This window comes from Halonotius aquaticus (assembly GCF_003605575.1).
GTDB lineage: Archaea > Halobacteriota > Halobacteria > Halobacteriales > Haloferacaceae > Halonotius > Halonotius aquaticus.
In genome coordinates this window covers 167,539-212,258 of sequence record NZ_QKNY01000005.1, presented here as the reverse complement: position 1 = coordinate 212,258, position 44,720 = coordinate 167,539, and the positions used below count along the sequence as shown (strand labels likewise).

Annotated in this window: 49 protein-coding genes, 1 tRNA gene and 1 pseudogene (1 of these 51 running past the window's edge); 33 read left to right on the top strand and 18 right to left on the bottom strand. The window is 62.9% G+C overall.

Translation table 11 applies throughout. The features are described from left to right. The 3 genes and pseudogenes from DM826_RS04170 to DM826_RS04160 all read right to left on the bottom strand — a co-directional run. Nucleotides 1-365: pseudogene (locus tag DM826_RS04170) on the bottom strand (carboxypeptidase M32); the annotation flags it as partial. 50 nt (nucleotides 366-415) lie between these two features. After that, entirely contained in the window at nucleotides 416-1,510 is a 1,095-nt protein-coding gene (locus tag DM826_RS04165) for a M20 family metallopeptidase (protein WP_120101786.1), read from the bottom strand. A gap of 123 nt (nucleotides 1,511-1,633) precedes the next feature. Beyond that, nucleotides 1,634-2,215, bottom strand: a complete 582-nt coding sequence (locus DM826_RS04160) for an archaellin/type IV pilin N-terminal domain-containing protein (RefSeq protein ID WP_120101784.1) — start codon at nucleotides 2,213-2,215, stop codon at nucleotides 1,634-1,636. Nucleotides 2,216-2,558: 343 nt separating this feature from the next. Here DM826_RS04160 and DM826_RS04155 point away from each other — a divergent pair, with 343 nt between their 5' ends. From DM826_RS04155 to DM826_RS04140, 4 genes are all read left to right on the top strand, one after another. Beyond that, complete coding sequence (locus DM826_RS04155; RefSeq protein ID WP_120101782.1) at nucleotides 2,559-4,412, top strand: PINc/VapC family ATPase; 1,854 nt, start codon at nucleotides 2,559-2,561, stop codon at nucleotides 4,410-4,412. Between the two features lie 171 nt (nucleotides 4,413-4,583). Next, nucleotides 4,584-5,720: a citrate synthase gene (gene citZ, locus DM826_RS04150; protein ID WP_120101781.1), complete on the top strand. Its 1,137-nt coding sequence runs from the start codon at nucleotides 4,584-4,586 to the stop codon at nucleotides 5,718-5,720. A 60-nt stretch (nucleotides 5,721-5,780) separates the two neighbouring features. After that, on the top strand, nucleotides 5,781-6,200 hold the full coding sequence (locus DM826_RS04145; RefSeq protein ID WP_120101779.1) for a sterol desaturase: 420 nt from the start codon (nucleotides 5,781-5,783) through the stop codon (nucleotides 6,198-6,200). 10 nt (nucleotides 6,201-6,210) lie between these two features. Then, a complete protein-coding gene (locus DM826_RS04140; protein ID WP_120101776.1) occupies nucleotides 6,211-7,389 on the top strand; it encodes a glycoside hydrolase family 27 protein in 1,179 nt (392 codons plus the stop codon). 30 nt (nucleotides 7,390-7,419) lie between these two features. Here the strand turns inward: DM826_RS04140 and DM826_RS04135 are convergent, their stop codons facing one another. Genes DM826_RS04135 through DM826_RS04125 form a run of 3 tightly spaced genes read right to left on the bottom strand, consistent with a single transcriptional unit; the run spans nucleotide 7,420 to nucleotide 10,324 of the window. After that, nucleotides 7,420-7,653: a hypothetical protein gene (locus tag DM826_RS04135; RefSeq protein ID WP_120101774.1), complete on the bottom strand. Its 234-nt coding sequence runs from the start codon at nucleotides 7,651-7,653 to the stop codon at nucleotides 7,420-7,422. Then, complete coding sequence (locus tag DM826_RS04130) at nucleotides 7,631-8,233, bottom strand: hypothetical protein (RefSeq protein ID WP_120101772.1); 603 nt, start codon at nucleotides 8,231-8,233, stop codon at nucleotides 7,631-7,633. The genes DM826_RS04135 and DM826_RS04130 overlap by 23 nt, the downstream gene beginning before the upstream one ends. A gap of 57 nt (nucleotides 8,234-8,290) precedes the next feature. Next, nucleotides 8,291-10,324 carry a glycoside hydrolase family 15 protein gene (locus tag DM826_RS04125; protein WP_120101770.1) on the bottom strand — a complete coding sequence of 678 codons (2,034 nt, stop codon included), beginning with the start codon at nucleotides 10,322-10,324 and terminating at the stop codon, nucleotides 8,291-8,293. A 104-nt stretch (nucleotides 10,325-10,428) separates the two neighbouring features. On the opposite strand from DM826_RS04125, the gene DM826_RS04120 reads away from it, so the two are divergent. Together DM826_RS04120 and DM826_RS04115 are read left to right on the top strand one after the other, a co-directional pair. Beyond that, nucleotides 10,429-12,657, top strand: coding sequence for an alpha-amylase family glycosyl hydrolase (locus DM826_RS04120; RefSeq protein WP_120101768.1), 2,229 nt, complete (start codon nucleotides 10,429-10,431; stop codon nucleotides 12,655-12,657). Between the two features lie 97 nt (nucleotides 12,658-12,754). Beyond that, nucleotides 12,755-13,798 (top strand): TrmB family transcriptional regulator, encoded by a 1,044-nt coding sequence (locus DM826_RS04115; protein WP_120101766.1) that lies wholly within the window; start codon nucleotides 12,755-12,757, stop codon nucleotides 13,796-13,798. A gap of 17 nt (nucleotides 13,799-13,815) precedes the next feature. On the opposite strand, the gene DM826_RS04110 is transcribed toward DM826_RS04115, so the two are convergent. Genes DM826_RS04110 through DM826_RS12965 form a run of 4 tightly spaced genes read right to left on the bottom strand, consistent with a single transcriptional unit; the run spans nucleotide 13,816 to nucleotide 17,044 of the window. After that, on the bottom strand, nucleotides 13,816-15,192 hold the full coding sequence (locus DM826_RS04110) for a glutamate-5-semialdehyde dehydrogenase (RefSeq protein WP_120101764.1): 1,377 nt from the start codon (nucleotides 15,190-15,192) through the stop codon (nucleotides 13,816-13,818). Beyond that, nucleotides 15,185-16,063, bottom strand: coding sequence for a glutamate 5-kinase (proB, locus tag DM826_RS04105; protein WP_120101762.1), 879 nt, complete (start codon nucleotides 16,061-16,063; stop codon nucleotides 15,185-15,187). Before proB ends, DM826_RS04110 begins: the two co-directional genes overlap by 8 nt. Next, nucleotides 16,056-16,826 carry a pyrroline-5-carboxylate reductase gene (gene proC / locus DM826_RS04100; protein ID WP_120101760.1) on the bottom strand — a complete coding sequence of 257 codons (771 nt, stop codon included), beginning with the start codon at nucleotides 16,824-16,826 and terminating at the stop codon, nucleotides 16,056-16,058. The genes proB and proC overlap by 8 nt, the downstream gene beginning before the upstream one ends. 47 nt (nucleotides 16,827-16,873) lie before the next feature. After that, complete coding sequence (locus DM826_RS12965) at nucleotides 16,874-17,044, bottom strand: hypothetical protein (protein ID WP_165853243.1); 171 nt, start codon at nucleotides 17,042-17,044, stop codon at nucleotides 16,874-16,876. 203 nt (nucleotides 17,045-17,247) lie between these two features. Between DM826_RS12965 and DM826_RS04095 the strand changes: the two genes are divergently transcribed. From DM826_RS04095 to DM826_RS04085, 3 genes are all read left to right on the top strand, one after another. After that, complete coding sequence (locus tag DM826_RS04095) at nucleotides 17,248-17,658, top strand: CBS domain-containing protein (protein WP_120101759.1); 411 nt, start codon at nucleotides 17,248-17,250, stop codon at nucleotides 17,656-17,658. 173 nt (nucleotides 17,659-17,831) lie between these two features. Continuing rightward, a complete protein-coding gene (locus tag DM826_RS04090) occupies nucleotides 17,832-18,119 on the top strand; it encodes an AbrB/MazE/SpoVT family DNA-binding domain-containing protein (RefSeq protein ID WP_120101757.1) in 288 nt (95 codons plus the stop codon). After that, nucleotides 18,116-18,553, top strand: coding sequence for a type II toxin-antitoxin system VapC family toxin (locus tag DM826_RS04085; protein WP_120101755.1), 438 nt, complete (start codon nucleotides 18,116-18,118; stop codon nucleotides 18,551-18,553). Before DM826_RS04090 ends, DM826_RS04085 begins: the two co-directional genes overlap by 4 nt. A gap of 149 nt (nucleotides 18,554-18,702) precedes the next feature. On the opposite strand, the gene DM826_RS04080 is transcribed toward DM826_RS04085, so the two are convergent. Together DM826_RS04080 and DM826_RS04075 are read right to left on the bottom strand one after the other, a co-directional pair. After that, on the bottom strand, nucleotides 18,703-19,617 hold the full coding sequence (locus DM826_RS04080) for a serine/threonine-protein kinase RIO2 (RefSeq protein WP_120101753.1): 915 nt from the start codon (nucleotides 19,615-19,617) through the stop codon (nucleotides 18,703-18,705). A gap of 143 nt (nucleotides 19,618-19,760) precedes the next feature. Continuing rightward, nucleotides 19,761-20,249 carry a hypothetical protein gene (locus DM826_RS04075; protein WP_233735675.1) on the bottom strand — a complete coding sequence of 163 codons (489 nt, stop codon included), beginning with the start codon at nucleotides 20,247-20,249 and terminating at the stop codon, nucleotides 19,761-19,763. 291 nt (nucleotides 20,250-20,540) lie between these two features. On the opposite strand from DM826_RS04075, the gene DM826_RS04070 reads away from it, so the two are divergent. Beyond that, a complete protein-coding gene (locus tag DM826_RS04070; protein WP_120101751.1) occupies nucleotides 20,541-21,407 on the top strand; it encodes a deoxyribonuclease IV in 867 nt (288 codons plus the stop codon). A gap of 3 nt (nucleotides 21,408-21,410) precedes the next feature. Beyond that, nucleotides 21,411-22,226 (top strand): class I SAM-dependent methyltransferase, encoded by an 816-nt coding sequence (locus tag DM826_RS04065; RefSeq protein ID WP_120101749.1) that lies wholly within the window; start codon nucleotides 21,411-21,413, stop codon nucleotides 22,224-22,226. 3 nt (nucleotides 22,227-22,229) lie between these two features. On the opposite strand, the gene DM826_RS04060 is transcribed toward DM826_RS04065, so the two are convergent. Continuing rightward, nucleotides 22,230-22,892, bottom strand: a complete 663-nt coding sequence (locus tag DM826_RS04060; protein ID WP_120101747.1) for a DUF7095 family protein — start codon at nucleotides 22,890-22,892, stop codon at nucleotides 22,230-22,232. A 188-nt stretch (nucleotides 22,893-23,080) separates the two neighbouring features. On the opposite strand from DM826_RS04060, the gene ncsA reads away from it, so the two are divergent. Next, the gene (ncsA, locus tag DM826_RS04055) at nucleotides 23,081-24,052 is read left to right on the top strand and encodes a tRNA 2-thiolation protein NcsA (RefSeq protein WP_120101745.1); all 972 of its coding nucleotides are present in this window, start codon (nucleotides 23,081-23,083) and stop codon (nucleotides 24,050-24,052) included. Nucleotides 24,053-24,114: 62 nt separating this feature from the next. On the opposite strand, the gene ftsZ is transcribed toward ncsA, so the two are convergent. The 3 genes from ftsZ to DM826_RS04040 all read right to left on the bottom strand — a co-directional run bounded on the left by ftsZ (nucleotide 24,115) and on the right by DM826_RS04040 (nucleotide 26,252). Further along, on the bottom strand, nucleotides 24,115-25,296 hold the full coding sequence (ftsZ, locus tag DM826_RS04050) for a cell division protein FtsZ (protein ID WP_120101743.1): 1,182 nt from the start codon (nucleotides 25,294-25,296) through the stop codon (nucleotides 24,115-24,117). A gap of 2 nt (nucleotides 25,297-25,298) precedes the next feature. Further along, the gene (locus tag DM826_RS04045) at nucleotides 25,299-25,481 is read right to left on the bottom strand and encodes a ribbon-helix-helix domain-containing protein (RefSeq protein WP_120101741.1); all 183 of its coding nucleotides are present in this window, start codon (nucleotides 25,479-25,481) and stop codon (nucleotides 25,299-25,301) included. 189 nt (nucleotides 25,482-25,670) lie between these two features. After that, nucleotides 25,671-26,252, bottom strand: coding sequence for a double zinc ribbon domain-containing protein (locus DM826_RS04040; RefSeq protein ID WP_120101739.1), 582 nt, complete (start codon nucleotides 26,250-26,252; stop codon nucleotides 25,671-25,673). A 117-nt stretch (nucleotides 26,253-26,369) separates the two neighbouring features. Between DM826_RS04040 and DM826_RS04035 the strand changes: the two genes are divergently transcribed. The 9 genes from DM826_RS04035 to DM826_RS03995 all read left to right on the top strand — a co-directional run bounded on the left by DM826_RS04035 (nucleotide 26,370) and on the right by DM826_RS03995 (nucleotide 33,738). Next, a tRNA-Tyr gene (locus DM826_RS04035) sits at nucleotides 26,370-26,443 on the top strand. A gap of 262 nt (nucleotides 26,444-26,705) precedes the next feature. Continuing rightward, nucleotides 26,706-27,314 (top strand): translation initiation factor IF-2 subunit beta, encoded by a 609-nt coding sequence (locus DM826_RS04030; protein WP_120101737.1) that lies wholly within the window; start codon nucleotides 26,706-26,708, stop codon nucleotides 27,312-27,314. A 60-nt stretch (nucleotides 27,315-27,374) separates the two neighbouring features. Further along, the gene (locus DM826_RS04025; protein WP_120101735.1) at nucleotides 27,375-28,019 is read left to right on the top strand and encodes an HAD family hydrolase; all 645 of its coding nucleotides are present in this window, start codon (nucleotides 27,375-27,377) and stop codon (nucleotides 28,017-28,019) included. Further along, a complete protein-coding gene (cbiB, locus tag DM826_RS04020) occupies nucleotides 28,010-28,939 on the top strand; it encodes an adenosylcobinamide-phosphate synthase CbiB (protein ID WP_205738790.1) in 930 nt (309 codons plus the stop codon). Before DM826_RS04025 ends, cbiB begins: the two co-directional genes overlap by 10 nt. Beyond that, nucleotides 28,932-29,708 (top strand): adenosylcobinamide-GDP ribazoletransferase, encoded by a 777-nt coding sequence (cobS, locus tag DM826_RS04015; protein ID WP_233735674.1) that lies wholly within the window; start codon nucleotides 28,932-28,934, stop codon nucleotides 29,706-29,708. Before cbiB ends, cobS begins: the two co-directional genes overlap by 8 nt. Then, entirely contained in the window at nucleotides 29,693-30,340 is a 648-nt protein-coding gene (locus tag DM826_RS04010; RefSeq protein ID WP_321167529.1) for an NTP transferase domain-containing protein, read from the top strand. Before cobS ends, DM826_RS04010 begins: the two co-directional genes overlap by 16 nt. Before the next feature lie 86 nt (nucleotides 30,341-30,426). Next, nucleotides 30,427-31,431 (top strand): threonine-phosphate decarboxylase CobD, encoded by a 1,005-nt coding sequence (cobD, locus tag DM826_RS04005; RefSeq protein WP_120101731.1) that lies wholly within the window; start codon nucleotides 30,427-30,429, stop codon nucleotides 31,429-31,431. A gap of 56 nt (nucleotides 31,432-31,487) precedes the next feature. Then, the gene (locus DM826_RS04000) at nucleotides 31,488-32,180 is read left to right on the top strand and encodes a cob(I)yrinic acid a,c-diamide adenosyltransferase (RefSeq protein WP_120101728.1); all 693 of its coding nucleotides are present in this window, start codon (nucleotides 31,488-31,490) and stop codon (nucleotides 32,178-32,180) included. A 1-nt stretch (nucleotide 32,181) separates the two neighbouring features. Further along, entirely contained in the window at nucleotides 32,182-33,738 is a 1,557-nt protein-coding gene (locus DM826_RS03995) for a cobyric acid synthase (protein WP_120101726.1), read from the top strand. A gap of 27 nt (nucleotides 33,739-33,765) precedes the next feature. Here the strand turns inward: DM826_RS03995 and DM826_RS03990 are convergent, their stop codons facing one another. Beyond that, nucleotides 33,766-34,914 (bottom strand): MBL fold metallo-hydrolase, encoded by a 1,149-nt coding sequence (locus DM826_RS03990; protein WP_120101724.1) that lies wholly within the window; start codon nucleotides 34,912-34,914, stop codon nucleotides 33,766-33,768. Between the two features lie 100 nt (nucleotides 34,915-35,014). Between DM826_RS03990 and DM826_RS03985 the strand changes: the two genes are divergently transcribed. The 8 genes from DM826_RS03985 (at nucleotide 35,015) to DM826_RS03950 (ending at nucleotide 41,094) form a co-directional block, all read left to right on the top strand. Beyond that, nucleotides 35,015-35,749, top strand: coding sequence for a hypothetical protein (locus tag DM826_RS03985; RefSeq protein WP_120101722.1), 735 nt, complete (start codon nucleotides 35,015-35,017; stop codon nucleotides 35,747-35,749). A gap of 66 nt (nucleotides 35,750-35,815) precedes the next feature. After that, on the top strand, nucleotides 35,816-36,085 hold the full coding sequence (locus DM826_RS03980; protein ID WP_120101719.1) for an eL43 family ribosomal protein: 270 nt from the start codon (nucleotides 35,816-35,818) through the stop codon (nucleotides 36,083-36,085). 2 nt (nucleotides 36,086-36,087) lie between these two features. Next, complete coding sequence (locus DM826_RS03975; protein WP_021040784.1) at nucleotides 36,088-36,222, top strand: DNA-directed RNA polymerase subunit P; 135 nt, start codon at nucleotides 36,088-36,090, stop codon at nucleotides 36,220-36,222. Between the two features lie 32 nt (nucleotides 36,223-36,254). Beyond that, a complete protein-coding gene (locus DM826_RS03970; RefSeq protein ID WP_394338538.1) occupies nucleotides 36,255-36,485 on the top strand; it encodes a KEOPS complex subunit Pcc1 in 231 nt (76 codons plus the stop codon). 159 nt (nucleotides 36,486-36,644) lie between these two features. Next, complete coding sequence (locus DM826_RS03965; protein WP_120101714.1) at nucleotides 36,645-37,037, top strand: prefoldin subunit beta; 393 nt, start codon at nucleotides 36,645-36,647, stop codon at nucleotides 37,035-37,037. Continuing rightward, entirely contained in the window at nucleotides 37,038-37,283 is a 246-nt protein-coding gene (locus DM826_RS03960; protein ID WP_120101712.1) for a DUF3194 domain-containing protein, read from the top strand. A gap of 80 nt (nucleotides 37,284-37,363) precedes the next feature. Next, the gene (gene purL, locus DM826_RS03955; RefSeq protein ID WP_120101710.1) at nucleotides 37,364-39,553 is read left to right on the top strand and encodes a phosphoribosylformylglycinamidine synthase subunit PurL; all 2,190 of its coding nucleotides are present in this window, start codon (nucleotides 37,364-37,366) and stop codon (nucleotides 39,551-39,553) included. A gap of 380 nt (nucleotides 39,554-39,933) precedes the next feature. Beyond that, nucleotides 39,934-41,094, top strand: a complete 1,161-nt coding sequence (locus DM826_RS03950; protein WP_205738792.1) for an ABC transporter ATP-binding protein — start codon at nucleotides 39,934-39,936, stop codon at nucleotides 41,092-41,094. 12 nt (nucleotides 41,095-41,106) lie between these two features. Here the strand turns inward: DM826_RS03950 and DM826_RS12960 are convergent, their stop codons facing one another. After that, nucleotides 41,107-41,280, bottom strand: coding sequence for a DUF7550 family protein (locus DM826_RS12960; protein ID WP_165853242.1), 174 nt, complete (start codon nucleotides 41,278-41,280; stop codon nucleotides 41,107-41,109). Nucleotides 41,281-41,375: 95 nt separating this feature from the next. Between DM826_RS12960 and DM826_RS03945 the strand changes: the two genes are divergently transcribed. From DM826_RS03945 to DM826_RS03935, 4 genes are all read left to right on the top strand, one after another. Next, complete coding sequence (locus DM826_RS03945; RefSeq protein ID WP_120101706.1) at nucleotides 41,376-43,148, top strand: glycoside hydrolase family 13 protein; 1,773 nt, start codon at nucleotides 41,376-41,378, stop codon at nucleotides 43,146-43,148. A 99-nt stretch (nucleotides 43,149-43,247) separates the two neighbouring features. After that, nucleotides 43,248-43,631: a hypothetical protein gene (locus tag DM826_RS12790; protein WP_133304631.1), complete on the top strand. Its 384-nt coding sequence runs from the start codon at nucleotides 43,248-43,250 to the stop codon at nucleotides 43,629-43,631. Further along, nucleotides 43,628-44,386, top strand: a complete 759-nt coding sequence (locus DM826_RS03940) for a hypothetical protein (RefSeq protein WP_120101704.1) — start codon at nucleotides 43,628-43,630, stop codon at nucleotides 44,384-44,386. The genes DM826_RS12790 and DM826_RS03940 overlap by 4 nt, the downstream gene beginning before the upstream one ends. A gap of 116 nt (nucleotides 44,387-44,502) precedes the next feature. Further along, nucleotides 44,503-44,720 carry the beginning of a deoxyhypusine synthase gene (locus DM826_RS03935; RefSeq protein WP_120101701.1) on the top strand. The gene runs 775 nt beyond the window's last position, so only the first 218 of its 993 coding nucleotides appear in the window; it begins with the start codon at nucleotides 44,503-44,505; the stop codon falls past the right edge of the window.

The window sequence follows — 44,720 nt, the reverse complement described above, 5'->3', positions numbered from 1 at the left end:
CAGGCGCCGAGGGCTTCGGTGGTCGCCGTCGAGATCTCCTCGATGAGATCACGCGGCACGCGGGCAGCCCGGACGTATTCACGACGGATCTCACGGACAACAGCCTGCTGTTCGGGGGTGAGCGATGCGTCGTCAAGCTCGTCAAGATGGTTGCCAACGTCACCATCGACCAACAGCTCGTGGCTGATCGACGACAGCGTCGAAAGCTGCGTCGAGCGGGCCGGGGTTCCGCCCTCGGGCATCATCACCTGTTGATCCCACGAGAGCACCTCGGTCGCACTCTCGACGGCGTTGTACCGGTTGATCTCATCAAGCAGTGCAGTATACGCCGCTGGGGGCTCAGCCTGCGTTGCGTCAGTTACCATACCTGCTGTTGCGGCTACGGTCGTATCAACGCACTGCTGAGAGCGGTTGGCTACGGTGGCGTCTCGGCCACCTGTCGGTACAGCTCGTAACACCGCTCAAGCACGTCGATCGAGACGCTCTCGGTCGCTGTGTGTGCCTCGCCAGGTTCGGCCGCCCCACAAACAACGCAGTCGGTGCCAGCGTTCGCCAGCCAGCCCGCGTCGGTCGCATGTGGTTTGACGACCTGCTGAGGCTCGCCCGGCTGGACGGCGTCGGCCGCCGTGAGGACGCGGTCGGCAAACGCCGGATCGTCACAGGCCATCGGCGGCAAGTCTTGGTCGACCGTCCACTCGACGCCCGCGATCGATTCGGCCGCCGCGAGGTCGGCACGCTCACCGGGCACGGTTCGCTCGTCGACCGTGACGGTACACCGCTCGGGGATCACGTTCCACGCCGAGCCGCCGTCGATCTCGGTGACGGCGACGCTCCCAGAGAGTTCGTTGCCGAGCACCGTCGTTTCAGGTGCCTCAAGTGAGCGAACGGTATCGACCGCATCGCAGGCGCGGTAGACCGCGTTTTCGGCGTCATCAGGGCGGCTGGCGTGGCCCGCGGTACCGCTTGCGGTGAGCGTGCTCCCGCGGCGGCCCTTGTGGGCGATCGCGACATCGGTGACACCGGCCGCGGAGTAGCCCGTTGAGCCCTCGGTGACGATGGCGGTATCGGGCGCGAACCCATCCTCGATCGCTGCCTGCGCGCCGATCCCGCCCTGTTCCTCGCCGACAAAGCTCGCAAAGACGAGTTCGGTTGCGGGCTCAGCATCCCGAAAGGCGAGCAGTGCGGCCGCCAGCGTACCTTTCATATCGGCGGTGCCACGGCCATAGAGCCGGCCATCACGACGCTCGCTGCGGTACCCACCGTCAGCGTCGAGTTGGTCGTCGGCTGGTGGGACAACGTCGTGGTGGCCGACAAAGGCGAGGGAGGTGTTCGGTGATGAATCACCTGACTGGCGGCAGGCTATCACGTTGCCGGCGTCGTCACGACGGACGGTCGCGGCTGTTTCGTCACGGAGCCAATGGGCGATAAAATCGCCGGCAGCAGTCTCATCGGTGTGGCTTGGGATCTCGACGAGCGAGGTGGTAAGCGAGACGACTGCCTCACGAGTCATACACAGACTGACGTAGCGACAGTGAAAGTTCTACTGACGGAAATAAGGGTATAAATAAGCGAAAAGGAAAGTCAGAGCTAGGTCGGGTAGTTGGTTAAACAGCAGAAAGAGAGAGAAGCCTGCTTAGAGGATGTAGCTGGAGTTGTCTTCGATGTTCCGCGGCGTCTTCAGCTCCTTGTAGGTCTGTCCACCGGCCGGAGCTTGGACGATGAGTTTCACCGTTTCTGATTCGGTAAGGCCCTGGATGTTGTTTGAGGCGTTAAGATCGATTTGTGAGATCAGCAGATCTTCTTGATCTTTAAGCACTGATCCGTCACTTGGTTCCATACCTTGAATTTGGTAGTGCGTGATCACGTTGCTGTTGCTCGTATTATCTCCGTTGATCACGGTCGCACTTCCTGTGGGACTGGAGACAGTGTACGACACCTGGCTCACGTTAATCGGATCGGAACCAGATGCTAGCCCGAGCGATGCATTGAGTTCGTTGATGACGCCAGTTCCATTGGAATAGCCGACCACTTCACCGACTTGGATGACATCACTGACTTCTGCGGTTGTTTCTTCACCAGTTTGCTGTGCTTGTGCCTGCAGGAGGCCGGCGGTGTTGATGAGGACGCCCGCGGCGATCGCGGCGACTAAGACCATCGCGATGAACACGATGAGCGTTCCAATCCCCACCTGACCTCTGGATTCTGTTTCGAACATGGGTTAGTGTGCGTCTGCCCGGAACGGCCTGACGCTAATAGAGACAAGTGAGAGGATAGATATAAACACCGCGCTCAAATTATCATCCAAGATAATCTACGCAAAAGAATACGATTGAATCAGCTTTCGTCTGCCGATTTTAGCAGTTAGTATAAATTATTAATGTATTTCAGTAATGCTATCTTTTAATGTAAAAATTTTAATTTTTCTGGTGAGAGCACGGTACTGAAGCGATGCCAACCGCCACCCGATACGGGAGATCAGTAGGGGTGACCACCGGCTTCAGCGAAACCGATCATCGCCACGCATCACCCTTATGCGTGCGCCCGGAGTAAGGACTTCTATGACTCTAGTGCCGGACACGAGCGCGGTGATCGACGGTCGTGTGTCCGAGCGAATCGACGACAGCGACGGGCAGACAGTGTTGATCCCGGAGGCCGTGGTTGGCGAACTCGAATCCCAGGCCAACGCTGGCTACGATAGCGGCTGGAGCGGGCTCGAAGAACTCCAGCGGCTCGCTGCGCTGGCTGATGCGGGAACGATCGAGCTTCGATATGTTGGCCGGCGGGCCAGCGAGGGCGAACAGGCGGCCGCCAGCGAAGGCGAGGTCGACGCGATCATTCGCGATGTGGCCGCCGACAACGACGCCACCTTGCTGTCCAGCGATATTGTCCAATCTGAGGTGGCGAAGGCCAAAGGCATCGACGTAACCTATGTCGAGCCCGAAATCGACAGCGACGGGGAGTTGCCGATCGTCGAGTTCTTCGGCGACGAGACGATGAGCGTCCACCTCAAAACCGGTACCAAACCGAAGGCCAAACGCGGCGCGCTCGACGGGATGAGCTACAAGACCATCGACGAGACGGTCAGCACCGAGGCCCAGATGGACGAGTGGGCCGACGAGATCGAATCCCTCGCCCGCAGCAGCAGCGACGGGTTCGTCGAACTCTCCGAGCCTGGGATGACGATCATCCAGTACGAGGATTATCGGATCGCCGTCGCCCGCCCGCCGTTCTCCGATGGGATCGAGATCACGGCCGTCCGACCGATCGCCAAAACGACGCTGGACGACTACGTCTTCGACGACCGCCTCCGAGAGCGACTGCTCGAACAGGAGCGCGGTGTGCTCATCTCCGGGTCGCCGGGCGCGGGGAAATCGACGTTCGCCCAGGCGGTCGCGGAGTTCCTCACCGACAACGACTACGCGGTGAAGACGATGGAGAAACCGCGTGACCTCCAGGTCGGCGACGACATCACCCAGTACACCGCCCTCGGCGGCGACATGGCGACGACCGCGGACTCGCTGCTGCTCGTCCGTCCCGACTACACCATCTACGACGAAGTTCGCAAGACCGAGGACTTCGACGTGTTCGCCGACATGCGGCTCGCGGGTGTTGGCATGGTCGGCGTCGTCCACGCGACGCGCGCAATCGACGCCCTCCAGCGGCTCGTCGGCCGGGTCGAACTCGGGATGATCCCACAGGTCGTCGACACCGTCGTCTACATCGAAGCCGGCGAAGTGCATACCGTCTACGACGTGACAACAGAGGTGAAGGTTCCCGAAGGGCTGACCGCCGAAGATCTCGCACGCCCGGTAATTCAGGTAGCCGACTTCGAGACCGGCACTCCGGCCTACGAGATCTACACGTTCAACCGCCAGGTCATCACGGTGCCACTCGACGACGAGGCGGGCAGCGACACCGGCGTCGACCGCATCGCCAAACAGGAGATCGAACGGGAGATCCGCTCGGTCGCCCGTGGCCACGTCAGCGTCGAGTTGACCGGCCAAAACAACGCCATCGTCTACGTTGAGGAAAGCGACATCTCCTATGTGATCGGCAAAGGTGGCGGCCGAATCAGCGACATTGAGGATCGCCTCGGCATCGACATCGACGTCCGCACCCACGAGGACAATCCCGATGCCGGGGGTGCCGCAACCAACGGCAGCGGTGGCGGCGGCGTCGAGGCTGAACCAGCCGGCGAGATCGTCCAACCCGAGATCACCGCCCGCCACGTCGTGATCCGGATGGACGGCCACGTCGGCGAAACCGTCGAGGTGCGGGCCGACGACGAGTATCTGTTTACCGCGACGGTCAGCAGCGGCGGCGACATCCAGATCTCCCGGGGGTCAGCGATCGCCGAGGAACTGGAGGACGCCATCGACCGGAAACAACAGATCACAGTGATCCCGGCGTAGACCCACCAGATCGGCGCTTACGGTAGCCCCAGGTTGGCGGCCGCTTATAGGAAGCCGCGGCTCCGTGCTGGAATACGTCCAGTTTTTATCGGCAAAAGTCGGTAGGGTTACACTCGCGTAACTGCTACGGAAACGATAACGCTTTTTTGAGGCTACTGAGAAAGAGAGTACATGTCTACCGAGCTGAAGCGGGGACTCGAAGGCGTGGTCGTCGCCGAATCCGATCTGAGCTATATCGACGGTGACGCCGGCGAGTTGATCTACCGCGGCTACGCCATCGAGGAGCTCGCCCGCGAGGCCAGCTACGAGGAGACGCTGTATCTGCTGTGGCACGACGAACTCCCAACCGAGGCCGAACTTGCCGAGTTCAGCCAGCAGATGGCCGCTGCCCGCGAACTCGACGACGGCGTCCTCGATATCATCCGAGAACTCGCCGCCAGCGGCGAAGAGCCGATGGCCGCCCTCCGGACGATCACCTCCGCGCTGTCGGCCGCCGATCCCGACGCTGACGCCGATTTCGACGATACCGAAGCCAACAACCGCAAGAGTCGCCGGATCACCGCGAAGATGCCGACCGCGCTGGCGGCCTACAACCGGCTCCGCAACGGCAACGAGCCCGTCGCCCCCCGAGAGGATCTGAGCCACGCCGCAAACTTCCTCTATATGCTCAACAACGAGGAGCCAGATGACGTACTCGCAGAGACGTTTGATATGGCGCTCGTCCTCCACGCCGACCACGGCCTCAACGCCTCAACGTTCGCCGCGATGGTGACCGCCTCAACGCTGGCCGACCTCCACAGCGCGGTCACTTCCGCGATTGGCACGCTCTCGGGCAGTTTGCACGGCGGCGCGAACGCCGACGTGATGCGCATGCTGCAGGCGATCGATGACGACGAACTCGATCCCGTCGAGTGGGTCAAAGACGCCATCGACCGTGGCGAGCGCATCGCCGGGTTCGGGCACCGAGTCTACAACGTCAAAGACCCGCGCGCGAAGATCCTCGGCGAGGAGAGCGAAGCCCTCGGCGAGGCCGCCGGCGACACCAAATGGTACGAGATGTCGGTCGCCATCGAGGACTACATCAGCGAAGAGAAGGGCCTCGCGCCGAACGTCGACTTCTACTCGGCGACGACCTACTACCAGATGGGCATCCCGATCGATCTCTACACCCCCATCTTTGCGGTCGCCCGCTCGGGTGGCTGGATCGCCCACGTCTTAGAGCAGTGGGAGGACAACCGCCTGATCCGCCCGCGAGCACAGTACACCGGCGACCGCGACGCCGAGTTCGTGCCGCTTGAGGAGCGGTAGACTCCCGGCTTGCGACCGGTAGCGGACACTATTTTACCTGCTGCAGTAGTTGATTCGATAATGCGTTCGTCGCTACAGTGGCTCCTCGGCGGGGCGACAGGGCTGGTCGTCGGCAGCGGTTGCTACTGGCTCGTCGGCGACCCGATACTCGCTGCTGTCAGCGGGCTTGTGTGGGGTGTCGGACTCGCGCTCACTGCTCGGTCAGCCAGACACCACCCATCGTCGACAGGCGTGACTAACTGGCGTAGTGCACGGTGGATCGGCCTTGGAGTCGCAGGAATCAATCTGGCGGCCCTCATCGGGGTGAGTCCGTCGCTGCCGATCTCGGCGGAACTCCGCCTCGCGCTTGGGCTCCTTATTATCGGTACCGGCCTGCTGGCAACGGCGACGGCGACGCTGGCTGAGGTTGAACGGCAGGGTGACACAGCAACGACAACTGAACCCAATAAGGCGACGACTGCGGGGCAGTCGATCGAGTAAGGATTCTGCAATGACTGACGATCGCCCCCGCCAACTCGGCCGGACGCCGCCGATGGGCTGGAACTCCTGGAACGCCTTTAGCTGCGACGTAACGGAGGCCGACATCCGCACCGCGGCCGACGCCCTCGTTGACACCGGCCTGCGCGAGGCGGGGTACGAGTACATCGTCGTCGACGACTGCTGGATGGCCACCGAGACCGACAGCGAGGGCCGACTACTGCCGTCGGCGGATTTTCCAAATGGGATGGCCGCCCTTGCTGACTACGTCCACGAGCGGGGGCTCAAATTCGGCCTCTACACGTCGGCTGGCACCAAGACCTGCCAAGGCTACCCAGCCAGTCTCGGCCGCGAACGCCTGCATGCCGAGCAGTTTGCCGAGTGGGGCATCGACTACCTCAAATACGACAACTGCGGCGACCACCGCGGCCGCGACGCCATCGACCGCTACGCCGCGATGGGCGACGCCCTCGAAAGCGTCGACCGCGAGATCGTCTACAGCATCTGCGAGTGGGGCGAAAACCGGCCGTGGAAGTGGGGCCGCAACGTCGGCGGCCACCTGTGGCGAGCGACCGACGATCTCGTCGCCAAATGGCGGGCCGACCCCGATGAGTTCGGTCTCGGCATCGCAGACGCCCTCGACCGAATGGCCGACATCGACGCCGGGGCCGCGCACGGCCCGGGCGGTTGGAACGATCCCGATATGCTACAGATCGGCAACGGCCCCCAGTCGGGGCAGTCCGAACACGAACCTGTCGACGTACAGCGACCGCTGACCAAAGCCGAACGACGCACGCATTTCGCCTTTTGGTGTCTGTTGGCCGCGCCGCTCATGATCGGCACCGATCTCACGTCGCTGTCGAGGTTCGACCGCGAGTTGCTGACCAACGAGCGACTGCTCGCTATCGATCAAGATCCACTCGGGATACAGGGCACGCCGGATCGACGCGACAGCGACGCAGAGGTGTGGAGCAAACGGCTGGCAGACGGCGGTGCTGCGGTCGCGTTCCATAACCGCGGCGACGCCGAGCGTGATATTTCAACGCATGTGTCCGCTGTCGACGTGGCAGGTGGTACTGGTCGGTATCGGGTGTGTGACTGCTGGACTGGCAACGAGTGGGACACAGGTGGCTCGCTTGCGATGACTGCCGACCCACGGGATACGGCTATTGTTCGCGTGACGCCATGCTGAGAAAAGAAACGGTGGCCGTTGGCGTATCGCTCACGGTTCGTCTTCGTCAAGCACGTCGTCAGCAAACGCCTGAATCCGCCCGATCTCCTCGGGTGTTCGCTCGACGGCGGCCGCGCTGTCAATCTGCCCGTCGACGACGGCGTTCTGCTGTGGGCCCCACACTTCGGGCGGATTGTCTTGGATGTACTCGACCCAGCGAACGACCGCCTCGAACCGTGGCTCGCGGGATGGCATGTCGGCCTCAGAGGTCGGTGAGTCGGGCATATTCGTCCTCGGTATCGAGTTTCTCGACCCACTTTTCGAGCCGTGCGGTGGAAAGCGTTTCCCCGAACAGCGTATACAGGTGAGCGGCGTCTTCGAGATCGGTACGGCCGCCGAGCGCGAGCTTGTAGGCGATCTGGAGCTCCAGCGGGCCGATCGGGATCGTCTCACCGTCGATAGTCGCCGAGATCGCGTTCGACAGCGACGCCCGGTCGAACTCGTCGCCGGGGAATTTCACTTCGAGACGCGGGCTCATCTCGCCATCGGGAGCGACCCAGATGTTCGTCCCGCTGGAGAGGTTGTCGTACATTTCCGCGAGCGGCATCGCCGGCCCCCAGTAGTCGGCAGCTTCGAGTTCATCGACGAAGGCGTCGATCTCGGACTCCGAGCAGGGCTCCATAAAGACATCGATGTCCTCGGTCGCCCGCGAGCGGCCGGTGAGGATCGCAACGTAGCCCGCCACGAAGACGTGGTCGATATCGAGTCGAGAGGCGAGCACTGAGAACGCGATTGCGAGTTCGTCGAACCCGTTCGGCTCACGGTCGACGACAAGGCCGCTCTCTGTCAGTTCGACACCGCTCATATGCACTGCTTACGTGGTGGCAGTAAAAAACACCGGGCCGGGATCGTTTGTCAAACCTCAATCGTCGGCAACGACCTTGTGGGCCGCATACAGCATCCCACGGTCGTCCATCAACGACACCGTCGCCAGCCGCAACGCGTGCGGCCATCCCAGCGGCGTCGCGCTGTCAGGCTCACCGGTATCGAAGTACTGCTCGGGGAGGTAGCTGGTGTCCTCACAGAGCACGCCGCCCGGCAGGACGAGTTCGAGCAGTTCCCGGGCCCGTGAGGCGGCGTCGACCGCGCGGTCGTCATCGTTGTCGGCCAGCAGGGCGGCCAGTTGGGCAGCAGCGTTGGCCCCCCAGCCGGTCGAAACAGTCCAGATCTTCTCGTGGCCTTGCTCGCCCTGTCGCCAGCCGTCGCCCTCGTAGCGATACAACCCCGCGAGCTCACTTTCATCGGGGTCGTGCCAGAGGGCTTCGATCATGGTGTGGACGTGGGAGTCGAGTTTGTCCAGCCGGTCGTCGTCGACGGTGGCGACCTGATCGTAGGCCAGATGCGCGCCGATCAGGCCGAGGGTCGCCGAATCCGCCCGGCGGTCGAGCCCGCCCGCGCCGTGTTCTCTGAGCGCGTAGAGCCCGCGATCCGCAAGCCAGAGGTCGCCGATCGCGTGATAGACCCGGGTCGCTTGGTCGAGGGCGTGGTCGGCCATCGGGAGGTCGGTCGCCGCCAGTGCGCTGTAGGCCTCCAGGAAGGTCGCGGTCGTATGCGTGAACCGACCGATCGAATCCTCCCAGGCGTTCTGACAGACCATCGGGCGGCCGTCATCGAGTAAGGTTTCATCGAGGCTGTCGACGGCGTCGTCTAGCGTGTCGACAACGCGGGCTTCGAGGTCTGGGTCGTCGATACCCGACTCGTAGTAGCTCGCAAGGAAGGCGATGACGCTGCCGGTCTGGTCGGCCTGGTAGTCGACGCCGTCGCCGGCTTCCAGCCGGGCGTTGGCCCAGCCGGGCGCAAGCGCGCCGTTGTGCGGCCAGACGCGGTGGGGCCAGCTGCCGTCGGCGCGTTGGGTCTCACAGTAGGCTCGCGCGCTACGGGCGTGCCACTCCTCCAGGCCGAGGTCGAGATGCTGGTCAGACTCAAGGACGAACAGCGAGATCTCGGCGTCGTCGCGGAACCAGGTGTAGCCGTAGCCGCCTGAATGGCGATAGTACGGATCAAAGTCCGGACCAGCCATCCGGAGGCCCGTGGTGCCCGTCAGCAGCGAGAGCACGCGTACGTCGGCCGACACCGACTCATCCAGCGGGAGGTCGTCGGTGTCGTCGAGCGGGGCGGTCGCGGCGGCCGCCTCCTCGAAGGCTGCCCGATCGGTGTACTCGGTGCGGAACGTTTCCATCTGCGCGAGGGCGTCAGCGCGGTCGGTCTCTTCCCAGTCGGTCAACAGCGTGATGAGCGTCGTGCTGCCGTGATCCAGCGGGAGCCAACAGACCAAGTCGCCGCTGAGGCGATCCTCAGCGTAGCGGCCGTCGTGTGGGGGTCGTGGGTATTCGGTTGGCTCCTCGGAGATCAGGTCGTCGAAGGAGGCCGGGATCTGGCCGCGGATGCCGGCGAAGCCGGTCGCGCTCCCGAGAAAGTCGTGTTCGGTTTCGTGGTAGACCTCGATCACGTCCTCGTGGTGGAGCTGTCCGAGACGGCTGTGACGGCCATCGGGGGCCAGCGAGACATAGGCGATGATCTCGGCGTGTTCGGCGACCGTCTCGAAGTGGGTCAGGTGGGCGTTGCCGATCGTCAGATCGAGTTCGGTCACCTCGCCGATCGGCGTCTCATGGACGGTTTTTACGAGGCCGGTGTCCTCGTAGTACGTCTGTGTTGAGGTGGCGTCCTCGTCGAACCAGAACTTCTCGTCGCCGAGGCTGAGGCCGAACCGGGAGCGTTCCAGCCCGGTCAGCCCTGACAGCGGGTAGCCGAAATCACGGATCACGCCCTCGTCGATGTGTACCAGCCGGCCGTCACCGCCGGAAAACCGACCGGAGAGCGTCCGCCGCTCGCCGGCAAAGAGCGTGCTGTCACCTGACGACCGCTTGTAGTCGTCAAGTGCGTCACGGAGTTGCATACCTACTCTCAGGCGGTCACCCGTATTAATTCTTGGTGTATTTGTTGTTCACACGTTTTTTGAAACGACAACAATCAAGACGATTCGGCCCCCCGAGGTGTCATATGGACGATATCGGGCCACCGCGATTTACCGCCGTCGGCGAGGCCGTCGAGTTGGCCCCCTGGAACCCCGACCGAACGGCTGACTACACGTGGCAACTGATCGACGCCCCGGCTGAGAGTCGGGTGACCGTCGGCAACGAGCCGGTCATTACCGTTAGGCCAGATCAGCCTGGCACCTACCGATTCGAACTTGCGGGCCCGAACGGGACGCACAGCCAGCGCGTGCTGGCGTTTCCGCACGCCCGCAGCAAGATGGCGTTGACGCTGCCGTTTACCGAGTTGCCGGTCGAGCCGGCGGCGATCGATCGCGTCTCGGTCGTCGGCCCGTTCAACGACCACCGCGTCGGTGCCAACCGACCGCGACGCGCAGACGACCGCTTTGTGCTCGAAGTCGAGTTGCCACCCGGCACCCACCACTACGGCTTCTGTCTCGACGATGATTTCGGGCGACAGATCCACGATACGGTGACCGTCCCCGGCCCGGGGCGACCACGCTGTGCGCTGTCGGCGACGGTCGACGACAAAAACGGTCAAGTCATCGTCACCGCCGACCCAGCAGCCGCCCCCGACAGCGAAGTTAGCGACGAGGAGTTGGAAGTGCGATTCGTCGTCGACGACCGCGATTCGATCTCGGATTCGGCCGTCGAAACCGATGGGCGAACCTGTCGCGTTGCCGCCGACGCCATCGGCGACCGGCTCCGGGTGCATGCGGTCGCCGTCGGCGAGCGACAGTCGGTTGCCGACACGGTCGACGTGCAGCGTGCCGAGAGCGGCGAGTTCGAGATTCGATCTCCAACCGAGCCGCCAGCGTGGGCCGAATCGCCGACCGTGTATGAGATCTTCGTGCGGTCGTTTGCCGGCGAAACGCCACAGACGACGTTCGCCGAGATCGAGCGCCGGATCGAATACCTCGACTCCCTCGGCGTCGACATGCTGTGGCTGACGCCGATCCTCGCCAGCCCGACCGACCACGGCTACCACATCACCGACTACTTCAGCACAGCAGCGGATTTGGGGAGCCGTGCCGACTTCGAATCACTGGTCGATCGCTGCCACGAGGCCGGGATTCGGGTCGTGTTTGATCTCGTCATCAATCACACCTCCCGCGACCATCCAGCGTTTCAACTCCACTCGGCCGGCGTCGACGCCTACGACGACCACTACGTGCGGGTGCCCCGCGACGACGACAGCACCGACATCGCGTGGGCCGGCGACGGGAGCCCGGAGTTTTACTTCAACTGGTCGCGGATCCCGAACCTCAACTATGGCTCGCTGGCGGTGCGAGAGTGGATGCTCGATGTCGTCGACGAATGGGCCGACCTCGTCGATGGCTTTCGGTGTGATATCGCCTGGGGCGTTCCGCATGGCTTCTGGAAGGAGGTCGCCGAGCGGGTTCCCGCCGGCTTCCTCATGCTCGATGAGACGATCCCCCACGATCCACAGGCCCACGAAGCCGAGTTTACGATGCATTACGACAGCACCCTCCACGAAACGCTGCGGGCGATCGGAAACGACGAGGAGCCAGCCCGGGCGATCTTTGACGCCCTTGAGACGGTACGCTGGCAGGGGTTCCCCGAGTCGTCAGTTCACCTCCGATACGTCGAAAACCACGACGAAAGCCGGTATCTCGGCGAGTGTGGCGAGCCAGCCCTACAAGCGGCAGCGGCAGCGACGTTCACTCTCCCAGGCGCGCCCCTGATCTACTACGGCCAAGAACGTGGCATGACCGCCGACCGCGGCCCGATGAAATGGCACGACGGCGACACAGAACTAACCGAGTTCCATCGATCGCTGTCGCGGCTACGAGACGAGTATCCGGTGTTGAACGACGGGGGAGTCGACCCCGTCTCAGTCGGCGTCGTCACCACGACCGACCCGATGACGACAGGATCGACTTCGGATGCAGTCGACGATACTGACAACGACACAACGACAGCCGACACCGGTGACAGCGACACGACGAAAGCGGACGACGATGCCGACAGCCTGCGAATCACCGACGAGCCACAGCACGTCGTCGCCTTCGCCCGCGACAACGGCGACCAGCGGCTACTCGTCGTGCTCAACTTCGGAGAGATCCCGGCAACGGTCAGCCTGCCGACCGCCGTCGGCGACACTGATCTGCGAACCGGGAAGCCACTGCGGAAGCGCCATGATCCGCGTGACGATGGAAATGGCAACTACGTTGTCGTTGACGACGTGGTCGTCTGTCGGCAAACCACAGCGTGAGCGGCTGCCGGCCGGTCGCAGCGTGAACGGCTGCCGGCCGGATTCGACGATCGTACCAGCCACTGACTGTTAAGTAGGAGCCGCCGCCACTACCGGTATGGACGACGCCACCCTCCGGGCACATCTTCGGCGGTTCGGCTTCTCGGAAAAGGAGGTCGACACCTACCTCACGCTTCTGGCCCACGGCGAGGCAAAGGCGAGTACGATCGCCGATGTCGCCGGCGTCTCCAAACGCTACGTCTACAGCGTCAGCGAGGCGCTCGCGGATCGCGGCTTCGTCGAGGTCAACGATCACGTCGTCCCGACGCGCATCCGCGCGCGCCCGCCCGAGACGGTCGTCAACCAGCTGGTCACCGACGCCGAGGCGATCAAGCCCGCCCTCGAAGCGCGCTACACGCGAGCCGAGCCCGCAACCGACCAGTTCGAGGTCGTCAAGAGCCGGGAAACCGTGCTCAAACGGATTCAGGGGCTCATCGCCGACAGCGAGTCGGAGCTCACTCTGTCGATTCCGATCGGGCGGCTCTCGGACGTCGCCGACGAACTCAGAGCCGCCGTCGACCGCGGCGTGTTGGTGACGCTGTTGATCACCGAAACCGACGAGCCGCCGGCGGATTGCTGTGGGGTGGCGAGTATTACCCGAATTTGGGGGGAGCCGATGCCGGCGATGGTGACCGCCGACGACCGGGTCGGGCTGGTCGCCCCCGCGGAGATGCTGACCTCGACCCACAGCGACACGCAGGCGATCGTTTTCTCCCATCCCCAACTCGGCCCGGTGATCGTCGGCTCCTTTTTCGGCAACTACTGGCCCGTCGGTACCGAGGTCGCTGTCACCGAGCCGACCAGCCTGCCACTGACGGAGACGAACTTCCGAATCGCTGTCGTCGAGGCGACACTCTGGTGTCGCACCGAAACGCCGCTGGCCGCCCGGATCGAAGGCCGGTGGACGGAGACAAACGAGCCGGTTGATCTGGAGTGTCGGATCGTCGGCGTGACACAGGGGCTCATCGAGCCGGCGAACAGCCAGTTCCCGATCGAGGCGAGTCTGACGATCGATGCCGACGGCGAGACCTACACGGTCGGCGGCGAGGGCGCGTTTATCGAGGATATCGAAGCCGAACAGGTGACGCTCCGCGAAGCATAGCGTCGCTGCGAACGCAACTATTCGTTCGACAGCTCGCCGGGCACCCACTCACCGTCGAACTCCTCGTGGGTGAACGGGCGAGGGTCGTCGCCGGCGTAAGTCGCCACGAGGTGGCCGTCGCCTTCGAGATGATATTTGTAGGTCGTCAGCCCCTCCAGCCCGACTGGGCCGCGGGCGTGGATCTTCCCCGTCGAGATGCCGACCTCCGCGCCGAGGCCGAACCGGTAGCCGTCGGAAAAACGGGTCGAGGCGTTGTGGAAGACGCTCGCCGAGTCGAGACTTCGCATAAATCGACCGGCGCGGTCGGCATCGGCGGTGATGATCGACTCGGTGTGTTTCGAGCCGTACTCGGTGATGTGATCGAGGGCGTCATCGAGTGAGTCAACGACCTTCACAGAGACGATCAGGTCGCCGTACTCGGTTTCCCAGTCGGCCTCGCTGGCTGCGGCGACATCGACGATCTCCCGTGTGCGCTCGTCGCCGCGGATCTCCACGTCGGCTGCGGCGTAGCGTTTGGTGATCTGCGGGAGGAACGCCTCGGCGACCGATTCGTGGACGAGCAGCGTTTCGACTGCGTTGCAGACCGCGGGGTACTGCACCTTGGCGTCGAAAGCGACCTCAGTGGCCATATCGAGGTCGGCCTCGCGGTCGACGAAGATGTGGCAGATCCCCTCAGTGTGGCCAAGAACGGGGATCGAGGTGTTGTCCTGAACGTACTCGACGAAGGAGGAACTCCCGCGGGGCATCAGCAGGTCGATCGACTCGTCCATGTCGAGCATGGCGGTCACGTCGGCGCGGGCCTCGACGAGTTGCGCCCAGCCGTCGGGGATCGCGTCGTGGTCGGCGGTCGCCTCACGGATCAACTCGAAGAGGACGCGGTTCGACTCGCTGGCCTCGCTGCCGCCTTTGAGCATCACGCTATTGCCGGATTTTAATGCGAGGGCGGCGATCTGGACGAGTGCGTCGGGGCGGGACTCGAAAACGGTGCCGACGACGCCGATAGGGACGGCGAGCTTGTAGAGTTCGAGATCCTCGTCGAGTTCGCGGGCGACGAGCGTCTCCCCGAGGGGGTCGTCCTGGCCGGCGACACTACGAACCATCTCGACGATGCTGTCGAGTTTCGCATCCGAGAGTTTGAGACGGTCGACGAGTGCCTGAGTGTACTCGCCGGCTTCGAGCAGCTCCTCGGCGGCCTCGACATCCTCGGCGTTGGCCGATTGGATGGCTTCGCGGTTGTCGTCGATAGCGTCGGCGATGGCGTGCAGTGCGGCCTGTCGGTCGGCGTCGTCGACGTTAGCGAGATCGAGCGCGGCGGACTCGGCGGCGTCAACTTTCGCGTCGATGGCTTGGTCGGTCGCTCCGGCGGCGTCGCCGGTCGCGTCGGTATCACTCATTGTCAACACCGTTGATCGGGAGAAATATCGTTCCTACGGTTTCACCATCGGCGATCTGCGCCAACACGTCCGGCTCGGTTGAAGCGGCGATGACCGCCGGGGTGCCATGTTCGCTGACGCGGCGAGCTCCCTCAACTTTGGTCTGAATGCCGCCGAAGCTCTCGGTCGAGCTCTCGTCGACGATGGTCTGTACCTGGTCGTAGTTTGCGCCGACAGCGTCGATCAACTCGGCATCGTCGTCGGTTTTTGGGTTGCCGGTGTAGACGCCGCCCACGTCGGTCAGCGTCACCAACAGGTCGCCGTCGATACCGATGGCAACCGACGACGAGAGGCGATCGTTGTCGCCGATCCGGAGCTCCTCGGTGGCGATGGCGTCGTTTTCGTTGATGATCGGCACCACATCCCACTCCAGTAAGGTCTCGATTGTGTTGCGAATATTGGTGAAGCGATCCGGGTTGTCGAGATCGTGTTGGGTGAGGAGGATCTGAGCGACCTTCGTGTCGTAGCGGGCGAAGCTCTCGCTGTAGGCGGTCATCAGCTGACTTTGGCCGATCGTCGAGAGCGCCTGGGATTCCTCGATCGTCTCGCTTTCGTAGCCGATCCGGCCGATCCCGGCTCCGACAGCCCCCGAGGAGACGAGGACGACCTGCTTGCCGCGCTCGCGGAGGTCGGTGATGTCGTCGACGAGCTTGTGAAGCTTCGACAGCGAGAGATTTGATTCGTCGTCGGTCAGGGAGTTGGTGCCGGCTTTGACGACGACCCGGTCGGCGGCGGCAGCCTGCTGGCGGGCGGCGGTTACGGCGTCGGCGTCGAGAGCGGTGGTGTTGGCCGCGTCGTCATCGACATCTCCAGCGTCAGGAGCGTCACTCATCGGCGAATTCGGCGGCCATTTCCCGGGAGCGATCCTCGGCGGCGTGGACGGCCGCGCCCACGTCCTCTTCAACATCGCTGTCCCACAGGAGTTCCATCCCCTCGATGGTCGTCCCGCCCTCCGAGCAGACGGCGTCGATCAGCTCGTCGATCGATTGCTCGGACTGGAGGACGGTTTCGGCCGCACCCTTGAACGTCTGGGCGGCCAGCGTCTCGGCCTGCTCGGCCTCAAGGCCGCTGTCGACGCCAGCGTCGGCCATCGCGCCGATAAGGTAGAAGACGAAGGCGGGGCCGCTGCCGTTGAGCGCGGTGGCGATATCCATTTCTGACTCCTGGATCTCGGCGTACTCGCCGACCTCATTGAGGAGCGCGCGTACCGTATCGTCGACCGCGCCGGTGACCGCGGCGGCCATGTTCCGGGTTTCGGCGTTGAGATTCGGCATCAGCCGGACGATCTGCGCGTCGGTGAGATCGGCGAGGTAGTCGATGGAGACGCCGGCTGCAATCGAAATCAGAGTCTGCTCGGCGTCGAGATCGAGGGCTGGCAGCAGGTCGCCAACCGAGTCAGGTTTGACAGCCAACACGACGTAGTCGGCCTCGGCGGCGACCGCGAGGTCGTCGGTCGTCTCACAGTAGTCGGCGACTGACGCGCGGGCATCAGCGTCGATATCGCAGCCGACGAGGGTATGATCGCCGCTTTCGGCGAGGCCCTGCAGCAGGGCACCCCCCATGTTGCCGCAGCCAACAACGCTCAGGTGAGTCATGTCTCAGCAAGCGAGCGAGACGACCATAGGCACTTTGATTTTGCTGGCTACTCGCGTTCGAAGATCTCGGTGACGGTATCGCGGGCGATCCACCGGCTGCCGGTGTCGTCTTCGATCATCACCCAACTCGGATAGATCTCGACGGCGACATCGTGGAAATCACCGGCGGTCGTCTGTACGTCGGCGAGTTCGATCGTCGTGATCGGTTCCTGTGGCATTGACCATACCTCACCCGCCGACCTACCTGGGTGTTGCGACTCGATGAGGAGAGTGACACCCGGTTCGGACAGTAGTTTACGAAGCAGCGATATACAGACCTAAATTCGTTCTTTTGTCTAAAATCAATGTTCATGCAAACGAATGTATTGTTAAATTCAGTTGTAGACAACATTTATCAATAGAAACTATACATAAGAGGAGTATGGAAATCGAAGCCGTTCCGGTTGAGCAACTCATGACGACCGACCTCGTAACTGTCACCCCTGACGAAGGGGTCGAAACAGCCGCCAGCACGATTTTGGAGAAGGAGGCAGGATCGTTGGTGGCCCTCGATGACGACGGGCAGCTGTCTGGGATTCTTACGTGTACCGATCTCACGGAACTCGTCTCGAACGGGGCTGTCCCCGCTGACGCCACCGTCGGCGACTATATGACCGAAGACGTGACGACAACCGAGCCGGATGAGTCGATTCAGGATGCCGCGGTGAAGATGATCACCAGACAAATCCAGCATCTGCCTGTTGTCGATGGCGATGATGAGGTCGTCGGGATGCTGTCGACGACAGATCTCACCGCCCATCTCACTTACATGGACAGCAGCGGGACAGAGTAGAACTATCACCCGCGGCGAAATATATCAGCCAGTACCGCAGAGACATCTTTGTCACCGGTGGCGACAGCCGTAACCGAAGGTATGCACGGTTCGATCTACTTCTCGCGGGAAGACCGTACACTCGATTAGAGTATTACAAAAATTAAAGTAATACTGTCGGATAGCCATTACATATGAGCGACGCCGAAGAGGGAACCACCGTCACCGTCACGAGCAAGGGACAAGCGACGATCCCGAAAGCCTATCGCGAGAAACTCAGCATCGAGACGCCGGGGCGTGTCCGGTTCATCGAAACCGAGGCCGGCGAGATCGTCATTCGACCGGTCAAACGGCCGTCGGAGCTCCGCGGCGCGTTGGCCGCCGAGGCCGACAACGAGACCGCGGCGACTGATCTGCTCCGAGAAGAACGGAAGCGAGAGCGGGACGCGCTCGACGAGAAACACGGGCTGGACGAGGAATGACGGTCGTCTTCGACGCCGAGCCGCTGATCGCCTTCGCCTTCGACGAGCCCGGAGCCGCGACGGTCGAAGAGTGGCTCGACCGCGTCTACGACGGCGACCGCGCGGGCTACGTGGCGACGGTCACGCTCGCGGAAGTCCGGTATATTGCAGCGCGGAAGGCGTCTCCCGAGCAGGCCGACGCCCACATTCGTCGCCTTCGGGAGTTGGGCCTCACCGAGTACGAGATCGACGACTGCTGGCAGACGGTTGCGGAGTTGAAACGCCAACACGCGCTCGCGTTAGGCGACGCCTACGCCGTCGCTGCCGCGGCTGATCTTGCTACCGATCGTGAGGGAGTGACGCTGCTGGTCGGTGCCGATGACGATTTCGACACCATCGAAGGTGACAACGAGTTTGAACCGGGGATCGAACGCTTTCGAACCGAAGCCGCGTGAGCACAGTCTGTCGGAAGTAGCGAAATCAGATGAGTTTTCCTATCGTTCGCAATCCATCGATTGACTAAGCTGGCTCAGTGACCAAATTTTGCATAAACTGAATAGTCGTTACAAGTCCTGTTTGCGATTTTTCTATCGCGCTCAGTGGTTTATGACTCGAGATACGCCGAAATCGAGTCAAATTCGTCGCCCACAATATCGTCGGCGAGCGCGTCCAAATCGAGCGATTCCGGCGTTTCCCGGGGATATTTCCGGCGGAAGTAGCTGTAGATGTTCTCAAGGTCGCGTTCCAGCAGCTCTCGGGCGTTATCGTGGTCGGTCGACACCGCCTGGGGCCAATCGAAGATCGTTACACCGTCGGTGTCGACGAAGACGTTGTACTCGCTCATATCAGCATGGACGTAGCCCGCATCGTAGGCGGCGGCCATCTCCTCGATGATCAGCTCCAACACGCCGACGACCTGCTCGGACTCCAGTTCGGCGTGTGAAAGCTCCGCGCCGGTCAGTTTCTCCATGACGATCGCATGGCGGTTCTGGTCGACCGGCCGCGGCACCGACACGTCGGGATACAGCCCTTCGAGCGTCTCAAACTCCCGCTCTGCGGCCTGCCGGGCGGTGTACAACCACGACACGTGGTCGCGGTCGGCAGTGTACTCGCGTTCGCGCTGGACTTCCCGGAAATTCGTATAGCCCTCACGGTGATACTTCAGCGCCATTGGCCGAAACGACTGCACCTCATAGACATCGCTTTCCTTGCCGACGCCCAGCGGCGCGCCGATGCCGTCGAAGGTATCCCGTTCGGCGAAGGTGCGGAGCGCGAGGGCGTCATACCCCTCGAAGGTGAGTTGGTAGCCCTCGTATTGGATCGTCTTGCGCTCGATGAGCTCGTGGCGCATACAGCGATCAATCCGGTATTCGACCTCCTCGGCGGTCAACTCCGCGTATTTCGGGATCTCCTCGTGTTGTACCCACTCGGAGAAGCGCATCCCCTGTTCGATCCCCGACAGCAGATAGAAATCCGCGGGCTCAAGCTCGCGGAAGAAGGGCGCGATGTTGTCGACCATAGCAAGAGGTCGCTCGCACGGCCTAAAAGCCCGACGAGTCCACTAGCGACCCAAAATAAATCACATACCGCGATATAAAATTTCGGAATCCGGGTGATTCCGAATCCAACCGAGGAGCACCGCCAAGCGACGTGGTGTGGCCACTACCACAGCGCGGATACCACACCACGCAACTGCGTCAGCCCATGACGACGAATCACTGTCGGGAGCCGTCGCCGCGCGCCATCAAGCGCATCTCGGAGGGCTGCCGTCGCGTTAGTAAAGACACCCGTTCCATGGCCGACAAGGATCCGATCGGGCGCAAACGGCTCGAACAGGGGCCGTGGCGGACGAACGCGAAGCAGCCCATAACAAGCGAGCCGCTCGTCGGCGACGGTGTAGAACGGCGCCGTCCCGAGCGCGTCAGGCACATAGAGCGTCTGGTCGCTGTCGCGGTAGGCGATCGCCTCCTCGTAGCCCGGAACCGGGTTGTAGCGGGTGAGCTGGAACCCCGAGTCGCCGATCGTTGTCGACCGCTCCAGCGGGGCCGTCAGGCGGTCGGCAGCCCGATCCAGCCACGGCGGAACCGTCACCGCAACCTCGTGGCGGGTGGCGATCGCGTCAGCATCACGGGCATGGTAGTTCGACAGCACGGCGATCCCAGCGAGCCCACCGGCGGCAGCGATGTGGTCGTCGAGGTCAGGGATATCGAGTGGGTCGAACAGCCGTGTGAGCCAGTGAACAAGTGACTCGCGCGGCGACCCGTCTCAGTAGGATGGGCGAGCCACTCGATGCCGCCGTCGAACTCGGTGACTCGTGGTGCGTCGGGCGCGCTTCGATCGTAGACCGGCATCGCCACCGTGTTGGGTAGCCCGTCTGATAGCAGTGGTGACAGCAGCCATGCTATCGAAGTCGCTTTGAGGGGGCTGGCCCAACCACGGTGCATGCACGTCGGCGCCCACGTTTCGATCTCCGGATCCCGTGTTTCCTCTGACACCGAAACCCCCGAGTACGACGATGTTCGCAACGCTGTCGACCGCCAGCGCAACTTCGGCGGCAACTGCGGACAGATATTCACCACCTCGCCGCAGGTCTGGCAACAGCCCGAGATCAGCGACGAGGCCGCGGCGGGCTTCCGTGAACTCACCGACGAGCGACTCGACGGCCCGTGGGTGATCCATGCCTCCTATCTCGTCAACCTCTGTACGCCGAAAGACGACCTCCGGCAGAAATCCCTCGACAGCATGCAGGCCGAACTCGATGCAGCCGACAAACTGGGCATCCCGTACGTCAACGCCCACCTCGGGGCCCACACCGGCGCGGGCGTCGAGGGCGGCCTTGAAAACGCTGCCAGCGTCATCGACGAGCTTGAGGTGCCCGACGACGTCCAGATCCTCATCGAGAGCGACGCCGGCAGCGGCACCAAACTCGGCGGCGAATTCGACCACCTCACAGGCATTATCGAGCGAACCGACACCGACATCGGGATCTGCATCGACACCGCCCACACGCTCGTCGCCGGCAACGACCTCACGACACCGGAAGCCGTCGACGAAACCGTCCAGCGGTTCGACGATGTCGTCGGCCTCGAACACCTCGAATACATCCACCTCAACGACTCAAAACACGACGTGGGTACCCACAAAGACGAACACGCCCTGATCGGAGAGGGCTACATCGGCGAGGACGGCATGCGCGCCATCGTCAATCATCCCGACCTCCGCGAGCTGCCGTTTGCACTCGAAACGCCGACCGAGGACGGCAAGGGCTTCGCGTGGAACATCGAGCGCGTGAAAGCGCTCCGTAACTGAGCCGTGCGCCGGTTTTCAGCCGAGTATCTCAGCCGCACCCGCGAGGGGATGTGGGCCGACTCCCAAGCCGCCCTCGCTGATCTCGATCTCTCGAACCGCGGGCGGATCCTCGATGTCGGCTGCGGCACCGGCGAGTTGACGCGCGTGTTGGCAAGCGAGCCCGCCGCCGATACCGAAGTCATCGGTGTCGACGCCGACCGCCGACTGCTCGACGTTGCCAGCGAGTCGGTTCCGGCGGTCGCTGGCGACGCGCTTCGCCTGCCGGTTGCCGACGACAGCGTCGATCTCGTCGTCTGTCAGGCCCTCCTGATCAATCTCCCCGAGCCCTCTGCCGCGCTCCGGGAGTTTGCACGCGTTTCTACGGATCTGGTCGCTGCTATCGAGCCGAACAACGCCGCCGTCAGCGTCGACTCGACGGTCGACAGCGAGGTCGACCTCGAATCCCGCGTGCGCGAAGCGTACCTCCAAGGCGTCGAGACCGATGTCGCCCTCGGCGAACAGGTCGAATCGCTGTTCGACGAGGTCGGGATCAAGCCGCTCTCGACCCGGCAGTATGACCACGAGAAACGCACCGAACCACCCTACAGCGAGGACGCCCTGCGGAGCGCGAAACGGAAAGCCAGCGGCAAGGGACTGGCTGACCACGAAACCGAACTCCGCCGCGGCGTCGACGACGAGGAAACGTATGACACGCTCCGGCGGGCGTGGCGCGAAATGGGCCGGGAAGTCATCGAGCAGATGCAAGCTGAGTCATACAAGCGCGTGGAGACGGTGCCGTTTACCGTGACTGTCGGACAGGTCGATAACGACGCCGACTGAGCATCAGATCACGTCGCCGCGCACGCTCGCACCCGTTTGTTCGGTGCGGTAGCGACTGACAGTGTCGGCGGCCTCATCTGCGATATCGGCGTCAACACCCAGCTGTTCCAGCGCGCCCGACAGCGTCGGGAACGGGAGTTCGCCGCCACGAAGTTTGTCGAGGAGGTCGTCGTCCCACTGGCCGTCGACCCAGAGACAGACGCCACGAGGATCGAGGATCTGTCCGTAGGACTCACGGTCGAGTGCGCCGCGCAGCCGCTGGGTGACGTTTTCGTCGAAACTCGCATTACAGACTTCGAGATGGATCGGCTCGTCGTCCCCCAGCAGGTGGGCGGCCAAACACTTCTCGGGGGCGGCGTGGCCGTTGTCGTTGGCGCGGATGTACTCTGGATATGTTTCGGCCCACTCGGCGTCGACGCTCTGGCCGACCCCTTTGACGCCGTGTTTGTCGTAATACTGCTCGGCTGCGTCGCTGTCGCCGCGCAGGAGGATGTCCTTCGTGAGATAGATATCGAGGCGATCGATCGGATCGAGGCCAAGGGCGACATCGCCATAGACCCAAATCTCCCGGACTGGCACCGGCATCGGCTCGGAGTCGACCGTTTCGATCAGTTCGACGACGCGGTCGATGGCGGCGTCGCGGTCGAGTGTCGCCTCGCGTGTCATTGCCGATACTGGGATCGCAGGCCACAAACCGGTTTCGACGCCGTGCGTTTGGGTGTGTTGCGGAGCGATCCGGCGTGTATGACAACCCGGTCGTGGGTCGTATGACACACTGCGTCGGTGCCGGCAAAATCGGTCGCTCGCCCCGAAGAGCGAAACGGGTATCCCAGCCGGCCGGCAACGCTCCGGTAATGGAGTGCGACAAATGCGACCGTGACGCCGTCATGCAGGCGGCGTACTCCGGCGGCCATCTCTGTGAGACGCATTTCTGCCGGTCGGTCGAGAAACGTGTCCGACGCCGGATTCGATCGGATACACTGCTCGATCCCGAGGCGACGCCAGACGATCCGGAAACGTGGGTGATCGGCCTCTCGGGTGGCAAAGACAGCGTCGTCCTCACGCACATTTTAGACGAAACCTTCGGCGAAGACCCCCGCATCGAGATGCTGGCGTTGACGATCCACGAGGGGATTGAGGGCTACCGCGACGAAAGCGTCGATGCCTGCGTCGAGTTGGCCGACGACCTGGAGATGCGCCACGAACTCGTCAGCTACGAGGAGGAGTTCGGGATCCGCATGGACGATGTCGTCGAAGACGATCCAGAAAACATGGCACCCTGCGCCTACTGTGGTGTGTTTCGACGTGATTTGCTGGAGGAGTACGCCGACGAGTACGGAGCCGACAAGCTGCTGACCGGTCACAACCTCGACGACGAGGCCCAGACGGCGCTGATGAACATTCTGGAGGGCGATGTCAAACAGATCGCCAAACACTTCGATGCGAGTATCGGCGACTTCGAGGAGCGCGCCGAGCAGGACGATTTCATCCCGCGCGCCAAGCCACTCCGAGATATCCCGGAAAAAGAGGTTGCCCTCTACGCCCAGCTCATGGAGTTGCCCGCCCACATCACCGAGTGTCCCCACGCCAGCGAGGCCTACCGCGGGGAGATCCAGGAGCTGTTGTGGAACCTCGAAGAGAATCATCCCGGGACGCGACACTCGATCATGTCCGGCTACGAGGAGCTCGCGGAGCTGGCGGCCGATCGGTATGGCGGCGACGACGAGGAAAACAAGGATCTCAGCGAGTGCGAGCAGTGTGGCTCGATGACGGGAAGCCGGATCTGCCGGAAATGCCGGCTGTTGGAATCGATTGCGGCCGTATAAGCTATCTCGTTGCGAGAGAAGTGATCGTCGCCGTCGAAAACGACCGTCGTGCTGAAAAAACGTTAGCGGATGACGTCGAGACCGTTGTTCTGGTCGACCTCTTGCTTGCCGCCGTCAGACTCCCAAGCCGCGGTGTCGGAGCCGACGTTCGCGCTGGCGTCGAACTCGGCGGGCTCGCCTTCGATGCTGGCACGTGACTGATCGGCCTGTTTCTGCGTTGTGGAGCCGAGTACCTGTGCGCTCTGGACGCCGGTCATGATCGCCATGACACGGACTTTGCCCTTGTATTCGTCCTGAATCCGGGCACCCCAGATCACGTTTGCACTCGCCTCAAGCCGTTCGGTGATGTTGTTGGCGATCCCCTCGGCCTCCTTCAGCGTGAGATCGGGGCCGCCGGTGATGTGGACGAGGCCGCCGCTCGCTCCGCGGTAATCCACATCGAGCAGTGGGTGGTTCATCGCGTCGCTGACCACCTCTTGGGTCTTGTTTTTGTCCTGGGTTTCGCCGACCAGCATGACGGCGACGCCGCCCTGATTCATGATCGTCGACATATCCGCGTAGTCGAGATTGATCAGGGATGGCTGGGTGATCGTCTCCGAGATCCCCTTGACCGTCTCGGCGATGATCTGATCCATCACCGAGAACGCCTTGCCGATCGGGAGGTTCGGGACGTAATCGAGCAGGCGGTTGTTGTCCAGGACGATGATCGAGTCAGCCGTGTTGCGGAGGCGTTCGAGGCCTTCCTCGGCTTTGACCGTCCGGGCACGCTCGACGTTGAACGGCGTCGAGACCATGCCGACGACGATCGCCCCCTGTTCTTTGGCGATATCCGAGATCACCGGAGCCGCGCCGGTACCGGTGCCGCCACCCATGCCGGCGGTCACAAAGACCAGGTCGGCGTCGCCCAGCACTTCTTTGATCGTCCCCTGGGCCATCTCGGTGGCGCGTTCGCCCATCGAGGGGTCGCCACCCGCGCCGAGGCCCTGCGTGAGGGATTTGCCGACGAGGATCTTCGTGTCGGCTTCGATCATCTTCAGGTGCTGTTTGTCGGTGTTGACAGCGACGGTTTCCGCGCCGTCGACGCCGATGTTATACAGCCGGTTGACCGTGTTGTTGCCGGCCCCGCCCGCGCCGACGATGACGATCCGTGGATCGCCGAACTCGTCGTCGTCGTCGAAGCTGGCATCCATGTCACGGTCTTCTGCTTCCGCGTTGTCGAGGGCGTCTTGTACGATATCCTGCATAGTTACACCTTCGCCCAGTTGCGTTCGCTTTTGTTTCGCCGCGGCTCTGTACTCTCGGTCTCGTTGAGCATCTCTCGGACGGCCGACCGGATCGCCTCACTCCGGTTTGGGAACTGGCCGGTCTCGACCATTTCCTCGACCTCGTCGATCTGCTGCTTTGGAATTCGTAGTGTCACACGCTCCATGGTTACATTCCCCGGTAAGACAGTCGGCGACGCCGACAGCCCCACAGCGTGCCACTGACGGGCACACTGTAAGACGATTGTCTTACGCAGTCGTAACACTATGCCGAGGGTATATAAAATTACTGGCGGATGTAAGACATTCACCTTATTGTGGCAGACACACAGCCGTACAATCGGGGTAACTGTCTGTCATTGGTTATCTAACACGTCGGCCGCGGGGGTGCGACGGCCGCAGCCGGGACAGAACGCCCAGTCCGATCGAAGCTCGTCGCCACACTCACAGAACAGCCGCCGGGAGGCCTTTTCGCCGCAGTTCGGACAGTACACGTGGTCGCTGTCGACGGCCTCGCCACACTGCCCGCAGCTGTGGGCGGCATCCGCGTCGGCTGGCGGTTCAGGCTGTGTATCGCTCTCGGCGTCGGGCGTCTTACGCTCGATGGTTTGCTCGGTGACTGTGGCCGTCTCATCGACCCCTTCAAGGGTGATATTGACCGACACATCGGTGGCGGTGTCGGTCGGTTCGCGGCAGGCCGCCAGCGCTGAATCGACGCGTTCGTCGACGAGGCGGTCGATGCGCTCGTCGATGAGGTCGTCGATCGAGTCGGTGTCGGACGTTTGCGCGGGTGTGTCCGTCGTTTGCGCGGCCGTCTCACGTTCCTGGGTGTCGAGGTACTGGCGGAGCGCCTCCCGCATCACCTCGGATTTCGAGGCGTCGAAGGCCTCTAACCGGCCAACGAGGTCATCGTCGGCGCGGAACGTGATCTTACTCATAGCCGATACGTGTGTTACACAGGGTAATCAATCTTCCCACTCTGTCAGACACCTGGCAGCCGCCGCCGCGCTCGGAACAGTAACCCTTAATTGTGCCACCGGGATACGATGGAGTGCCCGCCCTTAGCTCAGCCTGGTAGAGCAGTCGACTGTAGATCGACTTGTCCCCCGTTCAATTCGGGGAGGGCGGATTTTCCTGCGAACGTAAGTGAGCAGTGTAAACTCCGTCCCGACCCGTATTGAGCAGCGAACGACCGCAGGGAGTGAGTGAGTTCAATTCGGGGAGGGCGGATTTCCGTTCCAGTCGATTTGGTGCCGACACCGTCTGAGTCCCACAACGAAGGCAGTGATGGCTATTGCTGTCTATGGGGATCGTCTTACGCACGTAGCTCCACTTGCAATGTGTACCGCTGTCTCACAACGCATTTAGCCGACGACGACATCACCACACGTATGGACTACGAGGCGACGCTTGACCGGGCAATGGAGGAGTTGCCGGATTTCGAGGGCTCAGACGAACGGCTGGACGTGCCGGACGCCGAAGCCCAGAAAGACGGCGCGTTTACACGACTGACCAATCTGTCGGCGATCGGCGACGCACTCAATCGGGATCCCGAGCACATCCATAGTTCGATCCAGCAGGAACTCGGTACCGCCGGCCAGTACGAGGACGGCCGCGCGCGCTACAACGGCGAGTTCTCCGGGGCAGACTTCGATGCCGCCATCGACGCCTACATCGCCGAGTACGTCACCTGCTCGGAGTGTGGCCTCCCGGATACGAAACTCGTCACCGAGAACCGCACCCAGATGCTGCGCTGTGAGGCCTGTGGGGCGTTCCGTCCGGTCGCCAAACGGCAGTCGAGTTCCCAGCGCACCGACCGCCCGGATGTCGAGGAAGGCGAGACCTACGAGGTCAAGATCACCGGCACCGGCCGCAAAGGCGACGGCGTCGCCGAGAAAGGCAAATACACAATCTTCGTCCCCGGCGCGGAGGAAGGCGACGAGGTTGAGATCTACATCAAAAACATCAGCGGCACGCTCGCCTTCGCGCGCCTCGCGTAGGACACCCACAGCCCGGCTGGCACCGATGTTTTCAAGCCGCAGGTAGCACATCCATTCATCGTGACCGCCACGGCCGCCTCCGCCTTCGATCTGTTCGGCACGCTCGTCGCCATCGACGACACCCCCGAACCAGCGGCGGCCGTCGCCGATGCACTCGCCGCCCGCGGGATCACCGTCCCCGACGACTGGGCGAGTGCCTACCGCGAACCCCATAGTAACGCTGAAGAAGGAGCCGAAGTCCCACTACCGGCCCACGTCGCCGCCGCCCTCGCCAGCCGCGGGGTCGACGTGTCGGACACCACCGCCGGCCAAGCCGTCATCGACGCCTTCGATCCGGTCGTCGAGACCCGCACGGGCGCGGTCAAGGCCGTTGCCGCCGCCAGCGAGGTCGGCCCGGTCGGCCTGTTGTCGAACTGTGCGGTGCCTGAGCTAGTGGCCCGAACGCTCCGCCGATCAGCACTTGACCGCGAAGTCTTCGACGCCGTTGTTGTCAGCGTCGACTGCGGTTGGCGCAAACCCGACCCGCGGGCCTTCGAAACGGTGGCCCGCCAGCTCGATGTCGAGACCGCCGACCTCGTCGTTGTCGGCGACACGCCCGCGACCGACGGCGGGATCACCGACTGCGGCGGCGAGTTCATCGACATCGCCGAAACGTCGCTGCCCAACCTCAAAGCAAGCCTCACTGAGGGCCAGCCATGTCGCTGATGGCTGCCGGCGTCGTCCTCGCGGCTGTCGGCCTCGACCGCGTCGTCGGCGAGCCACCGGCTCGGCTGCATCCGGTCGTGTGGGTCGGTCGGCTGGTCGGCCCGCTCGATCGCTCGTGGCCCGCGCCTCGGCTTGTCGGTACTGTTGGGGCCCTCTGTCTGCCGCTGCTTGCGGCCGCGGTCGTCGCCCTCGGCGTCGGGCTCGCTGGCGACATCGAACCGCTGGCGGGTGGCGTTGTCGCCGCCCTCGTCTTGTTTTCAGCGGTGAGTCTTCGGTTGCTCTGTACGACAGCTGGCGACGTCCTTGAGCAAACGGAAACCGATATCGCGGGCGCACGCGAGGCGTTGCTCGCCTTGGCTGGTCGAGATGCCACCGACCTTTCGGCCGGTCACGTTCGGAGCGCGGCCGTCGAGAGCGCGGCCGAGAATCTCTCGGACGGCTTTGTCGCGCCGCTGGCCGGCTTCGCTGTTGGGAGCGTCGTCGCCAGCCGGTGGCTCACCCCCGTCGCGACGCTGGCGGTGGCGACAGCAGCAGCGGCGTGGATCAAGGCCGTCAACACGATGGATTCGATGGTCGGATACCGCTCGAAACCGGTCGGCTGGGCGGCCGCGCGGCTCGACGACCTCGTCATGTGGCTGCCTGCGCGGCTGACGGCACTGGCCCTCTCGGCGGCCATGCTGTCACCCGACCCGCTGCTGATGGGCCAGCGGTGGGCGCAAACGCCGGCCTCGCCGAATGCCGGCTGGCCGATGGCGACGCTGGCGGCTGGCCTCGGCGTCCGCCTCGAAAAGCCCGACCATTACACACTCAATTCGGTGGCATCGTTGCCAACGACGACCGAGGGCCACCGCGGGGTCGCCCTCGTCGGCCGGGCCGGCTGGCTCGCCGCGCTCACAACGGCGGTGATCGTCGGTGTCTGACTCACGTCCCATCGTGTCCGTCGGCCGCGCGATTCGCGGCGCGGTCGGCTTTCTCACCCGGATCCCGGTCGGCGGCAGCGAAACCGACTGGGATGCCTTCCGGCGGGCAGCCTACAGCCTCCCGGTGGTCGGCTATCTCGTCGGCAGCCTTAGTGGCGGGGTGTTTTTCCTCCCGGTGCAGCCGCCGACGCTGGTGGCGGCCTACCTCGGTGGTATCTATCTGCTGACGGGCGTCACCCACGCCGATGGGCTGGCGGATCTTGGTGATGCGTTGGCAGTTCACGGCGACGCTGATCGCATGCGGGCGGTACTGAAGGATTCGGCTACCGGTGTCGGCGGAGCCCTCCTGTTGGGCGTGACACTGCTGGTGATGACACTCGGCGTGCTGTCGTTTGCGGGCATCGGCTCGTGGCGAGCGTTCCGATTCGTCGTCGCCGCGGAAGTCGGTGCGAAACTCGGGATGGCCCTCGTCGCGTGTTACGGCCGGTCGGCTCACGACGGCCTCGGTGCCCACCTCGTCGACGAGCTTGATCACCGATCGTTTGCGTCGGCCATCCTCGTCTCGCTGCCGGCGGTCGCGGCCGCCCCCGACGGGCTGGCAGTCGCGCTGGTGGCTGCGGTGGCGACCGGTCCGGCCGTCGGGCTGGCGATACTGACATGGGGGCACCGCGAACTCGGCGGCGTGAGCGGTGACCTCCTCGGGGCGACAAACGAGGTGGGTCGGGCACTCGCACTGCACGTGGGGGTGTCGGTATGGATCCTGAGCTAAATCAGGAGCAAGCGACGACCGCGGACGAGACGCGAGCGACAACCGGACTGGTCATGTGTGGCGGCGAGGGAACGCGGCTCCGGCCAGCAGTCGGCGACACCGAAAAGCCGCTTGTCGATGTTGGCGGCGAGCCGATGATCGACCGGGTCGTGAGCGCGCTCCAGGCGAGTTCGCTCACCACGGTTGCCGCGGCAGTCTCGCCGGCGACCCCCGAGACGGCCGCCCATCTCGCCGAGGTCGACGGTGTCGAGTGTATCACCACCGCAGGCGAGGGCTACGTCGCCGACCTCGGCGAAGCAGTGGCACAACTCAAGACGCCGACAGTGACGGTCGCCGCTGACCTCCCATTGGTCACGGCCGGCCACGTCGATCGGGCAGCCGCGACCGCCGGCAGCGACTCCTTGACCGTCTGTGTGCCGGCCGCGCTCACAGCGGCCCTCGGTGTCAGCGCGGAGACAACCACCGAAGCCGATGGGGAGCCCGTCGTGCCGACCGGGCTCAACGTCGTCGGCGACGGTGCCGGCCGAACAGTGGTGTGGGTGGATGACCGACTTGCGTTCAATATCAATCGACCGGAGGATCGTCGGGCGGTCGAACGCTGGCTGGATCACACTGACCAAACGAAACTTTGAGTGAGACAAACGAAGCCTCGCTGATCCGAGTTTTGAGTACAAAATAACAAAATAATGTTTATATCACTCACGACTAATTGTCTCCTGTGGATCCAGACGCGATCGACGCCGTGACCCGTGTCCCCCACGGTGGCGAATCCGACCCAGAGCTTGTTGACTTTAGTGCCAACACAAACCCACAGACGCCCGACGGCGTCTCGGGGGTCTATGAGGCAGCCCTCTCGGCGGCCGGCCGGTATCCGACCGACGACTACTGTGAGTTCCGGGCGGCGGCCGCCGACTACATTGGCGTCACCGGCACCGAGATCATCCCGACAGCCGGCGGGTTAGCCGGCATGCGCCTGTTGTGTTCGGTCGTCATCGCCAACGGCGACAGCGTCGCCATCCCCCAACCGAGTTTCGGCGAGTACGCCCGCGAGGTTCGACTCCACGGCGGCGAGCCAACGTTTGTCCGCCACGACGAGATCACCGATATCGATCCAGCCGCCCACCGCATGGTGATCGTCTGCAACCCGAACAATCCGACCGGTGAGAGCTACGATCACGCGAGGCTGCAAGCCCTCGCCGATCGGTGTCGGTCGGCCGACACGGTGCTGTTAGTCGATGAGGCATTTCTTGATTTTACCAGCGAGCCCTCGCTTGCCGGCACCCCTGGCGTCGTCGTCGCCCGATCGCTGACGAAAATCTTCGGCCTGCCGGGGCTTCGGGCCGGCTTTCTCGTCGCTACCGGCGACCTCCGAGAGCGACTCAACGTTGCGCGACCGACGTGGGCACTGAGTACGCCCGCCGCCGCCGTCGGTACCCACTGTCTCGCCGATACCGACTTTGTCGCTGAGACACGGGAACGCGTCGACACCGAGCGCAAACGGATGCGACACCGCCTGGCCGAGCGGTTTCGGGTCTACCCCTCGGAGGCCCCGTTTCTGCTCTGTGAGACACGCGAGCCGGTCGACGAGGTGCTCACAGAAGCCCGCGAGGCAGGGCTTACCGTCCGCGATGCGACGACGTTCCGCGGACTTGACTCACATATCCGCGTCGCGGTAAAACGAGCCCACCAGAACGATCGCCTGCTTTCGGCGTTCGGTGTATAGCGGCATCCCCATCGGCTGAACACAACTGAGATACCCCTGGCGTCCAAGAAGGCTGTATGACATCCGATTCCGGAGCCGACACGCCCGGCCATCGCCAAACACCGGGTGGCGGCGTCGCCCCCGAGGCTCGGCCCATCGAGCCGGCCGCACCCGATGAGTTCGGCCTCGTGCAAGCATTCTGGGGCGACGGTAAGGGCAAGACAACTGCGGCAATGGGCATGGGGTTCCGCGCCGCCGGCCACGGCTACCGCGTCCACATGCTGCAGTTCATGAAAGGCGGTGCCGACAGCGTCGACGACGTGCGCGGGGAGTACAACGCGATCGCGGCGATGCCGGGGTTTTCCTACGAGAATACGGGCCACTACGGGTGGCACAACATGGCCGACGGGAGCCGCGAGGCCGACCACGAATCCGAGGCCGACGCCGGCTTCGAGCGCACCCAAGAACTCGTCGCCGCCGCAGCCGACGCCGATCTCACCACCCCATTTGCGCTCGATAGCGACCCCGCCGATGGCGTCCACATGTTAATTCTCGACGAGCTCCTCTATGCTGCCGACCGTGACCTCGTTGCCCCAGCGGCGGTCTGTGAGCTCATCGAGACCAAACCCGACGATCTCGAACTCGTGCTCACCGGCAGCCACGCGGAGCCGACCTATCTCACCGACCACGCCGATCTGATCTCCGAGATCAGCAAGCACAAACACCCGATCGACGCCGGTCAGCGCGCCCGCTCCGGCACCGAATACTGAGATGGCCCACACGATCCTCGTCGCCGGCACCGCCTCCCACGTCGGCAAATCGACGGTCGCGACGGGGCTCTGTCGGCTGCTGGCTGATCGCGGCATCTCGGTCGCGCCGTTCAAAGCCCAGAACATGAGCAACAACGCGCGGGCGGTGCCGCGTGCACCTGAAACGATGGACAAGGACGGCAATGGCGACGGTGACGCCTACGGCGAAATCGGTGTCTCCCAGTACGTCCAGGCCCGCGCCGCCCATGTCTCGCCGACGACCGACTGCAACCCGGTTCTGCTCAAACCCCGCGGCGAGGGCGAATCCCAACTCGTCGTCGACGGCGTCGCAGTCGGCCACTACGCGGCTGGCGACTACTACGACGACCACTGGGAAACAGCCCGCGCGGCCGCCGTCGCCGCCCACGACCGACTCGCGGCCGCCCACGATGTGATCGTCGCCGAGGGCGCGGGCTCGATCGCGGAGATCAACTTCCACGACCGCGATCTCGCCAACGTCGAAACCGCTCGCTTCGCCGATGCCGACATCGTGCTCGTCGGCGACATCGAACGCGGCGGCGTCTTCGCCTCGCTGGTCGGCACGCTGGAACTCATGCCTGACGACCTCCGCGACCAAGTCATTGGCGTCGTCATCACGAAGTTCCGCGGCGACGCCGACCTGCTGGCTCCCGGCGTCGACGCCTTCGAGGAGCGAACCGGTGTCGACGTGCTCGGCGTCATCCCCTACGACGATCCAGGGCTGCCCGCTGAGGACAGCGTCGACCTCCCAGCGACTGACGAGCGCGCCGTCCGCGGCGATGCCGACGGCGTCGACGCTGAGCAGTCAGTGACGATTGCCGTTCCGCGACTCCCACGCGTTTCGAATTTCACTGATCTCGAACCGCTGGCCGCCGAGCCGGGGGTTCGGATCGCCTACGTCCCCCTTGACGCATCGCTCGCCGACGCCGACGCGGTCGTGATCCCCGGCACAAAAAACACGGTCGACGATCTGCTGGCGATCCGTGAGGCCGGTTTCGACGACGAACTCCGGGCGTTCGACGGCCCCATTGTCGGCCTCTGTGGCGGCTATCAACTCCTCGGCGAACGACTCCGCGGTGTCGACACCGAAGCCAGCAGCGCGGCGGCGACGGAGTTGGCGTCGACGACGCTGCCGGCTGTTGGACTCTTACCCGTTGAAACGACGTTTACGCCGGAGAAACGGGTTGTTGACACCACGTTCGAACTCGACGGGGCGGGCCCGCTTGCGGGCGCGAGCGGATCGGTGTCAGGCTATGAGATCCACATGGGGACAACCGAGGCGACGGCGGCTGTCGAGCGGCCGTTCGCCCGCGACGGCGACGCGAGTGCCGCACTCGGTGCGAGCGCGGGCGACGTGTTGGGCTGTTACCTCCACGGGCTGTTCGAAACCGGAACGGCAAGAGATGCGTTCGTCGAGCGAGTGTTCGAGGCAGCCGGCCGCGAGCGACCGACGGGAGCGACACCTGAGCCGTCACCGTACGCCCGGGCCGCCGCGCTGGTGGCCGACAACTGTTCGCTTGATTTCCTCGATCTCGACTGATCCCACGCCGGCCGCGACCAACTGATCTCAGTCGGCGTCGATCTCGGCGGCACACCGGTTCGGGCCGAGTTCGAGTTCGATAGCTGCCTGCTCGTCGTCAGCGGTCTCACGGCCGCTGTTGATCCCGATGATTTCCTCGTAGTTCGGCGGCTTTTCGGGCAGCGTCGCGGTAACGCGATCGATGAAGCTCTCGCGGTCGGCCTGCAGCACGTCGAGCCCCGTCCGGAGGGTGCCGACTGTCGTATCCACCGGCTCGCCGTGGGTGATCGGTGTGGTTCCGTCGCTGGCGACCGAGAAGTGGCCGGGCAGGACGTTCACCGAGTCGGGTTCGGCCAACAGCGTGCGGTGCAGCGAGTCATACAGCAGCTCCGCGCCGGTCGTCGCCTCGCCGTCGCCGAACTGGAGTTCGGTTCGCCCGACGCTGTCGACGAAGATCGTATCGCCCGTGACGACGGCCTCATCGCCAAGCAGATAGCTCACCATCTCGGAGGTGTGGCCGGGTGTCGAGAGTGCCTTGATCGGGAGATCGCCGACATGGACGACTTCGTTGGCCGAAAGCGGCTCGTAGTCGTAGGCGACGCTGCGGTCGGCGGCATCCGCGCCGAGGTAGTAGGGGACGCCACGTTCGTCGGCAAGTTGGCGGCCGCCGGAGATGTGGTCGGCGTGGACGTGGGTATCGAAGACGGCGACGATCTCGCTGTCGACGGCGTCGGCTGCGGCGCGGAACTCATCGGTGTGCCGTGTCGCGTCGATGACCGCGGCCGCGCCGTCGCGTTCGACGACATAGCCCAGACAGCCTTTCGCGCGGCGTTGGAGTTGGACGACGGTGAAATCCTCGTAGGCGATGGTGACGTGGTCGTAGACCGCGCTCCAGGCTTCCATCCCGCCTTCGACGACGGCGACATCCTCGTAGCCGGCCGCCGTCAGATCGTCGGCGAGCGCGTCCGAGGTTTGGCCCTTGGCACACATCGTGACGATCGTGTCCTCGGGGGTGAGACCGGTTTCGGCCTCGAACTCGGCGCGGTCGAACGCCTGAAAGGCGTTGTAGCGGTACTGGATCGCGCCGGGCACCCGCCACGCCACGAACCCCTCGTCGGATCGGGTGTCGACGACCGTCAGCGACTCGCCGGCGTCGAGGCGATCACGGAACGTCTCGGCGGAGATCGACTGTCCCATACCTGTCTCTCGGCGGGCGCGACGAAAAGTCTCCCGTCGGTTCGCCACCGCGCTCGAATCCTGTCGATGACGCTAAGGCCGCCCCGTCCGGACACCCGGTGTGAGCGTTCTCTCCTTGCTCCGGCTTCACACCGCCGCGGATTTCGCCGACTGGTACCGGATCGGCGCGGAATACGTCGACGGCGTCGCCGACGAGATGGGGTTCGACACCGCCGAGTTCGTCGACTACCAGGCCGGCGTTGAGGCGATGCGGAACGGGCGGCCACCGGCGTCGGTTTCGCCCGCGGTTCGGCGATCGATTGCGGCCGACCTGCTGGCTGATGCCGTCTTCTCCGAGCCGTTCTGTGAGTGGCTGCCGCTGTGGTATGAGGTGAGCCTCCTGGGGCCGGTACGATACTGTGAGTACCGACTGCGACAGGTCGCCGACCCGTACTGTCGTGGGCTGTCCGTCTCGGTGCCGCGATTCAGTCGACCAGCCAACGCCCTTGTTGACGGCCGACCGGCGCCGACCCACCTCACAGGATTCCGCGAGCGGTTCGTGCTCGCGGATGCGATCCTCCATCTCAAATGGTTCGTCCACGTTGCCCGTGAGTCCGGGATTGTGGTGCCACAGGAGTTGGTTGACCGCACCCGCAAGGAGAGCCTCGCGTGCTACACCGGTCACCGGGAGTCGCTGTCGCCGCGAGTACGTCGGTTTCAGGCTGCGTTGTTCGCCGACGACGCGTGGGTTCGGGAGATCGATGCGGCCTACGGGCTCGACAGCACGCTGTTTGGGCTGTGGGAACGGCTGCTGCGTGCGGAACGAGAGCGACTCGAAGCGGCGACACAGCGCTAGCGGCGGCAGGGGCCTTCGGGCCGACTCAACAGCTTTTTATTCGCGCTGGCGGTATCGTGTTGCACTATGGCTGAGGACAAAGCACGATCCACCGGCAGTGCCGGCCGATTTGGTGCCCGGTACGGGCGTGTCTCCCGCAAACGAGTCAAGGAAATCGAAGCAGGAATGCAGGACGCCGAGGTCGACGGCGACGATGTCACCCGCGTCGGCACCGGCATCTGGGTCAACGAGGAAACCGGCGAGAAGTTCACCGGCGGTGCCTACAAGCCCCAGACCCCCGGCGGCCAGCAGGCAACTCGTTCGATCCGCGCCGCCCTCGCCGAAGACGAGGAGTAAGAATGAGCTACAAGTGCTCGCGCTGTAAACGCGACGTAACGCTCGATGAGTACGGCGGCGTTCGCTGTCCGTACTGCGGGCACCGCGTCCTCCTGAAGGAACGCGGCGGCGGCATCAAGGAAGTCGACGTCCACTGACGGCGGTCGTGTCACAGCTTCATTCTACGCAGTTGCGTTTTGAGTATCCGACAGCGACAGCCGCACAGCGGGTCGAACGCAGCATCGCTGTCGAGGTCGGTGAACTCGACGAGGATCGCTCGACAGTGAGCGTCGACCGCGACGCGGCTATCCTCACCGTCGAGATCAGCGCGACCGACCGCGTCGCGCTTCGCGCCGGGATCAACAGTTGGTGTCGCTACGTGGCGACCGCCGAAACGGTCGCCGACGACATACTGGCCTGATCGGCACGCCACAGTGGCCACGCGGAGATAACTGCCCAGAATGCCACCGCTGTCGAGAGCCGACACCGGTTAGATTCGACACGATCCCGACGCCGTCTGTCGATCAGACGGCCGTCGGAATTGCATGGCTTTTTCCATGTGGCGACCATCCAGTGGGGTATGCAGGGTAACCTACCGCCGGAAGCGCAGGACAAACTCGAAACGCTGCAGGATCTTCAAGAGACCGCCCAGGAGGTCTCCGAGCAGAAACAGCAGACCGAGTCCACACTGACCGAGACCAAGGCCGCACTCGACGCCCTCGACGACGTTGACGACGACGCGACGATGTACCGCGAGGTCGGCGAACTCCTCATCGAGACCGACTACGCGTCGGCATCCGACAAACTCGAAGAGAAAGTCGAGGATCTCGAAGTCCGCGCCGAACAGCTCGACAAACAGGAGACGAAAGTCCAAGAGAAATTCGAGAGCCTGCAGGACGAGCTCCAGCAGATGCTCGGCGGCGCGGGTGGCGCGGGCGGCCCGGCCGGTCCGGGCGGCGCCGGCGGCGCGTAAATGAGTACGGAACCGGACGACGAAACGGTCGTCACCACCGCTGCGGAGGCCGCCGAGGGGCTGATCCTCTCGCGGTTTGCGAACTCCGCGATCACGGATCTCGATATCACCGTCACCTTCGAGGATGGCGTGTTGGATCTCGATATCTACCTGAACACGGTCGACGATGCCGAAGCCGACCCCGAGGCGGTCGCCGACGCGGCGATCGATGCCGCCGAGGACGCGGTCGACGAGCTCTTCGAGTAAATCGACACTGCAGCCCCATTTTTGCGACCGCATCCCGAACATGAAAAGAGATTAAGCCGGCGGTTCGAAAGGGAGGCCAAATGAGTCTCCTGGAGTCCGACCGCGAGTTGATCACCGCCGAGCTCGGCCGTGAGCCGACGCCCGCCGAGGCGAATCTCTTCGAAAATCTCTGGAGCGAGCACTGCGCCTATCGCTCCTCGCGGCCCCTGCTTGGGGCCTTTGACAGCGAGGGGAGCCAAGTCGTCATCGGCCCCGGCGACGACGCCGCCGTCATCGCTGTCCCCGAACCCGACGCCGCCGACACGCCCGCAAGCGAGCGCACACGCGACGACTACAGCGAGACCTACATCACGCTGGGTATCGAGAGCCACAACCACCCGAGCTACGTCGATCCCTACGACGGCGCGGCCACCGGCGTCGGCGGCATCGTCCGCGATACGCTGTCGATGGGCGCGTATCCGATCGCGCTGGCCGACAGCCTCTATTTCGGCTCCTTCGACCGCGAACACTCTCAGTATCTTTTCGAAGGTGTTGTCGAGGGGATTAGCGACTACGGCAACTCCATCGGCGTCCCGACGGTCGCCGGCAGCGTCGATTTCCACGCCGACTACGTCGGCAACCCACTGGTCAACGTTGCTTGCGTCGGCCTGACCGACGAGGAACGCGTCGTGACCGCCGAAGCTCAACAGGCCGGCAACAAGCTGGTTCTCTTTGGCAACGCCACCGGCCGCGACGGCCTCGGCGGCGCGTCGTTTGCCAGCGAAGATCTCGACGAGGACGCCGAAACCGAGGATCGCCCAGCCGTCCAGGTCGGCGACCCCTACAGCGAAAAACTGCTCATCGAAGCCAGCGAGACGCTGATCGACGAAAACCTGGTTCAGTCGGCCCGCGACCTCGGGGCGGCCGGCCTCGGTGGGGCGTCCTCCGAACTCGTCGCTAAGGGCGGCTTCGGCGCGGACATCGCGTTGGATCGCGTCCACCAACGGGAACCCAACATGAACGCGCTGGAAATCCTCTTGGCAGAATCCCAAGAGCGGATGTGCTACGAGGTCGCCCCCGAGGATGTCGACCGCGTGGCGGAGATCGCCGACCGGTTCGACCTTGGCTGCTCGGTGATCGGCGAGGTCAGCGAGGGCAACTACACCTGTACGTTCGACGGCGAGGTCGTCGTCGATGTCGACCCCGAATTCCTCGCGGAGGGCGCGCCGATGAACGACCTCGACAGCGTGGCTCCCGAACCCGCCGAGCACGACCTGCCGGACGCCGATCTCGACGCGGCAATCGAGGCCGTCATTGCGAACCCCAACACCGCCTCCAAGCGGTGGGTCTATCGGCAGTACGACCACGAGGTCGGCCTCCGAACTGCGATGAAGCCCGGTGACGACGCGGCGATCATGGCGGTTCGGGAGACGAGCGGCGACGCCGACGACACAACGGGTGCGGGAACCGGTCTCGCCATCTCGTCGGGCGCGAATCCGAACTGGACGACAGCCGACCCTTACGGCGGCGCACGAGCAGTCGCCCTCGAAAACGCGACCAACATCGCCGCCAAAGGGGCAGTCCCGCTGGCCGCGGTCGACTGTCTCAACGGCGGCAACCCCGAGAAACCCGACGTGTACGGCGGCTTCAAGGGCATCGTCGACGGTCTCGCGGAGATGTGTGCCGACCTCTCGACACCGGTGGTCGGCGGCAATGTCTCGCTGTACAACGATTCCGAAGCGGGACCGATCCCACCGACGCCGACGCTGGCGATGGTCGGCACGAAAGCCGGCTACGACGCCCCGCCGGCCGCGCTCAGCGGTGAAGGCGAACTACTGCTCGTCGGCGACGCTGGCGATGCCCTCGGTGGCTCCGAATATCTCAACGCCGTCGGCGGTAGCGACGCCTTCCCCGAACTGCCCGAAAACCCCGCCGACCTCGTCGCCACGATCGCCGAGGTCGCCCGCGACGAGTCAACGCTGGCGACCCACGACGTGAGTCACGGCGGGCTGGCGGTCACGCTGGCGGAGTTGCTGACGGCCGACGCCGGTGCCGATGTAGCCGTCGACGACGCGGTCGCGCTGTTCGACGAAACGCCCGGCCGGGTCGTCATCGAGACGACCGATCCCGAGAGCGTGCGCGAAGCGTTCGATGGCGTCGCCGCGGTCGAATCGCTCGGCGAAGCGACCGCTGATGGTGAGTTGTCGTTGACGGTCGGCGACGAAACGGTCGAACTCGAATCGGAGGCGGTCGCCGACCTGCGAGATGTGATCCCCGAGACGCTGGAGTAAATGGCTGTGGCAGTCGGCTCGACCGGCTGCTGACGGGAGAACATTCGCGGACAGAGTGCCGCAAACTGCTGTCTGTAAACGGAGCTAGTGCTGTCGCTCGCGGTAGTAGGGTTGAAGCGCGAGGGTGTCGGTATCCTACGTCGACACCCTGTTGCTTCACCACAGTCGAGGCGACAGCCGGTAAAGACCCTGTTGGTGTGGCCGGTGGGACGGAAGCCGACATGCTTTTAGGAGATCCTAAAGTAGTGTGACAGCAAGAACGGAGCCACCACGCCACCGGCGACCTCGTCGCTGGCTGTGGAGTTGCTTCATTTCGAATCGCTATGGCAAACAACTCACTCATGCACGGCGCGGTCGCACAGGACGCCGAGCACCCGACGATGCCGGATGAGTCGGAATCGACCGTCGACGATCCGATTCTCGAACTTGATGGGGTGACCAAGGAGTTCAGCAAGGAGACCGCCGTCAACGAGATTTCCCTCGCTGTCGAACGCGGCGAGCTCCTCACGCTACTCGGCCCCTCCGGCTGCGGAAAAACGACGACCCTCCGGCTGCTGGCTGGGCTTGAAACGCCGACAGCCGGCGAAATCACGCTCAACGACGAGCCGGTGGCAAGGCCAGCCGAGGCGACCGATCCCGAGGAACGCGACGTTGGGATCGTCTTTCAGGACTTCGCGCTGTTTCCGCATCTCTCGGTGCGAGAAAACATCGCCTTCGGACTGGAGGACATGGACGCTGTCGACACCGAAGCCCGCGTCGATGAGCTCCTGGAGCTGGTCAATATGCCCGATCACGGCGAGAAATCTCCTGATCAGCTATCTGGCGGGCAAAAACAGCGCGTCGCGCTCGCCCGCTCGCTCGCGCCTAAACCCGAAGTACTGTTGCTTGATGAGCCGTTTTCGAATCTCGACGTTCGGCTGCGGGTCGAGATGCGCGAGGAGGTACGATCGATTCTCAAGGAGGCCGGCGTCACCGCGATCTCCGTGACCCACGATCAGGAGGAAGCGCTCTCGATCTCCGATCGTGTCGCCGTGATGAACGACGGCGAGATCGAACAGCTTGGGCGGCCCGAACGCGTCTTCGAGCAGCCGAAATCTCGGTTTGTGGCCTCCTTCCTCGGGCGGGCAAGCTTCCTGACGGCGTACGTTCACGACGACACCGTCAAAACCGGGATCGGTGCCTTCGATGCCCGAACCCTCGACGGCTACGCCGCCGAATACGAGGGAATCGCCGTCGACGTGCTTGTGCGACCTGATGACCTGCGGGCGGGTCGGGCGCATGAAGACCAGACCGACGGAGAGGTTGTCTCCCGGCAGTACGTCGGTCCGTCGTTCATCTACCGGGTCGAACTCGACAGCGGCGATACGATCCACTGTCTGCATAACCACGTCGAGGATTTCGAACTCGGCGAGCGCGTGACCGTCGACCTCGTCGCCGACCACCCGCTGGCGTGGTATCCACGCCCCGGCGTCGACAGCGAAACACGGGGTTGTTCGGTTTCAGAAAACGGCGACTTCTGTTCTTTCACCGAGAGCCTGTAGCCGGCAGCCGGCTCACAGCGCGATCAGCGGGAGCCCAAAGACGACGAGCAGGCCAACAAGCAGAATGAGCCCGCCGGTCGTCGCTTGCTGGCGGGTGAACGACTGCATCGGGGCGGTGACACGGTTGGCCGTCTCCCCCTCGTGTCGATCGAACGGATCCTCATCGTCGTGATCGTGTGCGGTCATTAGCTGACTGTTCGCCGGTAGCATACTAAAACACACGCATCACCATAGTCGCCGGAAGCATAGGTATTAACGCAGTCGGACGAACAACGTGAGATATGACAGCCTCGACGACGGACGAACAGCTTCTTGACCGTGCGTGGTGGAAAGAATCGGTTATTTATCAGATCTATCCTCGAAGTTTTAATGATACAAACGGCGATGGGATCGGTGATATCCCGGGGATCATCGAGAAACTCGACTATCTCGACGATCTTGGCGTCGACATCATCTGGCTCAACCCGGTGTATGAGTCACCAAACGCCGACAACGGCTACGATATCGCCGACTACCAGTCGATCATGGACGAGTTCGGGACGATGGAGGATTGGGAGGAACTGCTGGATGGCCTCCACGACCGCGATATCAAGCTCATCATGGATCTCGTGGTCAACCACACCTCCGACGAACACGAGTGGTTCGTCAACGCCCGCGATCCCGACAGCGACTACCACGACTACTACATCTGGAAGAACGGCCGCACTGATGTCGGGGGCTTCACCGGCCATCTCGGCCCTGAGGACGAAGCCCCACCAAACGAGTGGGAGTCCTTCTTCGGCGGCCCGGCGTGGGCTTACGACGAGGATGTTGGCAAGTGGTATCTCCATCTGTTCGACGAGAAACAGCCCGACCTGAACTGGGAGAACCCCGACGTGCGGGACGAGATCTTTGAGATGATGGAATGGTGGCTCGACAAGGGCATCGACGGCTTCCGGATGGACGTGATCAACCTTCTCTCAAAGCCGGATTCGGTCACCAAACACGATCCGCCGCTGAACAGCACCGAGGTCTGGGAGACCTTCGACGGGCCGCGGATGCAGGAGTTCCTCGACACCATGCACGACCGCGTGCTCGAAGGTCGGGACGTGTTCGCCCTCGGCGAGATGATGGGCCGGATGGATATGGAGACCGCCATCGACTACGTCGGCCGCGACGGGCCGCTGTCGACGCTGTTCCACTTCGATCACGTCTTGCTGGATCACGGCGGCGAGATCTGGGAAACCAACGAGTGGACGCTCAACGACCTGCGAGACTCGTTTAATCGCTGGCAGTACGGGCTCGCCGAGGATGGATGGAACTCGATCTACCTGAGCAATCACGACCAGCCGCGGCTGGTCTCCCGCTTTGGCAACGACGGCGAGTACCGTGAGGAGTCCGCGAAGCTGCTGGCGACGCTGATCTTCACCCTGCGTGGGACGCCGTACATCTTCCAGGGCGCGGAAATCGGCATGACGAACTACCCCTTCGACTCGCTGGATGAGTTCCGCGACGTGGAGACGATAAACCCCGTGCGGAACGCCTTAGAGAGCGGCGAGATCGAGAACTTCGACGACATCAAACACGGCCTACGGCACAACAGCCGCGATAACGCCCGGACGCCGATGCAGTGGGACGACAGCGAGCACGCCGGCTTCACCGACGGCGAGCCGTGGATCGGCGTCAACCCGAACCACGACGAGATCAACGTCGAGGCCGCCCGCGCCGACGAGGATTCGATCTGGCACTACTACCGCGAGCTGATGGAGCTCCGGAAGGACAGTGACGTGAGCGACGTGATGGTCTACGGCGACTACGAGGTGCTGATCAACGACCACGAGGAGGTCTGGTCGTACGTGCGCACGCTGGGCGACGAGCGACTGCTGGTCACGCTCAACTTCGCCGAGTGGGAGGGCCACACCTGGATTCCGGAGTACGAGGTCGATTTCAACCCTCACGACATGGAGGCCGAACTCCTGCTGTGTAACTACGGGGCCGACGAGCGCGCGACCGATGTCGACGCCGAAGCCTTCGATCTGCGGCCGTGGGAAGCGCGGATTTACCGGCTGAAATAGGATTGCGTCCAGGCTACTCAACAGAACACCTTATGGATATATTAAATAAAGCAATTGAAAAAAACTTAAATTCATTGGGATAAAAGAGCAATTTGTTCAATGAGCAAGGCGGTTGGAAATCTTGCAAAGGTAGACTATACGAACCTATACCGATACTTGGCCTCTACAGGCACTATTTTTGTCTCCTTATCTTACATCAGCACATCAATATATTTTGTCACTATACTCACAACCGATAATTCAGTCAATATTCCACAAATAATTGTATTATTAATCCCTTTGGCTGTTGGTCTGTTGCTTTTGTACATTGCCTTGTTTGGAGCCAGATCCTTGGATGGTTGGATAGCGCGGCAATCAACGATGGATCAAAAACACAAGGCGCAGCAGGATTTGATAGAACAACAAGTACAAGCCTATGAAAAAAAGAATGATCCACAATTGCCACAGTCTATCTCAATGCAGGATTGGTCAAATAACGCATGAACATCTCGGATTCGAAACTAGAAAAATTTGTACATCAGATGCAAGAAGCGTACGCTAAAGAATCATTTGTGCATGAATATGTTGATTGGCGGCCTTTCCAACCCGAACAGGACTCGGATAGAGAATACGTGCAAATAGGAAAGCGTAGCAATTTACCTAAACGGTTCTTTTCTGACGAACAGATTGCAACAAACGAGATTCTTGGCTTCGATTTTGCAAAAGTAATCTCAAGAGGAGAAAAAAGACATATTCTGTCGACGATTAAGCAACGGGCCAATTCCGGTCAGATCAGCCAAGTAGCAACAAACGAATTTAATTTTGATACTTTAATTCAAGCATTTGGCGAGGTATATGAGCCGGATTATCTTTTTCTTCCTAATGAAGCAAACTACAGGACAGCACTCGTTAATTGGCGAAAAGATGGGCGGATTACAAACAGTCGAATGAATGTTGAGATAGCCCAATCAGAGGTTGAGATAGAATGGGTTCCAAGTAAACTAGAATTGGATGGCGGATATTTGTTCAATAGTGACTCGGTTAATATAGTCCAGAAGACATATTCAGATATTGATAAGCCGGATGACGCCGACTTCAGACCTGATCGGGATTGGTGTTCTGAAAATGACTTTTTAATGGCTTATTTCGGAGATGCATTTGAAGGTGACCAGAGTGAGTTTGATTTTTGGATTCGAACCATATTATCAAAGCCAGTATTCGAACGTGGTGGGGTATGCCATTTAAAGTTCAACGAATGATGTTATAATCTGTCATCATAATATAAATCAAGATTGGGTAGGTTGTACAGCAGTAATACGGATTTCTAACGAACCGAACCCGATTCGTTCAAACCCCCGTAGCCCAACGCTCGCGTATGAGCAACGACACAGCGGAGGAAACCCACGACCACGTCGTGCCGGGCAGCGACAACGAGCCCGACACCGCCGACGTGCGCGGCTACGATTTCCGCGGCGAGTTCGACTTCGACGACCTACTGGACAGCTACGCGACGACCGGCTTTCAGGCGACCCACCTCGCGGAGGGCATCGAGATCAGCAAAAAGATGCAGGACGACGACGCCACGATCTACCT

Excerpts from the sequence above, each read along its gene's own strand:
- DM826_RS04165 (WP_120101786.1), bottom strand. The coding sequence starts at position 1,510 with ATGACTCGTGAGGCAGTCGTCTCGCTTACCACCTCGCTCGTCGAGATC.
- DM826_RS04160 (WP_120101784.1), bottom strand. The coding sequence starts at position 2,215 with ATGTTCGAAACAGAATCCAGAGGTCAGGTGGGGATTGGAACGCTCATC.
- DM826_RS04155 (WP_120101782.1), top strand. The coding sequence starts at position 2,559 with ATGACTCTAGTGCCGGACACGAGCGCGGTGATCGACGGTCGTGTGTCC.
- citZ (WP_120101781.1), top strand. The coding sequence starts at position 4,584 with ATGTCTACCGAGCTGAAGCGGGGACTCGAAGGCGTGGTCGTCGCCGAA.
- DM826_RS04145 (WP_120101779.1), top strand. The coding sequence starts at position 5,781 with ATGCGTTCGTCGCTACAGTGGCTCCTCGGCGGGGCGACAGGGCTGGTC.
- DM826_RS04140 (WP_120101776.1), top strand. The coding sequence starts at position 6,211 with ATGACTGACGATCGCCCCCGCCAACTCGGCCGGACGCCGCCGATGGGC.
- DM826_RS04135 (WP_120101774.1), bottom strand. The coding sequence starts at position 7,653 with ATGCCCGACTCACCGACCTCTGAGGCCGACATGCCATCCCGCGAGCCA.
- DM826_RS04130 (WP_120101772.1), bottom strand. The coding sequence starts at position 8,233 with ATGAGCGGTGTCGAACTGACAGAGAGCGGCCTTGTCGTCGACCGTGAG.
- DM826_RS04125 (WP_120101770.1), bottom strand. The coding sequence starts at position 10,324 with ATGCAACTCCGTGACGCACTTGACGACTACAAGCGGTCGTCAGGTGAC.
- DM826_RS04120 (WP_120101768.1), top strand. The coding sequence starts at position 10,429 with ATGGACGATATCGGGCCACCGCGATTTACCGCCGTCGGCGAGGCCGTC.
- DM826_RS04115 (WP_120101766.1), top strand. The coding sequence starts at position 12,755 with ATGGACGACGCCACCCTCCGGGCACATCTTCGGCGGTTCGGCTTCTCG.
- DM826_RS04110 (WP_120101764.1), bottom strand. The coding sequence starts at position 15,192 with ATGAGTGATACCGACGCGACCGGCGACGCCGCCGGAGCGACCGACCAA.
- proB (WP_120101762.1), bottom strand. The coding sequence starts at position 16,063 with ATGAGTGACGCTCCTGACGCTGGAGATGTCGATGACGACGCGGCCAAC.
- proC (WP_120101760.1), bottom strand. The coding sequence starts at position 16,826 with ATGACTCACCTGAGCGTTGTTGGCTGCGGCAACATGGGGGGTGCCCTG.
- DM826_RS12965 (WP_165853243.1), bottom strand. The coding sequence starts at position 17,044 with ATGCCACAGGAACCGATCACGACGATCGAACTCGCCGACGTACAGACG.
- DM826_RS04095 (WP_120101759.1), top strand. The coding sequence starts at position 17,248 with ATGGAAATCGAAGCCGTTCCGGTTGAGCAACTCATGACGACCGACCTC.
- DM826_RS04090 (WP_120101757.1), top strand. The coding sequence starts at position 17,832 with ATGAGCGACGCCGAAGAGGGAACCACCGTCACCGTCACGAGCAAGGGA.
- DM826_RS04085 (WP_120101755.1), top strand. The coding sequence starts at position 18,116 with ATGACGGTCGTCTTCGACGCCGAGCCGCTGATCGCCTTCGCCTTCGAC.
- DM826_RS04080 (WP_120101753.1), bottom strand. The coding sequence starts at position 19,617 with ATGGTCGACAACATCGCGCCCTTCTTCCGCGAGCTTGAGCCCGCGGAT.
- DM826_RS04070 (WP_120101751.1), top strand. The coding sequence starts at position 20,541 with ATGCACGTCGGCGCCCACGTTTCGATCTCCGGATCCCGTGTTTCCTCT.
- DM826_RS04060 (WP_120101747.1), bottom strand. The coding sequence starts at position 22,892 with ATGACACGCGAGGCGACACTCGACCGCGACGCCGCCATCGACCGCGTC.
- ncsA (WP_120101745.1), top strand. The coding sequence starts at position 23,081 with ATGGAGTGCGACAAATGCGACCGTGACGCCGTCATGCAGGCGGCGTAC.
- ftsZ (WP_120101743.1), bottom strand. The coding sequence starts at position 25,296 with ATGCAGGATATCGTACAAGACGCCCTCGACAACGCGGAAGCAGAAGAC.
- DM826_RS04045 (WP_120101741.1), bottom strand. The coding sequence starts at position 25,481 with ATGGAGCGTGTGACACTACGAATTCCAAAGCAGCAGATCGACGAGGTC.
- DM826_RS04040 (WP_120101739.1), bottom strand. The coding sequence starts at position 26,252 with ATGAGTAAGATCACGTTCCGCGCCGACGATGACCTCGTTGGCCGGTTA.
- DM826_RS04030 (WP_120101737.1), top strand. The coding sequence starts at position 26,706 with ATGGACTACGAGGCGACGCTTGACCGGGCAATGGAGGAGTTGCCGGAT.
- cbiB (WP_205738790.1), top strand. The coding sequence starts at position 28,010 with ATGTCGCTGATGGCTGCCGGCGTCGTCCTCGCGGCTGTCGGCCTCGAC.
- DM826_RS04010 (WP_321167529.1), top strand. The coding sequence starts at position 29,693 with ATGGATCCTGAGCTAAATCAGGAGCAAGCGACGACCGCGGACGAGACG.
- DM826_RS04000 (WP_120101728.1), top strand. The coding sequence starts at position 31,488 with ATGACATCCGATTCCGGAGCCGACACGCCCGGCCATCGCCAAACACCG.
- DM826_RS03995 (WP_120101726.1), top strand. The coding sequence starts at position 32,182 with ATGGCCCACACGATCCTCGTCGCCGGCACCGCCTCCCACGTCGGCAAA.
- DM826_RS03990 (WP_120101724.1), bottom strand. The coding sequence starts at position 34,914 with ATGGGACAGTCGATCTCCGCCGAGACGTTCCGTGATCGCCTCGACGCC.
- DM826_RS03980 (WP_120101719.1), top strand. The coding sequence starts at position 35,816 with ATGGCTGAGGACAAAGCACGATCCACCGGCAGTGCCGGCCGATTTGGT.
- DM826_RS03975 (WP_021040784.1), top strand. The coding sequence starts at position 36,088 with ATGAGCTACAAGTGCTCGCGCTGTAAACGCGACGTAACGCTCGATGAG.
- DM826_RS03965 (WP_120101714.1), top strand. The coding sequence starts at position 36,645 with ATGCAGGGTAACCTACCGCCGGAAGCGCAGGACAAACTCGAAACGCTG.
- DM826_RS03960 (WP_120101712.1), top strand. The coding sequence starts at position 37,038 with ATGAGTACGGAACCGGACGACGAAACGGTCGTCACCACCGCTGCGGAG.
- purL (WP_120101710.1), top strand. The coding sequence starts at position 37,364 with ATGAGTCTCCTGGAGTCCGACCGCGAGTTGATCACCGCCGAGCTCGGC.
- DM826_RS03950 (WP_205738792.1), top strand. The coding sequence starts at position 39,934 with ATGCCGGATGAGTCGGAATCGACCGTCGACGATCCGATTCTCGAACTT.
- DM826_RS12960 (WP_165853242.1), bottom strand. The coding sequence starts at position 41,280 with ATGACCGCACACGATCACGACGATGAGGATCCGTTCGATCGACACGAG.
- DM826_RS03945 (WP_120101706.1), top strand. The coding sequence starts at position 41,376 with ATGACAGCCTCGACGACGGACGAACAGCTTCTTGACCGTGCGTGGTGG.
- DM826_RS12790 (WP_133304631.1), top strand. The coding sequence starts at position 43,248 with ATGAGCAAGGCGGTTGGAAATCTTGCAAAGGTAGACTATACGAACCTA.
- DM826_RS03940 (WP_120101704.1), top strand. The coding sequence starts at position 43,628 with ATGAACATCTCGGATTCGAAACTAGAAAAATTTGTACATCAGATGCAA.